We start from the raw sequence: 47645 nt of genomic DNA, 5'->3' as shown, positions 1-47645 counted from the left end.
GCGTCCCTGATGCGTTCGAAAAGCACTTTTTCAACGGCCTGTTAAGGCACCAATGCTTCGGCGGCAATGCGCGCCATCAGGGCCGTCATGCGTTCGTCCTCGCCGATGGGAGGGCTGAGGTGCAGGCGCATCTGTGGAAACGCCTGGGACAGTTCCTCGACCATGCGGGGGAGATCTTCGCGCGCATGCCGGCCGGTGCCGAGGAACATGGGAACGATGCCCACCTGGGTGATGCCCTGCGCCGCCATCGCGGCAATCGTTGAAGGCAGGTCGGGCGTGCACAGCTCCAGGTAGGCGCAGCGCACATCCAGCGCGGGCTGCTCGGCGCGCATGCGCGCGAGCACCGCCTCCATGGGCAGGCGCCACAGGGGGTCGCGGGAGCCGTGCGCGAACAGCACGATGCCGTTGGTACTAGGGTTCGTCATGGGTCTACTGCTAAGGGGTCTAGCGTCTCAATACCAGCCATCCAAACGCTGCCAGCGAAAGCACGGAATAGATCAGGCCCGGCGCGGCCGCGGTCAGCCAGGGCGACCAGTTCTGCAGATTGCCCGCGAAGCCGAACACATTGTTCAGCAGGAAGAAGCTGATGCCCGCCATCACCCCGCCGAACACATAGCCCGCAATGCCCCCCGAGCGGAAATGCAGGTAGGCGAAGGGCAGGGAGAGCACCACCATCACCAGGCAGCTCAAGGGGTAGAAGACCTTGCGCCAGAACTCGATCTCGTAGCGCTGTGCCGACTGGCCGTTGGCCTCCAGGTGGCGCACGAAGCGGAACAGTTCGATCGTCGCCATCTTGTCCGGCTTGAGCAGCGACGCGGCCACCATGTCGGGGCTGATGCGCGTGGGCCAACGCAATGTGGGCTCTTGCAGGCGCGACACGCGCATGCCGCCATCGGCCTCGGCCTCAAAAAGGGTGCGCTGGACCTGCTGCAGATTCCACGCATCGCGGGCGTCGTCGAAGGTGGCCTGTTCCGCCTGGATGGTGGCGGCGACGCGTCCGCGCGCATCGAACTCGAACACCCGCACGCCGCGCATGGCGCCATTGGGGTCCACGGCGCGCACATTCACAGCGATCGAATGGTCGCCCTGGCGCTCCTTCAGCCATGCGCCCGTGGCGCCAGTGCTGATCTGGCCCAGCCGGCGGGCTTTCACGAGAGAGGCCGCTTTTTCGCTCGCCGGGGCAATGTAGTCCCCGACGATGACTGTGACCATGACGAACGCGCAGCCGAGCATCAGCAGCGTGCTCAGCGCCCGCCAGGGACCCAGCCCACTGGTGCGCATGATGGTGAACTCCGAACTCTGCGCCAACCGTGCCATCACGAAGATGGTGCCGATCAGCACGGTGATGGGCAGTAGTTCGTAGAGGTGCTGCGGCAGGCTCAGCGCCACGAACAGCAGCGCGTGCGAGAGCTGGTAGCCATTGGCGCCCGCGCGGCCCACCCAGCGTAGCTCGTCCACCATGTCGAAGAAGAAGAACAGCGCGAGGAAGGCGAGGGTGACGAAGGCCACGCCCACGACGACTTCGCGGTAGATGAAGCGGCGGATGGTTTTCATGCCGTCCTCCTGCCCAGGAGGCTGCGCAGCGACCAGTGGTTGTGGCGCGCGGCCAGCAGCAGCAGGCCCAGGGCCAGGGTACCGCCGTGCAGCATCAGCATGAAAGGTAGCAAGCCCAGCCGGCCCACGCCGATCCATGTCTGTCCAACGGTCATGAGGTTGTAGTACACGACGAAGGCGAACAGTGCGAACACCAGGCTGGTGCTGCGCCCCGCCCGCGGGTTGACGACGGCCACCGCCAGGCCCAGGACGACGAAGTTCAACGCCGCCAGCGCCATGCCGATGCGCCAGCCCAGTTCCGCCTGGTGGCGCGGCTGCGGGTCGATGACCAGCTCCCAGGTGTCGCGGGTCTTGATGGAGGCCGCCTCGGGGTCGTTCTGCGATCCGCCACCCACAAGCGTGCCGTACTCGGCAAATTCACTGACGCGCAGGCCCGGCTTGTCCCGCAGCGTCTCCAGCCGCTGCCCGTTGCTCAACAGCGCCATGCGTTCGCCGTTGCGGATCTCCAGGCGAGCGCTTTGCGCGGAGGTGACCGTCTCGCGGTTGGGTTCGTTGGTGGCAATGAAAACGTTGCTGGCCGAGTTGGCATCCGGTGCGTCCTTGTCAATGAAGAACACGCGTGACCCATTGGAGGATTCCTGGAATTCCCCGGGCGCGATACGGTCCACGTCGCTGCGCTGCTCGTATTGCGTCTTGAGCTCCTGGATCTGCCGGTTGGCCCAGGGCCAGACCACGAGCGACAGCGCGGCGATGGCCAGCATGACGGGCCAAGAAAACCGGAACAGCGGTGCCAGCAGGCTCATCAGTCCGCGCCCTGCCGAAAACCAGATGACCATCTCGCTGTCGCGGTACATGCGCGACAGCGCCCCCACCACCGTGACGAACAGGCTCAGGCTGAGGATGGTGGGCAGTTGTCCCAGCACCGTGAAACCCATGACCAGCATCACGTCGGAAGGGTTCACGCTGCCCCGGGATGCCTGGCCCAGCGTACGGATCAGCATCATGGTCATCACGACGGTGACCAGAACCACCAGGGTCGCGCCGAAGGTGCGGGCCAGCTCCTTGCGAATGGATGAATCGAATAACATTGGCTCGAAGGAAAACGCTGATTATGAACTTCGAACTGAAGACGCTTTCGCTGGCTGCCGCTGCTGCGCACAAATGCGACCTGCTGGTGGTGGTGGTGCCTGAAGGCTTCCTGCCGGGCAGCGACGTGCTGTCGACCATGGTTGCGCATGCGCTCAAGCAAGGCGATCTGGAGGTGAAGCCGGGCAAGCTCCTGCAGTGCTACGCCCCCGCCGGTGTTGCGGCGCGCCGGGTTGTGCTGCTGGGGTGCGGTGCGGCCGATGCACATGCGGTGCGCCAGGCCATGCAAGCCTTATCCCCCTCGTTCAAGTTGCCGTCGGTCAAGCGCATGGCGCTGGTGTTTGGAACCTCGGCCCAGCGGGGCGCCATCGGCGCTGCGGTGCGTGCGGTGGCCGATGGGAGCTATGTCTATACGGCCACCAAAACCAAGGCTGAGCCGCGTGCCTTGCTGCGTGTCACCCTGGGCGTGCCCGATGCGGGTGCGGTGCAGCCGGAGTTCGCCACGGCCACGGCCGTGGCGGCCGGTGTAGAGTTTGCGCGCGAGTGGGCTAATCGCCCTGCCAACCATGCGACCCCCACGCTGGTGGCCAATGCCGCCAAGACGCTTGCGAAATACCCCGGCGTCCAGTGCCAGGTGCTGGGCCCTACCGAGGTGGCCAAGCTGGGCATGGGGGCGTTTCTGGCGGTGGCTCAAGGGTCCGACCAGCCGCTTCGCCTGGTGGAATTGCGCTACAACGGCGCGGCCCGCACGCAGGCTCCCGTGGTGCTGGTGGGCAAGGGCATCACGTTCGACACCGGGGGGATCTCGCTGAAGCCCGCGGCGGAGATGGACGAGATGAAGTTCGACATGGGCGGGGCGGCGAGCGTCCTGGGCGTGTTCCGGGCGCTGGCGGAACTCCGGCCGGCGATCAACGTGGTGGGCCTCATTCCTGCGTGCGAAAACATGCCCGATGGCAAAGCGGTCAAGCCCGGCGATGTCGTGACGAGCATGAGCGGCCAGACCATCGAAATCCTCAACACAGACGCAGAAGGGCGTTTGGTCCTGTGCGACGCGCTGACCTACGCGGCACGCTTCAAGCCAGCCGCCGTGGTGGACATTGCCACATTGACAGGCGCTTGTGTGGTGGCGCTTGGTGGCCTGCGCAGCGGACTGTTTGCCTCCGATGACCTGTTGGCGGAACAGCTCCTATCGGCAGGCGATGCCGCGCTTGACCCCTGCTGGCGTATGCCCTTGGATGACGAGTACGCAGAAGGGCTCAAGAGCAATTTTGCCGACATGGCCAATGTGGCAGGCCGGGCCGGTGGTTCGATCACCGCCGCGAAGTTCCTGCAGCGCTTCGTTGGGGACACGCCGTGGGCGCACCTGGACATCGCTGGAACGGCTTGGAAGGGCGGCGCCGCCAAGGGCGCCACCGGCCGCCCTGTGGGACTGCTGGTGCACTATCTGCTGGAGCGGGCGACAGTGAGTACCGTGAAACCCAAGCAAAAGACGCGCAGCCGCAAGTCGGTGGCTTGAGGGCCATGTCGTTGAAGGTGCCCGCATGACACAGGTGGCATTCCACTTCAATGCACCCGACAAACTGGCGTATGTCTGTCGCCTGGTGCGAAAAGCCACCCGGCAGGATGCGCGGGTGACGGTCACGGGTGATGCAGACACCTTGCTGCGGCTGGATCGCCAGCTCTGGGCGTTGGCGCCTTCGGATTTCGTCGGCCATTGCCTGGGAGACGCCGACGAGGAAATTCTGCGTGCCTCTCCCACCGTGTTGGTGCAAGACCCTCGTACCAGTCCGAATCGGGACGTGTTGGTCAACCTGGGAAATGTCTTGCCCGAGGGATTTGCGCAGTACGCTCGGGTCGTGGAGGTGGTCAGCCAGGTGGATGAGGATGATCGGAAGCGCGCGCGGGAGCGCTGGCGCGGCTATGCCGCGCTGGGGTATGACATCGTTCGCCACGATCTGGTACTCAAGGAAAGCGCGGGATGACAACACCCACCAAGAAACCTCCCAGATTCGTGCCCACGCTCACCGACGTGGTGCAGATGCCCGAAGCCGAAGGGAGCTCGGCGCGTCCGTCGCCTCCGGTGACACGGCCTGCGACCACCGCTGCGTCGCTCTCTGTGCCTTTGCCAGCGGCTCCGCATTCACCACCGCCCCTCGCAGTTCCCGCGCCGGTTGCGCCGCTGCCTGCAGGGCTGCCCTACGGGTTTGAGGAGTACGTGGTGCATCGCGTGATGCAGCGCGTGGACGTCGTGCTGGACCAACGTTTGCGCGAGGCGATCGCAGTGGTGGTACAGGAGCAGACACGGTCCATGGTGCCTCGTCTGCGAGAGGAAGTGGAATCGGTAGTGCGGCAGGCCGTCTACGAAGCCGTGGCCGAGGAACTGGCAGGCGAGCGCAGCGGCCATTGATGCTGCGTCAGGGTATTTCCCTGTGTCGTTTCGCAGAACCTCCTTGTGTTCCCTAGTGATGTGGAACATAAATTGCGATATGTTTCTCCGCGTTGGTTCACAACAATATTTCCAGCGCTTTTCTTAATTGGAGATCCATATGCAACTGAAGTTGAAAATGACCGTGGCTGCTGCGATCGCAGCGGTTGCCGGTGTGGCCGCTGCTCAAGAGGTGGTGAAGTCAAGAGGTGGTGAAGATTGGTCACGTGGCACCGGTCTCCGGCGCCCAGGCGCACTACGGCAAGGACAACGAAAATGGCGCTCGCATGGCCATTGAAGAGCTGAACGCCCAGGGCGTCACGATCGGTGGCAAGAAGGTGAAGCTGGAATTGGTGGCGGAGGACGATGCCGCTGATCCCAAGCAAGGCACGGCGGCCGCACAGAAGTTGTGCGATGCGAAGGTCGCGGGGGTGGTCGGGCACCTGAACTCGGGCACCACGATTCCTGCTTCCAAGGTCTACAACGACTGCGGGATCCCCCACGTCACTGGCGCCGCAACCAACCCCAACCTGACGCGCCCCGGCTACAAAACCACCTTCCGCATCATTGCGAACGACAACGCTCTGGGTGCTGGACTGGCAGCTTACGCGGCGGAAACCCTGAAGCTGAAGACCGTGGCCATCGTGGATGACCGCACCGCTTATGGCCAGGGCGTTGCCAACGTGTTTAAGCGCGTGGCAGCCGAGAAAGGCATGAAGGTTGTGGACGAACAGTTCACCACGGACAAGGCGACGGACTTCATGGCTATTTTGACGGCCATCAAGGCCAAGAACCCCGATGCGATCTTCTTCGGCGGCATGGATCCTCAGGCGGGTCCCATGTTGCGCCAGATGGAGCAACTGGGTTTGGCCAACACCAAGTATTTCGGTGGGGATGGCGTATGCACCACGGAAATTGCCAAGCTGGCGGCAGGCGCCAAGACGCTGGCTAACGTGATTTGCGCAGAGGGTGGCGCATCCCTGGCCAAGATGCCTGGCGGCACGGCCTGGAAGGCCAAATACGACGCCAAGTACCCCAACCAGTTCCAGGTCTACAGCCCGTACACCTATGACGCGACCATGCTGCTGGTGGACGCTATGAAGCGCGCCGGCTCCTGGGACCCGAAGGTGTATATCCCCGAGTTGCTCAAGTCCAACTACAAGGGCGTGACCGCGAACATTGCGTTTGAACCCAATGGCGAAATGAAGAACCCGGCCATTACGCTGTACACCTACAAGGAAGGCAAGAAGACGCCGTTGAACTGATCGACCTGTTCCGCCTCGCCTTGAGTGCGGATCTCGTAAAAAAGGGCTCCTTGGGGAGCCCTTTCTCTTGATATCAGCAACCGTTCAGCGTCGGACCTGCAGCGCGCCGGGGTTGACGATATTCGAGGGCGTGCCTTTGATGTAGTTCACCACATTGTCAAAGGCGGCTCCGAAATAGAGCTCGTAACTGTCTTGTTCGACGTAGCCGATGTGCGGTGTACAAATACAGTTCTCAAGCCGCAACAGTGCGTGGCCTTGCAAAATGGGCTCGCTTTCAAATACATCCACAGCAGCCATGCCCGGGCGGCCTCTGTTCAATGCGGCGATCAGGGCGTCGGGCTCGATGAGCTCGGCACGTGACGTATTGACGAGAAGGGACGTCGGCCGCATGCACGACAGGTCCTCTAGTGTGATCATGCCCTGCGTTTCCTCGGTCAAACGCACATGCAGTGAAACCACATCGCATTGGGAGAAAAACTCTGCCCGTGTGGCCGCTACCTGCAGGCCGTCGCTCAGTGCCTGGACCCGTGAGGCTTCCCGCCCCCACACGCGCACGTTCATCCCAAAAGCGCGCCCATAACCTGCCACGATCTGCCCGATCCTGCCGTAGCCCCAGATGCCCAGCGTCTTGCCACGCAGGACATTGCCCACCCCGAAGTTAGGCGGCATGGATGCGGCACGCAGGCCCGACTGTTGCCATGCGCCATGCTTGAGGTTGGCGATGTACTGGGGAAGACGGCGCATGGCGGCCATGATGAGAGCCCATGTGAGTTCCGCTGGCGCAACGGGGGAGCTCACGCCTTCAGCGACGGCGATTCCCCGCTCGGTGCAGGCAGCAAGGTCAATGTGCGCGCCCACGCGGCCGGTCTGGGCAATCAGCTTCAGGCGCGGCAGCTTGTCCACCAGTTGGCGCGTGATCTGCGTGCGATCGCGGATCAGCACGATGACATCTGCGTCCCGCAAGCGCACCGATAGCTGCCCCAACCCCTTGACGGTGTTCGTGTAGACCTTTGCGGAGTAGGGGTCCAACCGTGCCGCGCAATGCAGCTTGCGCACGGCGTCCTGGTAATCGTCGAGTATTACGATGTTCATCTTGTCCACTTACTGCGCACACAGTGGCGCAGCTTTGTTTCTCCGCAATGGTTCCAAAGGAGCGCATTGCCGGTCTCAATGGATCATTGTCGCTGATAAGAAAACCTGTGCAGCGTAGTTCCACCGATGGGCACCAGGCGCATTACCGTGGCGAATACGCCATTGCTTACATCTTTCGGAGAGTATCTGCGCCTTTTTCCCATTTGTGCAGTTACAAATGGCCGTGCATTCCACCAGTTTGTTTTCGGCATCAGCAATCACCATGAAAAACCGCGAGCCTCACGCCCTCTCCTCAACCCTCCAACTGGCCCGCGGTTTGGCTATGGCCTTGGCCGTGGCAGCCTCCGCCGGTGGCGTGGCAGCCCAGACCTACATCAACGCCACGGTGGGCGGGCAAATCGCTCCCGGCGTCTACGGCCGCGTGGATATCGGCAACAGCGCGCCTGCGCTGCTGTACCCGCAGCCGGTGGTGATCGCTCCTCCCGCGGTGTATGTTCCCCGTTCGCCCATCTATATGTATGTGCCGCCGGGCCATGCCAAGAACTGGTCCAAGCACTGCGCGCGCTACTCTGCTTGCGGTCAACCCGTGTATTTCGTGAAGGAGCCCCCGCGCCGGCCCGGCAAATTCCGCGATGACCGCGACCGGTTCGATGGCCGTTCGTTTGACGATGGCCGCGGCCACTGGAACGGCCGCGACCGGGACGATGACCATCGCGGCCGTGGGAATGGAAAAGGCAACGGCAACGGCCGAGGCCACGGGCGCGGTGATCGCTGAGGCAGGCCTGAAGCCTGGCATCTGATGGCCGCATCACGATGAGGGTTCAGGCTTTTCAAGGGAGGCATTTCCCTCCCGAAGTTTTCGCGCCAACACTGCGTGTGCTCGGCGGTGTTGCCTTAAGCTTGTGTGCCTATGGCACATGTGACGTTCTCCCCTCCCTATACACCGCCCTCACAGGTCGTCGCGCAGTTGCGTGACCGGGGTTATGCGGTGCTGCAACCCCGGGACACAGCGACATGGGTGGGATGTGCCTTGAACGATTTGCAGGCCCTGGCGGCCGACTGGTCGGATCTGGCCCCGGATGACTACCTCAAGGACGGAGGACGGTACCGCAGGCGGCGCCACTCCTGCTTCATTGTCGAGGGCCCCGCCGTGAAACAAGCACCGCACCGCGCGCACTGGCAGCCGGTGGAGTACAACGCGCTGCACGGAGGGCTGCAGCGCTGGTTTGCGCCCATGCGTGACGAAACGGTGGCTCGACCGGTGTGGCGGCAACTCATGCAGGCGGCTGCGGGCCTCTCGCAAGCGATGTGCGGGCAGCCGTCTCAACCCTGCTACATCGAAGCACATCAGTTCCGCATTGACACCGAGGGCGGCATCGGCCGTCCGACACCCGAAGGCGCGCACCGCGACGGCGTGGACCTGGTGGCGGTGTTCCTGGTAAGCCGGCAGGGCATCAAGGGTGGAGAGACCCGCATCTTCGAAGCCACGGGCCCGAATGGACAGCGGTTTACCTTGAGCGAGCCCTGGTCCGTCATGCTGCTGGACGATGCGCGCATGATCCATGAAACCACACCCATCCAGCCCACCGAAGATGGCGGCTGGCGCGATACCCTGGTGGTTACCTGCCGGGGCGGTGGCTTTCAAGGGGATGCGTCCCAATAATTGATTCGAATCAAGCCTTGGACGCCGCGTACGCATCACACTCGTGGTTGTTGCGGGCCTTCCAGGCCTGCCACCCTAACCAAAAGGAGGTTCCATGTTCAAGCACATTCTGATTCCCGTCGATGGCTCGGAGACGTCCATGAAGGCCGTGGCCAAGGCGGCAGCGCTGGCCAAGACCTTCGGCAGCGCCGTGACGGCGCTGTACGTGATCGACCCTTATCCCTTCACGGGGGTGGGCGCGGATTTCGCCTACGGCCAGGCGCAATACCTCAGTGCCGCGACGGCCGAGGCAAACACGGCCCTGGACGCCGCCAAGGCCGCTGTCACCCAGGCAGGCGTCGCCAACGTCAACACCATGGTAGGCGAGGGGCATGCGATTCACGACGGCATCCAGCGCGCCGTCGAGAGTACGGGCGCGGACCTCATCGTGATGGGATCGCACGGTCGCCGCGGGCTGGAAAAATTGGTGTTGGGCAGCGTCACACAGCGCGTGCTGGGCGTGGCCCACGTGCCGGTGCTGGTCGTGCGGGATTGACCCGGGGCGTACGTCGCCACANGCTCGCAACGCGAGCCGTTGTCTTTTCGCGCCCCGGTCACGGAACGGGGCGCCGCGAGCACGGGTTACTCAATCCGTGCACCCGAGGCTTCCACGATACCCTTCCACTGCACGTATTCGTTCTTGAGCAGGGTCGAGAACTGTTCCGGCGACATGGCCTGCGGCTCTGCGCCTTGCGCCTGGATGGCAGCCTTCATGTCCGCGGTGGCGANGCTGGCGGCGTGCCTGCCGGCGCCAGCACGCCGTACCAGGTGCTCACGTCAAAGCCCTTGAAGCCGGACTCGGCCACCGTGGGCACGTCGGGCAGCGACGAACTGCGCTTGGCCGAGGTGACCGCCAACGGGCGCAGCTTGCCCGCCTTGATCTGACCCATCGCCGAGGGCAGCGACGAAACCAGCAGTTCCACATTGCCCGCCAACGCATCCATGAGTGCCGGGTTGGAGCCTTTGTAGGGCACGTGGCTCAGCTTGATGCCGGCAGCTTTCTCGAACAGGTCGCCCGCCAGGTGAATGGAGGTGCCGTTGCCGGGCGAGCCATAAGTGACGGTGCCCGGCGCGGCCTTGGCGGCCGCCACCACGTCGGCCAAAGATTTGTACTTGGAGTTGACACTCGTGGCGATGACCACGGGCGTGTACGCCACGTGGGCCACGGCCGTCAGGTCCTTGGTGGGGTCCCACGGCAGGTTCTTGTACAGCCAGGGGCCGATGACCAGATTGTCCTTCTGGCCCATGACGATGTCATAGCCTGTGGGAGCGGCCTTCACCGCCTCGGTAATACCGATGGTGCCGCCAGCTCCCGGCTTGTTGTCGGCCACCACGGTCCATTTGTTGGCTTCCGTCAGCTTGGCGGCGACCAGGCGGGCCAGGATGTCGGTGCCGCCGCCGGGCGGGAAGGGCACGATCAAACGGATGGGCTTGGCGGGATAGGCACCGGCAGCGGGTGCACTGGTCTGGGCATGGGCGGGCATAGCGCCCAAGGCACAGGCGAGGGTGGCAAGAGAAAGGATATGTCGACGAAGCATGGGGAAAAAGTCTCCTGGAGAACCTGGTATGGAACATGGCGCATCTGGCGCGCGCCCGCCTGGATGATGGCCCAGCCATCGTGGGCCGCACCGTGCCGAAGCGCGCGCATGCCATCGCCATCGGCGATGGCGGGGCGGGGCGAGGCGTCTCAGAGGCGCTCGAAAATGGCCGCGATGCCTTGCCCACCGCCGATGCACATGGTCACCAGCGCGTACCGGCCCTGGATGCGCTGCAGTTCGTGCAGTGCCTTCACGGTGATCAGCGCACCGGTGGCGCCGATGGGATGGCCCAGCGAAATGCCCGACCCGTTGGGGTTGACCTTGGCCGGGTCCAGGCCCAGGTCGCGCGTGACGGCGCAGGCCTGCGCGGCAAAGGCCTCGTTGGCCTCGATCACGTCCAGGTCGTTGACCGTGAGGCCTGCCTTCTTGAGCGCCAACTGCGTCGCGGGCACGGGGCCGATGCCCATGTACTTCGGGTCCACGCCCGCATGGGCGTAGGCCACCAAGCGCGCCAAAGGCTTTGCGCCGCGGGCCTGCGCTGCCTTGGCATCCATCAGCACCACAGCGGCAGCCGCATCGTTGATGCCCGAGGCATTGCCCGCCGTCACCGTGCCGTTGTCTTTCGCAAACACGGGCTTGAGCTTGGCCATGTCGTCCAGTGTCGCGCCGGCGCGGAAGTGCTCGTCGGTGGCGTATTGCACCTCGCCCTTCTTGCTCTTGAGGGTGACCGGGACGATCTGGTCCTTGAAGTAGCCCGCTGCCGTGGCACGCTCGGCACGGTTGTGACTCTCCACGGCCAGGCGGTCCTGGTCTTCGCGCGTGATGCCCCACTTGGCGGCGATGTTCTCGGCCGTCACGCCCATGTGGATGTTGTGGAAGGGGTCGTGCAGGGCGCCGATCATCATGTCGATCATCTTGAAGTCGCCCATGCGCGCGCCCCAGCGGCTGGCGAGGCTCGCGTAGGGTGCGCGGCTCATCACCTCCGCGCCGCCGCCGATGGCCACGTCGGCATCGCCCAGCTGGATGGTCTGTGCGGCCGACACGATGGCCTGCAAGCCCGAGCCGCACAGGCGGTTCACGTTGAACGCGGGCGTGCCCTCGGCGCAGCCGCCCTGGATGGCCGCCACGCGCGAGAGGTACATGTCCTTGGGCTCGGTGTTCACCACGTGGCCAAACACCACATGGCCGACGTCCTTGCCGTCCACTTGCGCGCGAGCCAGCGACGCGCGCACCACAAGCGCGCCCAGCTCGGTGGGCGGAACGTCCTTCAGGCTACCGCCAAAGGTGCCAATGGCGGTGCGCACGGCACTGACTACGACGACGTCACGGGACATGGTTTTCTCCTGTAATGGTTTTAAATGAAATCAGGCTCTAGCGCTTATTGGATAAGCGCTAGCAGCTACAAAATGCATAGTAATGGTTGCACTGCGCCGGGGCACGGCATCAGGCCTCGCGCACGTCGGCCACGGGGTTGGCGCCGAAGTCTGTACGCTGCAGCCAGGCGAGCACGCGGGCAGCCGCGGCGTCTGGCGAGGTGAGCATGCCGCCCGTCTTGAGGGCGGCGAAGTTCTGCACATCCGGAAAGTCGGCCGGGTTGGCGCCGCGCAGTTGGGTCTGCATGTCGGTGTCGATCACACCGGGAGCCAGCGAGCATACCTTGGCGCCGTGGGGCTTGGCGGCTTCGTCCAGCGCCAGGCACCGCGTGAAATGGTCCATGCCGGCCTTGGCCGCGCAGTAGCCCGACTGCGACGCCATGGCGCGACGCCCCAGCCCCGAAGAGATGTTCAGCACCCTGCGCGCCACGGAGTGGGGCGGTGCAGCCCAGCCTTCGGTCGCGCCCAGGAAGGCGGCCGTCAGCAGCATCGGCGCCTCCAGTCCCACGCGCAGCGCGTTGGACAGCTCGGCCATGTCCTGCGGGCTGGCGCATGCCGACAGCGGTGCGATGCGCGGGATCACGCCGGCGTTGTTGATCAGCGTGGCGCTGGCGTACCGGCTGGCAGGCTGGGTGGCCAGCCATTCGCGCAGGCGCTGAGCGGCCTGCGCAGGCTGGGCCAGGTCCACGCTCCATTGCTCCAGCGTCGCGCCCTGCGGCACGGCCGTGGACAACGGCGCAGAGGTGCTGCGCGCCAGGCTGATCAGCGTGTTGCCGGGTTTCAGCAACTGGTGTGCCATGGCCAGGCCCATGCCGCGCGAGCCGCCGGTGAGGATGTAGAGGTGTTGCGTCATGCGGGCATGGTAACGGCCACGCACGCGGCGATCAAAACGGCGGTGCCGAGGCAAACGCGCACCAGCCACCCTGCAGCGGGTGCGCGAACTCCAGCACGCAGGCGTGCAGCAACAGGCGCGGTGCGCGGGCTTGTACCGACGCATCGGCATAGAGCTGGTCGCCCAGGATGGGGTGGCCCAGTGCCGCCAGGTGTACGCGCAGCTGGTGCGTGCGACCGGTGACGGGTTCCAGCTCCACGGAGGTGGTGTCGCGGGCGGCGTCGTGCGCCAGCACGCGCCAACGCGTGAGGCTGGGCTGGCCGTGCGTGGCATCCACCACGCGCAGCGGACGGCGTTCCCAGTCCGCCGCGATGGGCAGCGCGATCTCGCCCCAGCCGTCCGCGTGTGCAGGGTCGGGCGGCGGCATGCGGCCCGCCACCACGGCGCGGTAGCGCTTGTGCACCAGCCGCTGGGCGAAGCTGTGGCTGAGGGCCCGCTGCATCGCGGCGCCCCGCGCCATGAGCACAAGTCCCGACGTGGGCTGGTCCAGCCGGTGCACGATGAGCGCGTCGGGCCACAGCGCCTGGGCACGCGTACTCAAGGCATCCTGCTTGTCGGGGCCCCGTCCGGGCACGCACAGCAATCCCGAGGGCTTGTCCAGCACCAGCAGCGTGTCGTCCACGTGCACGCTGCGGACGCCCTCTGATGGGCTGGCCGGCATACCCTGCAAAGGTGCATGCGCCCCCGCCGTCTGTACGGCCTGCGGCGCTGTCAACTCAACCGCCATGGGCCAGCCGGTCCACGGTCGCGCACAGCTCTTCCACGTCATCGGGCTTGTGGATCAGCGCGCGTGCGCCTTCGGCCAGCGCGGCCTGTTCGATTTCCGCCGTCACATAGCCGGAGGCCAGGGCCACTGGCAGGTCGCTGCGGATGGTGCGGGCCGCGCGCACGAGATCCAGGCCCGAGTAGCCCGGCATGTTGTAGTCCGTCACCAGCAGGTCGTAGCGCTCGGGGTGGGCCTGCAGGGCGTCTGTGGCTTGGTGCGGGTCGGTGAAACCGCTGACCTCGTAGCCGCTGCGGCGCAGCAGGCGCTGCACCAGAAAGACCAGCGCCTGGTCGTCGTCCACGTACATCACGTGCAGCAGACGGTCTGTTGCCGGCGCCACCGCGGGCGGGCTGGCGGGCGCGACCGGCGCGGGAACCTCCGGCAGGGCGGCCACCATGGTGTACGACGCCACGGGAAAGTACAGCGTGAAGCGGCTGCCCTCGCCGGGTGCGCTGTGCACGTCCACGCCACCACCGTGGGTGCGCATCACGCCGTGCACCACCGCCAGTCCCAGGCCGGTGCCCTGGCCCACGGGCTTGGTGGTGAAGAAGGGTTCGAAGATGCGCGACTGGGTGGCGGCGTCCATGCCCGGGCCGTTGTCATGCACGCGCACGGCCACGTAGTCGCCCGCGCTCAGGCCCAGGCTCTCGCGCATGCGCTGGTCGGGCTGGATCAGCGCAGCATCCACGCGAATGCGGCCACGGCGGCTGCCGATGGCGTGCACGGCGTTGGTGCACAGGTTCAGCACCGCTTGCTCCACCTGCGTGGCATCCGCCAATACGGGGGGCAGGTCGGGGGGGACATGCACGGTCAGCTCGATCTCGGGGGGCAGCGTGACCCTCAGCAGCCGTTCGGTGTCGTGCACCACCTCTGCCAGGGTGACGGCGGCACGCTTGGGCGGCTCGTTGCGGCTGAAGGTGAGGATCTGGCGCACCAGGTCGCGGGCGCGCCGGCCGGCCTTGTCGATTTCCAGCAGGCTTTCGTACATCGGCGTGCCGGGCGGGCAATCGGCTTTGGCCAGCTCCACGTTGCCCAGGATCGCATGCAGGATGTTGTTGAAGTCGTGCGCGATGCCGCCGGCCATGGTGCCGACGGCCTGCATCTTGTGCGACTCGCGCAGCTGTCCCTCCAGCGCGTTGCGGCGGGCTTCTTCGCGCTTGCGGGCCGTGAGGTCGCGGGCAAACACGGTGGTGGTCTCGCCTTCCGCATGGCGCTCGAACGACACGCTGATCTCCACCGCCAGTTCGCGGCCTGATGCCGTGAGCGCCGTCATCTCCCCCAGCGCCGCCTGCGTAGTCAGTTGCGCGAACGCCAGCACCTGCTGGGCCTCGGGCAGAAAGCGGCTCAACGGGCTGCCCAGCGCGTCGCTGGTGGCGCACTGGAACAGCATCGCTGCAGTAGGGTTGAACACGGTGATGCGCTCGTGCTGGTCCACGCAGATGATCGCGTCGAGCGCGGAGTTGATCACCGCTTCCAGCCGGCGCTCGCTGGTGTGCAGTTGCACGTTGCGCTCCTGCAGCTCCTGTGCGCTGCGCTGCAGGGCCTGGCGTTCGGCCAGCAGCGGCCCTTGGTCGATCACGGCGCACAGAAACTGCGTGAGCGGCGCGTCCTGCTCGGAGCGCGACTCGATGCGCGCGATGTGCAGGTCGCCGGTGATGTGCCGGCCCTCGCTGATGTGGAACACAACCTCCGTGGCCTCTGCCGTGCCCACGGCCCGCGCTTGGTCGAAAGCCTCGCGAACACGCGGCGCGTGGCTGTCGCTCACGAAGGGCATCAGTGCCGTCAGGGGGCGGTCCGTCTCGCGCGGTTGGAACGAGCGCTGTGCCATGGAGTTGGCCTGGACCACCATGTCATGCTCGTCCACCACCATGAGCGACAGCGGCACGCTGGAAAACAGGGCCTCGAATCGCTCGGAAGCGCTTTCGGCCGCGGCCTGGCTGTAGCGCAGCACCTGGTTCTGCGCCTCCAGCTCGGCCTGTGAGGCGCGCAGCTGCGCAATCAGCTCGGCCACGTCGCCGCTGGCCCGTTGAGGGCCGCGGCGCTCCGGCTGCTCAGGGGGGGACGAGGCAGGCTCCGCGGCGGGAAACAGCAGGGACAGGTCGGGGCGGCTCATGGGAATCGGGCAATCCGCAGGCCTGCCAGTGTACGCGTCTGCCTAGTGCCCCACAGGCCGGTGCCGCTGCCTCGTTCAGCGGCGCACCGACAGCAGCTCGATCTCGAAATTCAGCGTGGCGTTGGGCGGAATCACGCCGCCCGCGCCGCGCGCGCCATACGCAATCGCCGGCGGGCAGGTGAGCTTGGCCTTACCGCCCGGCTTCATGCGCTGCACGCCTTCGGTCCAGCAGGGGATGACGCGGTTCAGCGGGAACTCGGTCGGCTCGCCGCGCTTGTAGGAGCTGTCGAACTCCTTGCCGTCGGGGAAGGTGCCGCGGTAGTGCACCTTGACGGTGTCGGTGGCCTTGGGTGATTCACCGCTGCCGTCCTTGAGCGACTCATAGACCAGGCCGCTGCCGGTGGTGACGGCGGGGGCCTGCGCCTGGGCTGCGGAGGCGAGGGCAAGCGATGCGAGCAGTGCGAGAAGGGGGCGCATGGGTCAAATGTTCAGAAGCAACAAAGGCCCGATGGTAGGGCCTTTGTGAATGCCTGAGCGGAGAAGGCCGTCAGCCCAGTTCGCTCACCGGAACACAGCTGCAGAACAGGTTGCGGTCGCCGTAGACGTTGTCCACACGGCCCACGGGGCTCCAGTACTTGTTCTGGCGCAGGGCGGCAACGGGATAGGCTGCCGCATCGCGCGGGTAGGGGTGCTGCCAGTCGGCTACCAGCAGGCACTCGGCCGTGTGGGGCGCGTTCTTGAGGGGGTTGTCGTCCTGCGGCCAGGTGCCGGCCTCGATCTGGCGGATCTCGCGCCGGATGGCGATCATCGCGTCGATGAAGCGGTCCAGCTCGAACAGCGTCTCGCTCTCGGTGGGCTCCACCATCAGCGTGTTGGGCACAGGGAACGACAGCGTGGGTGCGTGAAAGCCGTAGTCGATCAGGCGTTTGGCCACGTCCTCGGCCATCACGCCGCTGGTGTCTTTCAACTGGCGCAGGTCCAGGATGCACTCGTGGGCCACATGGCCGTTGGCGGAAGCGTACAGCGTGGGATAGTGGTCCTTCAGGCGCGCGCTGATGTAGTTGGCGCTCAAGATCGCTGTCTCGGTCGCGGCCTGCAGACCGTCGGCGCCCATCATGCGGATGTACATCCAGCTGATGGGTAAAACGGCTGCATTGCCCAAGGGAGCTGCGCTGACAGCTCCTGTTTTGGAAGCAATGCCGCCCGTGGCGTGGCCGGGCAGGTAGGGCACGAGGTCCTCCACCACGCACACCGGGCCCACGCCGGGGCCGCCGCCGCCGTGGGGGATGCAGAAGGTCTTGTGCAGGTTCAGGTGGCTCACGTCGCCGCCGAACTCGCCCGGCGCGGCCACGCCGACCAGGGCGTTCATGTTGGCGCCGTCCACATACACGCGCCCGCCGTGGCTGTGCACCAGCTCGCACAAGGCCTTCACCTGGGTCTCGAACACGCCATGCGTGCTGGGGTAGGTGATCATCACGCAGGCGAGGTTGGCACTGTGCTTCTCGCATTGGGCCTGCAGGTCCGCCATGTCCACGTTGCCGTTCTCGTCGCACTTGGTCACCACGACCTGCATGCCCACCATTTGGGCGCTGGCGGGGTTGGTGCCGTGCGCGCTACTGGGGATCAGGCAGATGTTGCGGTGGGCGTGCCCCTGCGCCGCGTGGTAGGCCTTGATGGCCAGCAGGCCGGCGTATTCGCCCTGGCTGCCTGCGTTGGGCTGCAGGCTGATGCCGGCGTAGCCCGTGGCCTGGCACAGCCAGGCGCGCAGTTGCTCGTCGAGCAGGCGGTAGCCTTCGAGCTGGTCGGCCGGGGCGAACGGGTGCACTTGGGCGAACTCGGGCCAGGTGATGGGGATCATCTCGCTGGTGGCGTTGAGCTTCATGGTGCACGAGCCCAGCGGGATCATGGTGCGGTCCAGCGCCAGGTCCTTGTCGGACAGCTGGCGGATGTAGCGCAGCATGCCGGTTTCGGAATGGTGGGTGTTGAACACCGGGTGCGCCAAGAAGCGGCTGGTGCGCGCCAGAGCATCCGGGAACAGCGCCGGTGCGCCGGCCGCGTCCATCGCCTCGATGGTGGGCAGTTGCTGGCCGTCCCGCGCAAAGATCTTCCACAGCAGCTCGATATCGGCGCGGGTGGTGGTCTCGTCCAGCGAGATGCACAGGTATTCATTCCAGGCTTTTCGCAGGTTTGCGCCCATCTGGACTGCGCGAGCAGCTATTGAATCCGTAGCATCCTTGGTGTGCAGGCTGAGTGTGTCGAAGGCCGAGCCATGGTGGTGGCTGGTGAACCCCAGCTGCGCCAGGCCGCGGCTCAGGATGGCGGTGAAGCGCGCCACGCGGCGGGCGATGCGCGTGAGGCCCTCGGGGCCGTGGTACACGGCGTACATGCTGGCGATCACGGCCGGCAGCACCTGGGCCGTGCAGATGTTGCTCGTGGCCTTCTCGCGGCGGATGTGCTGCTCGCGCGTTTGCAGCGCCAGGCGGTAGGCGGGCTTGCCGTGCACGTCCACGCTCACGCCCACCAAGCGGCCGGGCAGGCTGCGCTTGAATTCGTCGCGGCAGGCCATGAAGGCGGCGTGCGGTCCGCCGGCGCCCATGGGCATGCCAAAGCGCTGGGTGGAGCCCACCACGATGTCGGCGTCCCACTCGCCGGGGGCCTTGAGCAGCGTGAGCGCCAGCAGGTCGGTAACGAAGATGGCGGCGGCCTGTTTGGCGTGGATGGCGTCCACGTCGGCCTGCCAGTCCTGCACCCAGCCGCTGCTGGCAGGGTACTGGATGAGGGCGGCGAAGAAGTCGCCGGCCAGGGCCGCCTGCCATTCCTCCTGGGAATTGGCCACCACCACGGTGATGCCGATGGGGGCGGCGCGGGTCTGGATGACTTCGATGGTCTGCGGGTGCGCATCGCCGGCCACGATGAAGACGTCGCTCTTGGACTTGACCGAGCGCTTGGCCAGCGTCATCGCCTCGGCGGCAGCGGTGGCCTCGTCGAGCATGGAGGCGTTGGCGATGGGCATGGCCGTGAGGTCGCACACCATGGTCTGGAAGTTGAGCAGCGCCTCCATGCGGCCCTGGGAGATCTCGGCCTGGTAGGGCGTGTAGGCCGTGTACCAGGCAGGGTTTTCCAGCACGTTGCGCAGGATGACGCCCGGCGTGTGCGTGCCGTAGTAGCCCTGGCCGATGAAGCTCTTGAGGATGCGGTTCTTCGACGCAATGGCCTGGAGTTCAGCCAGCGCTGCGGCCTCGGTGGCCGGCGCGGGCAGGTCCATGGGGCGCTGGCGCGCGATGGAGCGCGGCACGATGGAATCAATGAGCGCGCGGCGCGAAGCCTCGCCGATCACCGACAGCATGTGTGCTTCGTCGGCGGCGTCGATGCCAATGTGGCGGGGCAGGAATTCAGCGGCGTTTTCAAGCGCCGCCAGGGGCAGGGGGGAGGGCATCTGCATGGCGAGGGACCAGTCTCAAGAGCGATGGGGCGGTGCGGCGGCGCCGTGTGCACGGCGCCGCGGGTGCATCAGGCGTTCTGGGCGAAGGCGGTATAGGCCGTTTCGTCCATCAGGCCGGCGAGCTGGCCGGCGTCGCTGAGCTTGACCTTGAAGAACCAGCCGGCGCCCAGCGGGTCGGAGTTGGCCAGGGACGGGTCGGCGCGCAAGGCCTCGTTGACCTCGACGATTTCGCCGGACACGGGCATGTAGACATCGGCAGCGGCCTTGACGGACTCGACCACACCGGCCACGTCGCCCTGGGCAAAGGTGGTGCCCACCGCGGGCAGGTCCACGAACACCACATCGCCCAACGCATCCTGCGCGTGGACGGTGATGCCGACGACGGCCGCGGCCGGGTCGGCTGCGTTGATCCATTCATGGTCTTTGGAAAACTGAATGCTCATGGGGGGCTCCGGGAAGAAGAAGTGGAAGGAAAAGGTTTGAGAGTGGTCAGCCCGCACTGTAGCCGGGCGGACCTGGGCGCGGTGGCAGTTCGCCGTGGTGAATTCAGCCGCGGTAGTAGCGTGTGGGAACAAAGGGCGTGGCAGCCACTTCCATGGGCACGGCCTTGCCGCGCACCATGGCGTTCACACGGGTGCCGGGGGCGGCATGGGCGGGCATTACGTAGGCCAGGGCGATGGGCTTGTCGGCAGTGGGGGCCAGCAGGCCGCTGGTGACTTCGCCGATGCGCTCGCCCGACTCGTTTTGCAACTCGGTGTGCTCACGCACGGGCACGCGCTCCAGCGCCACCAGGCCCACGCGCTTGCGCGTGAGGGTGGCCGGGCTGTCGATCTGGGCCAGCACCTTGTCGGCGCCGGGAAAACCGCCAGCGCGCGCGCCGCCTGTACGGCGCACCTTCTGGATGGCCCAGTTCAGGCCGGCTTCGGGTGGGGTGGTGGTGGTGTCGATGTCGTTGCCATATAGGCACAAGCCGGCTTCCAGGCGCAGCGAGTTGCGTGCGCCCAGGCCGATGGGCTTGACCTCGGGCTGGGCCAGCAGCGTGCGCGCCAGGGCCTCGGCCTGCGTGGCGGGCACCGAGATCTCGAAGCCGTCCTCTCCGGTGTAGCCGCTGCGCGTCACGAAGCACTGCGCCCCGGCGATGTCGAAATGCCCGCCGGTCATGAACACCAGTTTGTCCACGCCTGGTGCCAGACGCGCGAGCACCGCAGCCGCCTGTGGGCCCTGCAGCGCGAGCAGGGCCTGGTCTGGCATGGGAATCACCTGGCAGCGTTGGCCGATGCGCTCCTGGATGTGGGCAATGTCGCCCACCTTGCAGGCGCCGTTGACGATCACGAAGAGTTCGTCCTGCGCCATGCGGAAGAACATGAGGTCGTCGATGATGCCGCCCTCGTCATTGAGGAGCAGGCCGTAGCGCTGCTTGCCTACGGGCAGGTCGACCACGTCCACGGGCATCAGCGTCTCGAACGCGGCTGCGGCGTCAGGGCCGACCAGCTTGAGCTGCCCCATGTGCGACACGTCAAACAGGCCGGCCGCCGTGCGCGTGTGGTGGTGCTCGGCCATCAGGCCCATGGGGTATTGCACGGGCATGGAGTAGCCGGCGAAGGGCACCATGCGGGCGCCCAGTTCGATGTGCAGGGCGTTGAGGGGAGTGGTGAGCAGGTCGGACATGGCGGACATGGCAATGGGCGAAGGCAAATGGTGGAGCGATCTCTCGATCGCCGATTTGCCCCGCTGTCCGCTTTACCTGAGAGATTCACCCCGCCTGCATGGCATGTCGCGGGGCTTGCTCCTTCGGTGGGCCGCATGCTGCTGCGGCCTCTCTCCAGCAAGGGAAACACCCGCATCCCTGCGGGCGTGTCGCCAGTCCTTTTGCCTGAGCGTTCGGCTGCTGCCTGCGCCTTCGGCGGCCCGGCCCTGAGGGGCGCGGACTCTCTCCTGACGGGACGGATTCTATCTATTTTGCGTACACGAGATCACGCAGGGCCAATGAAAGCGATGGCACGTAGGTGATGACCAGGAGGCACAGCAGGACCACGCCCACGAACGGCAGCAGGTGGGCGACGATGCGATCCAGAGAGATGCGCGCCACCGTGCACGCCGCGAACAGGTTCACGCCAAAGGGCGGCGTGATCATGCCCAGCGCCAGGTTCACCACCATGATCAGCCCGAAGTGCACCGGGTCCACGCCGAAGTGCTGGGCCACCGGCGCCAGGATCGGCGCCAGCACGATGATGGCGGCGCTGGTCTCGATGAACATGCCGATCACGAACAGCGCGGCATTCACGCCCAGCAGGAACAGCGCGGGCGACTGCAGCACCTCCTGCAGCCAGCGGCCGATGGCGTCCGGCACGCCAGCGCGCGTGATGAGGAAGGCAAACAGGCCCGCATTGGCAATGATGAACATGATCACCGCCGACGAGATGGCCGACTTGCGTAGGATGGCGAACAGGTCCGCGACGCGGATCTCGCGGTAGATCAGCATGCCCACCACCAGCGCGTAGAACACGGCCACGGCAGAGGCCTCGGTGGGCGTGAACACGCCGCCGTAGATGCCGCCCAGGATGATGACTGGCATCAGCAGTGCCCAGCCCGCCTGCAGCAGTGCGCGGCCGAAGGGCATGCGCCCATCGCCGTCATGCTTGCCCCAGCCCTTGTACTTGCAATACACCCAGACGAACAACATCAGCGCACCGCTGATCAGGATGCCGGGGCCGAAGCCGGCGATGAACAGCTCGCCGATCGATACCTCGGCCGCCACGCCGTACAGGATCATGGGGATCGACGGCGGGATGATCACACCCAGCTCGGCACTGGTGGCCTGCAGCGCGGCCGCGTAGCTGGTGGGGTAGCCATGCTTGATGAGCGCGGGAATCAGGATGGCGCCGATGGCGAACGTGGTCGCCACCGATGACCCTGAGACGGCCGCGAAGATCATGCAGGTGAGCACGCAGGTCATGGGCAGGCCGCCCTGCACGCCGCCCACGATGCTCTTGGCAAACTCCACGAGCCGGCGCGAAATACCGCCGGTCTCCATGAGGTTGCCCGCCAGGATGAAGAACGGAATGGCTGCGAGCGGAAACTTGTTGATGGAGGCGAACATCTCCTTCACGGAGATCAGCATGTTGGCGTTCGCCACCTGGATGCCCAGGATGGAGGCCAGCCCGATGGAGACGGCCACGGATATGGTGAGCGCGAAGCACAGCACCATGGTGGAGATCATGACCGTGGTCATAGGGCCCCCACGCGCGTCATTTCATGTACCCGCGGCCCCCCGAGGGGGCCGCTCACTTGCTTGAGGCGGCTCTGCGCGGCGCTCATTGGGCAGTCTCCAGTTCATGGCGCTGCGGGTCGATCAGATTGCCCACGATGCCGAGGATGCTGAACAGCCCACCCACGGGCATGGCCAGATAGGCCCAGAACATCGAAACCGACTCCAGCCCTGCCATCGACTGCACGCCGCCGCGGCGCGCGTAGTCCCACCCCCACCAGATGATCACGGCGATGAGCGCCAGCGCTGCCAGGCACACCACCCAGTCCAGCACGCGGCGCAGCGGGCGCGGGCTCCAGCGGTAGAGCACGTCGACGCTGACCATGGCGCCCTGCCGGAATGCCATGGGAATCGCCAGAAACACCATCCAGATCAGGCTGAAGCGGATCAGCACCTCGGTCCACTCGGCCGGCTCTTCGAAAACGAAACGCATCAGGATCTGGAACATGCCGAGCGCCGAGGCCAGCGCCAGCATGGCGCAGGCGCCCCACATGGCGACGGCGGTGCTCCAGCGCTCGCAGGAGAGGAAGAAGGTTTTCATGCGCACTCACGAAAATATGAATAAAAACGCCCGTGGCGCATGATCCACGGGCGGTAGCAGCTACTGAAAAGTGAGCGTCACTTGTAGTTGCGGATCTTGTCGAGGTTGGCCTTGCCGAACTCTTTCTCGAACTGCGCGTTCACGGGCGCGAGCGCGGCGACAAACTTGGACTTGTCCAGATCGTCGATCACCGTCATGCCCTTGGCGCGCAGGTCGGCCACGCCCTTGGCGTCGTCCTCGTCCACGCGAGCGCGGTTGGCCTTGGTGCCCTCCTTGGCGGCGTCGATGAAGGCCTGCTTGTCCGCAGGGGAGAGCTTGTCGAACACCGCCTTGTTCATCACGAAGAGGCAGGGCGAGTACACGTGACCCGTCAGCGAGAGGTGCTTTTGTACCTGGTCGAACTTGGCCGAGATGATGACGGGCAGGGGGTTTTCCTGGCCGTCCACCGTGCCTTGTTGCAGGGCGGTGAACACTTCGGGGAAGGCCATGGGCGTGGTGATGATGCCGAAACCCTTGTACGCGGCGATGTGCACCGGGTTCTCCATGGTGCGCATCTTCAGGCCCTTCAAGTCCTCGGGCGTCTTCACGTCGCGCTTGCTGTTGGTCATGTGGCGAAAGCCATTCTCCGCCCAGGCCAGGGCCTTGAAGCCCTTGGCGTCGAACTTGGCCAGCAGGTCCTGGCCGATGGGGCCGTCGAGCACGGCGCGGGCGTGCGCCTTGTCACGGAACAGGAAGGGCACGTCCAGGATCTTCGTCTCGGGCACGAAGTTGGGCACCGGACCGGTGGAGCTGAAGGCCAACTCCTGCGTGCCCAACTGCACCGCCTCGATGGATTCGCGCTCGCCGCCCAGCGCGCCGTTGTAGAAGGTCTGCACCTTGTAGCGCCCGCCGGTGCGCTTTTCGACCTCCTTGGCAAACGTGTCGATGGCGACGCCCTGGTGGGAGTTCTGCGCCGTCGAGATGCTGATGCGCATTGTGGTTTGTGCCAAGGCCGTTGCGGCCATGCCCAGTGCCAAGCCCAGGCCCAGCGCAAGTTTGGTCAGCTGCATGTTGTCTCCTGTGAATCTGCGGGTGCTGCCGAAAAATTATGGCAATGCAACATGACGCAGGTCATAGGGGTTTGCGCGGGGACTTGAGAAGGCCGCCTTGGCCCGTCTTGCCAAGTCCCCGCCCAGCGGTAACCGGGCGGGGTCTCGTCAATGTCGTGCGCCCCGGTAAGAGCGCCTTGATGGAGAGGAAGTATGCGCCGCGGGTTGTGGATGAATTTGCTGAATTTCTCTATAAAAACCTACATTGAAGAAAAATTTTCTGTGGTATCTAGGTTTCACGAATAATGCAGCACATGGATCGCCTAGACAGAAAAATTCTCTCCGTCCTGCAAGGCAATGCACGCGCCAGCCTGCAAGAGATTGGCGCCGCCGTCGGCCTGAGCCCCTCGCCGTGCTGGGGCCGCATCAAGAAGATGGAGGAGGCCGGCGTGATCGAAGGCTATACCGTGCGCCTGAACCCGCTGGCGCTGGGGCTGGGCGACACGGTGCTGGTGCAGGTGACGCTGGACAGCCATTCGGACAACACGCTGGAAAAGTTCGGCGAGATGCTTGCCAGTATCCCGGAAGTGGTGGAGGCGCACCTGGTCTCTGGCGACTACGACTACTTGCTGCGCGTGGTGGTCAAGGACACGCGCGACTACGAGCGCCTGCTGCGCGAGAAGCTGTACAGGATCAAGGGCATACGCCACAGCCGCTCGAGCTTCGTGTTGCGCACGCTCAAGAAGGCGGACCTGCCCCTGTTCCCGGGTTAACGCTTCCCGCGACGATTGGCCGTTAGAACTTCCACGTCACGTCCAGGCGTACGTTGCGGCCCGGCTCGGCGAAGCCCCGGCCACTGATGACGCCAGCGGCACTCACGTAGTAGGCGTAGCTGCCCTGATCGTAGTAGAACTTGTTGAACAGATTGCGCGCACCGAAGGTCACGCGCAAGCGGTCGTTGCCGTAGGGCAGCCAGTTGACGTAGACGTCGTGCACGCCAAAGCCGGGCTTGCGCTTGGTGGCGGTGCGGCCTTCGGAGATCAGGTATTCGGTCGAGTTCTTGGACTCCACGAAGCGCCCGAACCATTCCAGGTCCAGGTTCCACGCGGGGATGCGGTAGCCCAGGTCCAGGTTCCAGCTGCGGCCCGTGGACACGCCCAGCCCGTAGGCTTCATCGCCCAGGTCGTAGCCATTGAGTTGGGGGCTGGCGCTGGCCACCGCAAGGCCGCTGCGCCATACGCCGCGGTTCCACGCCACGCCGACCTCGTAGCCTGAGGATTTCATCGTGCCCACGTTGGCCACGGCCCAGGTCGTGCCAGTGGTGGTGGTGATGAAGTTGCGGATCTGCTGGCGGAACACGGTGGCCTTGGCGCTCCAGGGGCCCTCGCGGTAGTTCACGCCCAGCTCGACGTTGCGGGCCTTTTCTGGCCGCAGGTCGGGGTCGTTGCGCCAGCGGGTGTTGTCCACATAAAACGCCTCCTTGAGCCCCGCGCCGCGCAGGGTGGTGCCCGCGGACGCGCGCACGCTCAGCGCGTCGCTGGCCATCCAGGTCAGCGACAGGTTGGGGCTCAGGCCGCGGCTGGAGATGCGCTGTGCGTGGTTGTCGGTGTAGTCGTACCAGTCGTAGCGCGCGCCCGCCCCCAGGAGGAACTGGTCGCCCAGGGGGATGCTGCCTTCGGCGAACAGTCCCTTCACGCTGCTTTCTTCGCGCCCGTTGCTGGTGGATGCGGCGGGCGGGCGGGCATGGACGGCGTTCATCTCGAAGCGATGGATGTTCAGTCCGTAGCGCACGGTGGCGTCCGCCACGCGGGTGGCGGCCTTGAGGTTCAGCCCGCTGGAGGCGATCTCTTCGCCGAACCGATAGCCCTGCGGCTTGTTGAACTGCGGTTGCGCGGCCGTCGTGGTGCGCGTGACCTTCATCGTGTCGGAGAACAGTCCCAATTCCATGGCCGGAGGGGTGCGCGTGCCGTCATAGCGGTAGGTGACGGTGAATGTGTCGCGCGTGGTCTTCTGGGGCATGAGCGAATTTCCCTGGCCCTGCCAGAAGTTGGGGCGCAGGTAGCGCGAACCCTCGTCCTGCACGGCCTGATAGCCCAGCGTGAGGCGGTGGCCGGCGGCGATGCGCCAGTTGAGCTTGCCCAGCCCGCTGCTTTGCTTGGAGCCGCTGTGCGTCTGCCGGATGCCGTCGCCCGCCTGGTAATCATCGTTGTCGTCACGGTTGGCGGACACCAGAAAGTCCACGCTCTCGCCCGCCAGGCCGTACAGCGCCGCGCCCCAGCGGTGCCCGTCGTTGGATGCCACGCCGCCGCGCACGCTGGCGCCAAAGGTCTGGCCGTCGCGCAGAAGCTGCCGGCCATCCTTGGTGGTCATGCGGATGGAGCCTGCCAGGGCCCCCGGCCCGGCACTCGCGGGTGTGGCTCCGCGGTCAATCTCCACGCTGTGGATGAGTTCCGGGTCGATCAGCAGGCGGGACTGGTGGTGGAACGCCCGGCCGCTCTGCGCCGCGCCGTCCAGCGTGGTGTTGAGCATGGAATCCTCCACGCCCCGGATGTAGAGTTTTTGTGCGATGGCCGCACCGCCACCCACCGACACGGCGGGCTCGTCGCGCAGCATCTCACCCAGGCTGCGCGCCGCGTGGGTCTGCACAGCTTCGCTGGTGACGGTGGTGGTCACGTCGGACACGAGTTTTTCCTGCACGCTGACAGTGGCGAGTGTGGGCTCCTGCGCCAGCGCGAGAGAGGCCGAGAACAGGCCGGGCAGGGCCAGAAGCAAGGGGTAGGGGCAAGGGTGTTTCACGAACATGGAAGAGGGAGCGCCTGGTAGGTGTGGCGAGACCGCTGAGATTGAGAATGATTATCAACTGGCGTGTAGTATCGGGACAGCTCCGTTCTTCTTCTTTTGCGCTGACAGGGAATATGTTTGCCGCGACAAAAACCTTTGCCTCGATCGTGAATCGCCGGCAGGCCGAGCCCCAGGCGGGGGAAATGACGGCCCTGCTGCTGGACCGGCTGGCGCACGGTGGGGCTCTGAGCGGGCCCGAGCAGGCCGTCGGCGGTTCCGTGTTCAACGGCACGCTGTCCCTGGTCGAACTGCGCGCCGGGTTCTTCCTGCACCGCACGGACATCGCGTACCTGCGTGGCTTGACCAGCCGCTTCCCGCTGACCAAGAGCGGGATCAAGATCGTGTTCAAGCTGCAGGGCGGCGGCAGGCTGCGCATCGGCCCCCTGGTCCTGCCGGTGGAGGTGCCCCCGGGCGGGGGGGCCCGGGCGGCCGTGGTGGCACTGCGCGGGCCGGCGCCGTACGAGCACCGCTGCCGCGCGCCGTCGCGCGAGCGCATGCTGGTTCTCACGCTGACGCCGCAATGGCTGGACAAGGCGGGGCTGGGCCACCTGAACGCGCTGCCCCACCTGTCCATGACGGCGTGGGCGCCTTCGCCCAGGGCGGTGTACGTTGCCGAGCAGTTGTTGGCAGAGGGCCAGGTGCTGTACGGGCGGCTCAGGGGGCTGCAGCAGGAGTGCCTGACGCTCGAACTGGTCATCGAGGCGCTGGCGCAGTGGGTCGCGCCCGCCAATTCCGCCGCCGCATGCGAGGCAGCCGGATTGCGGCCAACCGCGTACCAGAGGGCATGCCATCTGCGCGACTGGCTCGACAGCGGCGCCGCTGACTCCCTCACCATGGGCGCAATCGCGCGGCACATGGGCTGCAACGCCAGCACCCTGCAAACGCAGTTCCGCCAGGCATTCGGCAAGCCCATCTTCGAACACTTGCGCGAAGGCCGCTTGCGCAGGGCGGCCGATGCCATCACGGCACAGGGCATCACCGTGGCGCAGGCGGCGGACTTGGCGGGCTACCGCAGCCCTGCGAATTTCTCCACCGCCTTTCGCCGGCTCTACGGCTTTTCGCCCAAAAATCTCCGCGCGAAGCGGTGATTACCGCGCGGCGCACGCTTCCCGTATTTGAAGCGAAATTGCCCTCTAGCGCTTTCCTGAAACGCGCTAGTAGCTATTAATAGAGAAGCATCAGCCGAGCAGCAGCGCGTCGTCGGCCAGCTTCTCGCCGCGCACCTTCTCGAACATCTGCAGCAGGTCGGGCACGTCCATGCGCGCGCGCTCGTCGCCCGAGACGTCCAGCACCACCTGGCCCTGGTGCAGCATGACGGTGCGCTGGCCTACGTCCAGCGCCTGGCGCATGCTGTGCGTGACCATCATGGTGGTGAGCTGGTTCTCGGCCACGATGCGGGCCGTGAGCTGCAGCACGAAATCGGCCGTGCGTGGGTCCAGCGCGGCGGTGTGCTCGTCCAGCAGCAGGATGCGCGAGGGCTGCAATGCCGCCATGAGCAGGCTCACGGCCTGGCGCTGGCCGCCCGACAGCAAACCTATGCGGTCGGTGAGGCGGTTCTCCAGACCCAGGCCCAGCGTGGCCAGGCGTTCGCGGAACATGGCGCGTTCGGACTGCTTGACGGCGCCGCGCAGGCCGCGACGCGTGCCGCGCTGCTGGGCCAGGGCCATGTTCTCCTCGATGGTGAGGTCTTCGCAGGTGCCGGCCATGGGGTCCTGGAACACGCGCGCCACGCGGCGGGCGCGCTCCCACACGGGCTGGCGCGTCACGTCCTGGTTGTCGATGGCGATACGGCCGGTGTCCACCGACAGGTCGCCCGAGATGGCATTCAGGAAGGTGGATTTGCCTGCCCCGTTGGAGCCGATGACGGTGACGAACTGACCCGCCGGGATGTCCAGCGACATGCCGCGCAGCGCGCGCGTTTCGATGGGCGTGCCGGGGTTGAAGGTGATGAAGAGGTCTTGTGCGCTCAGCATGGGGAGAGCCTTCCTTTCAGCGGCCGCGTGCGGCCAGCTTGCGCTTGAGCTGCGGAATCACGAGGGCGATGGTGACCAGCACGGCAGTCACCAGGTTGAGGTCCTGCGCCTTCAGGCCGATGAAGTCGCTGTTGAGCGCCAGCGCGATGAAGAAGCGGTACACGATGGCGCCGATGATCACGGCCAGCGTGGCCAGCACCAGGCGGCGCGAGGGCAGGATGCTCTCGCCCACGATCACGGCGGCCAGGCCGATGACGATGGTGCCGATGCCCATGGAAATGTCCGAGCCGCCCTGCGTCTGCGCGAACAGCGCGCCCGCCAGTGCCACCAGCGCGTTGGATACGGCCATGCCCAGCAGCACCATGGCGCCGGTGTTGATGCCTTGTGCGCGGGCCATGCGCGCGTTGGAGCCGGTGGCTCGGATGGCCAGGCCGCGCTCGGTGGCGAAGAACCAGTCCATGAACAGCTTGGCCGCGATCACGATCACCAGCAGGATCATCGGGCGCGACCAATAGTCGTCCAGGCCCGGCGGCTGGAGCAAGGTGAACAGCGTCTCGTCGTTGATCAGCGGTACGTTGGGGCCGCCCATGATGCGCAGGTTGATGGAGTACAGCGCGATCATCATCAGAATGGACGCCAGCAGGTCCATGATCTTCAGGCGCACGTTCAGCCAGCCCGTGACCAGACCGGCAACAGCCCCTGCAGCGGTGGCGGCCACCGTGGCCACGTAGGGGTTATGGCCGGTGGAAATGAGGATGGCGCAGACCGCGCCGCCCAGCGGGAAGCTGCCGTCCACCGTCAGGTCGGGAAAGCGCAGCAGCCGGAACGAGATGAAGACGCCCAGCGCGACCAGGCTGAAGATCAGGCCGATCTCGACGGCACCCAGCAGGGAAAAGAGTGACATGGACAGTGGCGGATAGAAAACAAAGCAGGAGCCATGGCGCCATGGCTCCTGCGTGGGGTGCCAGTGACCCGGGCTGCCGCGGCGGCCCGGCCTTGGCGCGAAGGTTTATTGGACCACTTGCGTGGCGGATTTCACCAGCGCGTCGGAGAGCTTCACGCCCTGCTTCTCTGCGGCGCCTGGGTTCACGAACAGTTCCATCTTCGTGCTGACTTCGGGCTTGATGTCGCCGGGCTTTTCGCCCTTGAGGATGCGCGCCACCATGCGGCCAGTTTGCTCGCCCAGGTCGCGGTAGTTGATGCCCAGGGCGGCGATGGCGCCGCGCTTGACGCTGTCGGTGTCGGATGCCACCAGCGGCACCTTGGCCTCCTGGCCCACCTTCACCAGCGACTCGTAGGCCGAGACGACGTTGTTGTCCGTGTTGGTGTAGATCACGTCCACCTTGCCCACCAGGCTGCGCGCGGCGCTGCTCACGTCCACCGAGCGCGGGGCAGAAGCCTCCACCAGCGTCATGCCCATCTTGGGCAACAGTTGCTTGAGTTCCTTGACCACGACGACGGAGTTGGCCTCGCCCGGGTTGTAGACCATGCCCACGCGCTTGGCGCCGGGCACGACCTGCTTGACCAGGTCCATCTGCTTGTCCAGCGCCAGCATGTCGGATACGCCGGTCACGTTGGTCTTGGAGGGTTCCCAGTTCTTCACCAGCTTGGCGGCCACGGGATCCGTCACGGCAGAGAACACCACAGGCACGGTCTTGGTGGCAGCCACTACGGCCTGGGCGGAGGGCGTGGCGATGGCGACGATGGCGTCAGGCTTGTCACCCACGAACTTGCGCGCGATCTGCGCGGCGGTGCCCGTGTTGCCCTGCGCGCTCTGGTATTGCCACTTGAGGTTTTTGCCCTCTTCAAAGCCGGCGGCCTGCAAATGGGCCTTCACGCCGTCGCGGATCGAGTCCAGGGCGGGGTGCTCCACGATGGCGGTCACGGCAACGGACTTTTGCTGCGCATGCGCCACGGGCGCGAGGGCGGCTGCGGCCAGGGCGATAGCGCCCAGGGGCGCCCAAGACAAACTCTTCATAACGGTTCACTCTCCAATTGAACGTGCGGTGTTTTCCTGTGTTTGTAGTACCAGGCCGGCGCAGGAACCACGCGCGGCCTTGTGGGGAGTCTACCGTTTGCCTGCCGTCCGTGGACGGAACGGGCGCTGCGGCACTTTGGGATCAAAAGTGCCTCTACGGCTTTTCGGTCCAGCGCTAACAGCTATTAAAAATATAGCATTGCGCAGCAACCCCTTGGTTACATGCCCGAATAGTTCGGACCGCCGCCGCCTTCCGGCGTGACCCAGACGATGTTCTGCGTCGGGTCCTTGATGTCGCAGGTCTTGCAATGCACGCAGTTCTGGGCGTTGATCTGCAGGCGTTGTGCGCTGCCGCCCTTCGCTTCGTCCGGCACGAACTCATACACGCCGGCCGGGCAGTAGCGCGCCTCGGGGCCGGCGTACTTGGCCAGGTTCACATTCACCGGCACGCTGGCGTCCTTGAGCGTCAGATGCGCGGGCTGGTCCTCGGCGTGGTTGGTGTTGCTGATGAACACGCTGGACAGGCGGTCGAAGGTCAGCTTGCCGTCCGGCTTGGGATACACGATGGGCTTGCACTCGGCCGCGGGCTTCAGGTAAGCGTGGTCGGGCTTGTCGCGGTGCAGCGTCCATGGAATGTGGCCCTTGAGCACGAACTGCTCGATGCCGTTCATCACCGTGGCCGTGACCAGGCCCTTCTTGAACCAGGCCTTGAAGTTACGTGCCTTGTTCAGTTCGGTGTAGAGCCAGCTGCCCTCGAAGGCCTTGGGATAGGCAGAGAGCTCATCGTGCTGGCGGCCGCTTTGAATGGCGTCATATGCCGCCTCGGCGGCCAGCATGCCGGTCTTGATGGCGGCATGGCTGCCCTTGATGCGACTCACGTTCAGGAAGCCCGCCTCGCAGCCCACCAGCGCGCCGCCCGGGAAGACGAACTTAGGCAGGCTCATCAGGCCGCCGGCCGTGATGGCGCGTGCGCCGTAGCCCAGGCGCTTGGCGGGCTTGATGCCCTTGGCCTCGTCGCCCTCCAGGTACCAGCGGATGTTGGGGTGGGTCTTCCAGCGCTGGAATTCCTCGAACGGGCTCAGGTAGGGGTTGCTGTAGTCCAGGCCGGTGATGAAGCCCAGCGTGACCTTGTTGTCCTCCAGGTGGTAGAGGAAGGCGCCACCGTAGGTGCTGTTGTCCATGGGCCAGCCGGCGGTGTGCAGCACGAAGCCGGGCTGGTGGCGCTGGGGGTCGATCTCCCACAACTCCTTGATGCCGATGCCGTAGGTCTGGGGGTCGCTCTCCGCATCCAGCTTGTAGCGGGCGATGATCTGCTTGCCCAGGTGACCACGCGCACCCTCGGCAAAGATGGTGTACTTGGCATGCAATTCCATGCCCAGCTGGAATTCGCTCGTGGGCTTGCCGTCCTTGCCCACCCCCATGTTGCCGGTGGCCACGCCCTTGACGGAGCCGTCTTCGTTGTAGAGCACTTCAGCGGCGGCAAAGCCGGGGAAAATCTCCACGCCCAGTCCTTCCGCCTGTTCGGCCAGCCAGCGCACCACGTTGCCCAGGCTGACGATGTAATTGCCGTGGTTCTGAAAGCACTGAGGCAGCAGGAAATTGGGCGTGCGCAGGGAGGACTTCTCGCCCAGGAACACCATGGCGTCGTCGGTCACGGGCTGGTTCAGCGGCGCGCCCTTGGCCTTCCAGTCGGGGATCAGTTCGGTCAATGCCTTCGGGTCCATGATGGCGCCGGACAGGATGTGCGCGCCCGGCTCGGAGCCTTTTTCGAGCACGACGACAGAAACGTCCTGGCCCTTCTCGGCCGCCAGTTGCTTCAGGCGGATGGCGGTGGCAAGCCCGCCGGGGCCGCAGCCGACGATCACCACGTCATATTCCATGGCTTCCCGGGGACCGTAGGTGCTCAGAATTTCGTCGTTCGTCATGGGTGTCTCTTCTGCTTCGATAGTGGAAAAAGGCAGGGTGCCGGCCTGGGGAGCGATGGCCCTGTGTGGTGACCGATTGTATTCAGGCCGTCGCACAGGAATCGCACGGTCGTTCACTTTTCGCAATGCCGTCCAGACACTTCATTTTGTGCAGTGCACAAGCGCAAACGGGGCGTTCGCGTANGCCACGGCAAAACCCGAGTTTGGCACCGCGACGGCCCCCGCGGTGGTATGGCAACTAGCAGAAGTTGGACGGGATATGAGGGTAAACACTTAGCTCGAGCAGGGCCATTCTGAGGGAGATGCTTGTTCCGAGCCACGTCCGAGTAAAGTCACACTTATTTACATTTGGCGATTTTTCCTTCTCGTGCTTGCTTCACAGACGGTAAGTCAGCCGTTCACGTTCCGAGGGACACATGTAAAACTTTCGTATCGGCACCCGCCTGACGGCTGGGTTTGGCCTGCTCATCCTGTTTGCGGTGCTCATGCTCACAGTGGGGGTGTGGCAGTTGCAGGGGGTGGCCGGGAGCACGCGGCAAATCCTTTCTGTGCCGCTCCAGAAGGAACGGCTGGTGACCGACTGGTACGGAGTGATTCGCGCCAGCATCCAACGTGCCACTGCTGTCGCGCGCAGCAGCGACGACTCGCTGACGGAGTTGTTCGCTGCAGAGAACGCCGCGTCGAGCAAGGAAATCAACGAACGGCAGGCCCAGTTCGTCAAGCTCATTTCCGGCAGCGAAGAGCAAGCCCTCTTTGACACTCTCAGCGGACACCGTCAGGCATACATCCAGGCCCGTGACGCCATCATCGCCGCCAAGAAGGGCGGGCAGGCAGAGCAGGTGACCACCTTGTTCGAGCGCCAGTTCGTTCCTGCCTCCCGTGGCTATCTGGAAAGCCTGGCGGCGCTGCGCGACTTCCAGCGGGCCAGTATCGATCGCGCCGGGCAAGACATCGACAGCAGCGCTACCGCAAGCTCCTGGCTGATGGGCGGCATGGGGCTGGTGGTCCTGGTGGCGGGCATCGGTGTGGCCTGGATTCTTACCCACAGCATCACCGCGCCGTTGGCCCGCGCTGTCCAAGCAACGCAGGTGGTCGCCGCAGGAGACCTCACGCATGCCGTGCACTCCAGCGGCCGGGACGAAGGTGCCCAGCTGTTGCAAGCGCTGCAAGCCATGACCGACCGTTTGCGTACCATCGTGGGCGAAGTGCGCCAGGGCGCCGACAGTATCGCGGGCGCGTCGGCAGAGATTGCCGCAGGCAACCTGGACCTGTCCCGGCGCACGGAACAGCAAGCCAGTTCGCTGGAGGAAACGGCAGCTTCCCTGGAAGAGCTGACGTCGACGGTGCGTCAGAACGCCGACAACGCCCATCAAGCCAACCAACTGGCGCGCACGGCGGCAGAGCAGGCCCAGCAGGGCGGCCAGGTGATGGACGATGTGATGCAGACCATGCGCGCCATCGACGCGTCGTCGCGCAAGATCGTTGACATCATTGGCGTGATCGACTCCATTGCCTTCCAGACCAACATCCTTGCACTCAACGCGGCGGTCGAAGCGGCACGGGCCGGCGAGCAGGGGCGGGGGTTTGCTGTGGTGGCCTCCGAGGTGCGCTCACTGGCCGGCCGTTCGTCCGAAGCGGCGAAGGAGATCAAGGACTTGATCGGACGTTCGGTCGATACCGTTGAGGCGGGCAATCAGCTCGTGGCGAAGGCCGGCACATCCATCCAGGACATCATTCGCAGCGTTGACCAGGTGAGCGCGCTGGTGGGCGAAATCAGTGCGGCAAGCCGTGAGCAGAGCTCGGGTATCGAGCAGGTGAATATCGCGGTGGCGCACATGGACCAGGCGACGCAGCAGAACGCCGCGCTCGTCGAAGAGGCCACCGCTGCGACGCAATCGCTGCAGGGCCAGGCGGCGCAAGTGGCCCAGGCCGTAGGGGTCTTTCGCGTTGATTCCTCGGCAGTCGCGTTGCCGGCACCGCAAGCCTGATCCTGGATGCGACCGCACTCGCCACCCCGCCGGGCGCCCGGGGGCTGGCGCTGGCGTATGGGCAACGGCTGGCTTACCTGGGCGTCAGCAACAGCCGCGCCTCGAACCCGCCAGCCTCGCCAGCCAGGGGTGACGTGAGTTGTAGCTGGGCATCGTGCTTGGCCGCAATGGTCGCGACGATGGACAGACCCAGTCCATACCCCGTGCGGTCCGCGCTCTGGCGCACATGGCGCTGCTGCAGGGTCTGCAGGCGGTCGCTGCTCACACCCGGGCCGTGGTCGCGCACGGCGATAGCGCAGCCAGGGCCCACGATGAGTTCCACCGCGCTGTCACCGGCATAGCTCAGTGCGTTCTCCAGCAGGTTGCGCAGGGCAATGGCCAGGGCGTCGAAGTCGCCCCGCGCCACGGGCGCAGGCCCTTCGTAGGCGGTCACCAGGTCCAGCCGGTCGGCGGCGCGATCATCCTGCCAAAACTCCTGCGCCACCGTGGTGGCCAGTTGGGCCAGGTCCACGGGCTCCCGGGTATAGGGAGCACTGGACTCGGCGCGCGACAGCTGCAGCAGCTTTTCGGTGCGGCGGCTCAGCGTTTGCAGCGCGGCGATGGCGGCCTGCACATCGTCACGGTGCAGGCCATGTTCCAGCGCGGTCTGTAACCGCAGGCGGGCCGCGGTGAGCGGCGTGCGCAGTTCGTGCGCGGCGTTGGCGGCCAGGGCGCGCTCCACGTCCAACGCGCGGGACAGGCGGTCCAGCAACCGGTTCACATGGTCTTCCACGCTGCGCAGTTCGCGCGGCAGGCCGGGCAGGGCGATCGGGGTGAGCTGCTGCCCGTCGCGCAGGCTGATCTCGTGCGTGAGAGCGTCCAGCACCTGCAATTCACGCCGCGCGATGCGCCGCAGCAGCAGCGCCAGCAGGGGCAGCATGGCCACCATGACGATGCCCAGGCCGACCAGGGTGCGGTTCACCGCCTCGCGCCGCTCGTGCAGCGGGTCGGCCACCTGCATGAAGAGGGGGCGAGTGGGGTGCGACAGGGTGTAGACACGCCATCCGTGCGTGTTCGCGAAGCCCGGCGCCAGCGGTACGTCGAACTGCTCGGGCTGGGCCTCGGCCGACCGCGCCAGCACGCGCGTGTCGGGCGCGACGATCTGGTAGAGGAGGTCAGCATCGGCAAACGATCCCGGAGAGGGCAGGACCAGCGGCCCCTCGGTCGCGTCGCGCGGGCCGGCCGCGTCCAGGTGGTCCAGGGCAATATCGAAGAAACGGTGTGAGACCTCGACCAATTCGCTGTCGAAGTTGTAACTGATTTCGCGGTCCGTGTACCACACCACGCCCAGCACGCACAGCAGCCACACGCCGCCCACCCAGAGGATCAGGCTGCGCGTCAGTCGCCCCGCAAGGGTCTGCGTGCGCAATGGCCCGCGGTGTGTCCTCATGCCGTTGCGCCTTCGTCAGGACGGTGCACGAGGCGGTAGCCCAACCCGCGCAGGGTCTCGATGTGTTCGCGCCCCAGCTTGCGCCGCAGCCGGCTGATGAACACCTCCAGCGTGTTGCTGTCGGCCTCGTCGTCAAAGCCATACAGCGCGTCCTGCAGGCTTTCGCGCGTGTGGATGCGCTCGGGGCGGGTTGCCATCACGCGCAGCAGCGCCCATTCCTTCTGCGTGAGCGCGATCGGCACCCCGGCGCGGCGTACCTGCTCGCGCGACAGGTCGATCTGCAGGTCGCCCAGCGCCAATACCGGTACATAGGCGGCGTTGCGGCGGCGTTCCACCGCGCGCAGGCGGGCCAGCAGTTCACCGGGGTCGTAGGGCTTGACGAGGTAGTCGTCCGCTCCCGCGTCCAGACCGGCGATGCGGTCGCTGACCTGGTCGCGCGCCGTCAGCACGATGACGATGGGCCGGTCCTTGAGGGCACGGATCTGCGGCAGCAGGCTCAGGCCATCCCCGTCGGCCAGGTGCAGGTCCAGCAGTACCGCGGCGTACTGGGCCGCGCGCAGGGCGGCGCCGGCCTGCGCCAGGCTGGGAACGGCATCGACCACGAAGGCCTTGGCGCGCAGATAGCCGCACACGGCCTCGGACAGGGCTTCGTCGTCTTCTACCAGCAGCACGCGCATGCAGATTTCTCTAAGGTGGGTGAGGCCGAAAGTGTAGGGCGCTGCGGGCGGTCTGGTATTCATGGTGCATTCAGGCCGCGGGCGTAGCCTGGCGGGGTGCCGTTTTCTGCCCATGGCGGTGTTGTGCCGCCATCCCTTGCCATGCCCTTCTGGAATTTGCGCCGCCTGTATGCGGTGACGTTGTTGCTTTTCCTGTTGCTCGTCTTGTGGGACGCTTCGGGCCTGGACTTGCCATTGGCCCGCCTGTTTGGGGGGGCGCAGGGCTTTGCCTGGCGTGACCACCGCACCTTTGCCCTGCTGACGCACGAGGGTCCGCGCTATGCGAGCGGCGCGCTGCTGGCCGCACTGGCGGTGGGGGTGTGGCGGCCCTGGGGATTCCTGCGCGTCATGGCGCCGGCGCAGCGCGCGCAACTGGTGCTGTCCGTCATCGGGGCGATGCTGGCGGTTTCGGTGTTCAAGCGCCTGAACACCACCAGCTGTCCCTGGGATCTGGCCGAGTTCGGCGGGGTGGCGCAGTACATCTCGCACTGGGTGTGGGGCGTGCGCGACCTAGGGCCGGGACACTGCTTCCCTGCAGGGCATGCCTCGGCCGCGTTTGGTTTTGTAGCGGGCTGGTTCGTACTGCGCCGCGCGGCGCCGAACGTGGCGCGCCTCTGGCTGCCAGGCGCTCTGATGGCCGGGCTGGCACTGGGCTGGGCGCAGCAGATGCGCGGTGCACATTTCATGAGCCACACTCTGTGGTCCGCCTGGTCCTGCTGGGCCGTGGGCCTTGCGTGGGAAAGTCTGGCGCAGCTGCACGTGCGCCTGGGAGTAGCGGCAGATACAAAGCTGAACGAAGCCTGAGCGGCGTCTTCAGCTTGGCTTCAGTGGCAGGTTCCACGATGGCGGCATGTCTTCGCGCGCCTCCATTGCCTCTGCCTCCTCGGCCTCCGTGCCGCTTGTGTCATCTTCCAGCCCTGCCGACGAAGGCCTCTTGCGTGGTGCGTTGCGCCGGCTGGATGGCTGGATGACCACCCCGCTGTCGGCGCAGCAGGTGGTGGTGCGCCTGTCGCTGTACCTGGTACTGGCGGCCAACTGGCCGCTGTGGCTGCAGATCACGCGCATTGGCGGCGCGCCCAGCCTGTATCTGCGTTCAGCGGCTGCCTTGGCCGTGCTGACGGCGTGCGGCACGGTGGCCATTCTGGCATTCACCGCCTGGACGCGCGGCATGAAGCTGCTGTGGTGGCTGGTGGTCATGGTGGCCGCGCTGTCGCAGTACTACATGCTGACCTACAGCGTGGTCATGGACCCCAGCATGGCCGCCAACGTGCTGCAGACGGATGCGCGCGAGGTGGCCGATCTGCTGAGCCTGCGCATGCTGGCTGCGGTGCTGGCCGTCGCGGCGCTTCCCTCCTGGTGGTTGCTGCGTGTGCGTATTCCCGCCATGCGGCCGCTGCGCCAGGTGGGCCGCAACCTGGCGCTGCTGGTGCTGGCGCTGGGTCTGGCCGCCGGCACGGTGGCGGCCATGTCGCGGGACCTGGCGCCGCTGATGCGCAACCACCCGCACCTGCGCTACCTGATGAACCCCTTGGCCAGCCTGTACTCCACCTCCGTGTCGGCCCTGCGACCGTTGTTCGCGCGCAGCCGCACGCTGGTGCCGATGACCCAGGGCGCCGCGCTGGGCGCCAGCTATGCGGCCGGGGCGCGGCCCACGCTGTTCGTGCTGGTGGTGGGCGAGACGGCGCGCGCGGACCATTTCGGCATCAACGGCTATGGCCGCGACACCACGCCGGAGCTGACCAAACGCAACGTGATGAGCTGGCGCGAGGTGCGCTCGTGCGGCACCAGCACGCTGGCGTCGCTGCCTTGCATGTTCTCGCCACTGGGCAAGAGTGCATTCGAGTCGCGTGACAACGACTACGAGAACCTGCTGGACGTGGCGCAGGCCGCGGGTATGGGCGTGCTGTGGCTGGACAACCAGTCCGGCTGCAAGGGCGTGTGCGACCGCGTGCCGCACGCATCGGCCGCCGAAGGCCTGGATGCCGAGGCGCGCAAGCAGTTGTGCGATGGCGGAGAATGCCGCGACGAGGCCATGCTGCACAACCTGGATGCGCGCCTGGCCGCCTTGCCTGCGGCGCAGCGCGAGCGCGGCGTGCTGCTGGTGCTGCACCAGATGGGCAGCCATGGGCCGGCCTACTACAAGCGCTCGGCCGATGCAGGCAAGCGCTTCATGCCCGAATGCCGCACGGAAGTGCTGGCCGACTGCACCCACGGCGAACTGGTGAACGCCTACGACAACTCCATCGCCGCAACGGACGCCTTCCTGGGCAAGACCATCGACTGGCTGCGTGGCCAGAGCGCCAAGTACGACACGGCTCTGCTGTACCTGAGCGACCATGGCGAGTCGCTGGGCGAGTACGGGTTGTTCCTGCACGGCATGCCCTACGGCGTGGCGCCCGACATGCAAAAGCACGTGCCCATGGTGGCGTGGATGGACACCTCCTTCCTGCGCCGTGACGGGTTGGCGTCCGACTGCCTGCGCGCCAGCGGCGATGCGCCGTTGACGCACGACAACCTCTACCACACCGTGCTGGGCCTGCTGGACGTGCAGTCGCCTTCCTACCAGCGCCCGCTGGATGCCTTCAGCGGCTGCCGGAGCGCCGTATTGGCATCCAAATAAAAACAGCCGCCAGCGCTTATCTATAAAGCGCGAGCAGCTATTGTTTTAAGAGCGTCTTGGCGCTCAGGCCTTCTTCTCGCGCGGCAGGCGGCCCATCAGGTAGAACTCGGGATTGGGCTGCATGCCGGCAAAGCTGGCCATGCGGTTGGACAGGCCGAAGAACGCGGTGATGGCGGCGATGTCCCAGATGTCCTCATCGTCAAAGCCGTGGGGGTACAGCGCCTCGAAGTCGGCGTCCTCGATCTCGTGCGCGCGCTGGCAGACCTTCATGGCGAAGTCGAGCATGGCCTTCTGGCGCGGCGGAATGTCGGCCTTGCGGTGGTTCACCGCTACCTGGTCGGCCACCAGCGGCTTCTTCTCGTAGATGCGCAGGATGGCCCCGTGTGCCACCACGCAGTACAGGCACTGGTTGGCGGCGCTGGTGGTGGTGACGATCATCTCGCGCTCGCCCTTGGTGAGGCTGCCTTCTTCCTTCAGCATCAGCGCATCGTGGTAGGCGAAGAACGCGCGCCATTCGGCCGGGCGGCGGGCGAACGCCAGGAACACGTTGGGGATGAACCCGGCCTTTTCCTGCACATCCAGGATGCGGGCGCGGATGTCCTCGGGCAATGTGTTCAGGTCGGGGAAGGGATAGCGCTCGGCCATGGGTGTCTCCGATTTTTTATGAAAGGTCTGGTCCGAGCATAGCCGAGCGTGCTGCACCTTCGCGCGAGCACAGCAGCGCCATCAATGCATCCATGGCCTGGCTCAGCGCGGCGATGTGCGGGTTGGCGGGTTCCAGTTGCTGCAGTGCGCACTGCGCGGCCTCCAGCGTGCTGAGCTGGTGCGGCGCGTGCGCCTTGCGCACGGCGTAACGCGTGGGCGGTACCTGCTGCAGGGCCAGGCGCGGCAGGGCCTGCAACGCAGGGTTGGCCCACAGCATCCTGCGGCTCTTGCGCCAGGTACCGTCCAGCACCACCAGGCGCAGCCGTTCGGGCGCTGCCAGCCAGTCGGTCGACAGCGGCGGTGCGGGCAGCATGGGGTGCTGCGGGTCGGGCGGCGTGGGCGGGTACAACAGCACTGCGCGGCGCGGTGCCTGCCGGTCGCCATCAACCCAGGGGGCGTTGATTTCCTGCGCCAAGGCAGCGTCGCCGAACGTTTCGCCCACCACGATGCGGCTGCCCGTCAGGCACAGGTGCAGCAGCCGTGCCGTGCCCTTGGCTTGGTGCTGCTCCAGCGGGTGCATGAGGATCAGTACTTGCACTTGGTGCGCCACGGGCCGCACGGCGGCGCAGATGCAGGCTGCGGCGGGGCGCTGGCAGCGGGGGCATACGGGCCGGCGGGGCAGGTGGGTGCAGGAGGGCATCGGGCTTGTCAAAAACAGAAGCGCCCAGCGCTTGTCAGGTAAGGGCTGGGCGGTATTTTGATGCTTGGCCCGGGTGCGGGCCTGGGCAGGGCGGCGGCGGTGCTTATTACAGCGTGCCGGCGCGCACGGCTTCCAGGGCAGCCTTCACGCCGGCGCCGTAGGCCGGGTCGGCCTGGGTGCAGTGCGCGATGTGGCGGTCAATGATGTGCTGCGACACGCCGTTGATGTTGCGCGCGGTGTTTTCGCACAGCAGGCGCTGTTTCTCGGGCGTCATCAGGCGGAACAGGTTGCCGGGCTGGGTGAAGTAGTCATCGTCGTCCTCGCGGTAGTTCCAGCGGCTGGCGTCGCCGTAGAGCTTTTCCACCGGTTCGGCGTACGCGGGCTGCTCCTGCCACGCACCCTGGGTGTTGGGTTCGTACGCAATGGTGCGGCCGGCATTGCCGTCCACACGCATGGCGCCGTCGCGGTGGTAGATGTTGACCGGGCAGCGCGCGGCGTTCACCGGGATCTGGTGGTGGTTCACACCCAGGCGGTAGCGCGCGGCGTCGGCGTACGAGAACAGGCGCGACTGCAGCATGCGGTCGGGCGACGGGCCGATGCCGGGCACCAGGTTGCTGGGCGCGAACGAGGCCTGCTCCACGTCGGCGTAGTAGTTGTCGGGGTTGCGGTTGAGCTCCATCACGCCGACTTCGATCAGCGGGAAGTCCTTCTTGCTCCACACCTTGGTCAGGTCGAAGGGGTGGAAGCGGTAGGTCTGCGCCTCTTCCTCGGTCATGATCTGCACGCACAGCTTCCACTTCGGGAAGTCGCCACGGTCGATGGCTTCGAGCAGGTCGCGCTGGCTGCTTTCGCGGTCATGGGCGACCACGGCGGCGGCCTCCTGGTCGGACAGGTTCTCGATGCCCTGTTGGCAGACCCAGTGGAACTTCACGTAATGGCGCTCGCCCGCGTGGTTAATGAGGCTGTAGGTGTGCGAGCCGAAGCCGTGCATGTGGCGGTAGCCGCGCGGAATGCCGCGGTCGCTCATCACGATGGTGATCTGGTGCAGCGCCTCAGGCAGGCCGGTCCAGAAGTCCCAGTTGCTCTCGGCGCTGCGCATGTTGGTGTAGGGGTCGCGCTTGACGGCCTTGTTCAGGTCGGGGAACTTGAGCGGGTCGCGGAAGAAGAATACCGGCGTGTTGTTGCCCACCAAGTCCCAGTTGCCTTCCTCGGTGTACATCTTCACGGCGAAGCCGCGGATGTCACGCTCGGCGTCGGCCGCGCCGCGCTCACCGGCCACGGTGGAAAAGCGCGCGAACAACTCGGTCTGCTTGCCGATCGCCGAGAACACCTTGGCGCGGGTGTAGCGGGTGATGTCGCCGGTCACCGTGAAGGTGCCGAAGGCGCCCGAGCCCTTGGCGTGCATGCGCCGCTCGGGGATCACCTCGCGGTGGAAGTGGGCGAGCTTTTCCAGGTGCCACAGGTCTTGCAGGAGCATGGGGCCGCGCGGGCCGGCGGTCAGGGAATCCTGGTTATTGGCCACGGGTGCGCCGGCGGCGGTAGTGAGGCGATGGGTCATGGGAGAGCTCCTTTCTGGACTGCTACAGGGTTAAATAGATACGAACTATTTGTTTTGAAGAATTATTGTTCTAATCTATTTAAAGGGCAAGCCAAAACCCATTGAATTTCCGCAACGCGGCAATAGGCGCAGGCTTGCCTACACTGTAGAGCGGTAACCTGAAAGAAGGTTTGACATGCATTACGACATCGTGATCGTGGGGGGTGGGGCCGGCGGCCTGGAACTGGCTGCGCGCCTGGGCCGCGCGCTGGGGCCGCGCCAAGGGCGTGAGCGGGTGCTGCTGGTGGACCGCTTTGCGTTCCACATCTGGAAGCCCACGCTGCACGAAGTCGCGGCCGGGACGCTGGACGCCCATCAGGAGGGTCTGTCGTACCCCGTGCTCGCACGGCGCAACCATTTCAGCTTCACCATGGGCGAACTGGCCGGGCTGGACGCCGCGCGCAAGACCGTCGCCCTGGCCCCTCAGCGCAATGCACATGGCGAGGAGGTGGTGCCCGCGCGCACGCTGAGCTTCACGCGTTTGGTGCTGGCGCTGGGCAGCGGCTCCAACGCCTTTGGCACGCCGGGCATCGAACACGCCTATCTGCTGGAAAACGTGCGCGATGCGCAGCGCTTTCATGCCGACTGGCTGAGCGCCTGCGCGCGGGCATCGTTCACGGACAAGCGCGCCCTGTCCATCGCCATCGTGGGCGCGGGCGCCACGGGGGTGGAGCTGTCCGCCGAGCTGCTGGAAGCCCATGCCGAACTGCTGGAGAGCCTGGGCAGCAGCCAGCGTTTTCGGCTGGACGTGACGCTGGTGGAGGCGGGCGACCGCATTCTGGGCGGCCTGCCCGAGCGCATCTCTGCCCAGGCCGCCGTGGCCCTGCGCCGCAAGCAGGTGCGGGTGATGACGGGCACACGTGTGCTGGAGCTGCGTCCGGGCGTGCTGGTCACCTCGGCCGGAGAGATCGCGGCCGAGATGATGGTCTGGGCCGCGGGCATCAAGGCCGCGGACGCCAACGCCGCGCTGGGCCTGGAAGTGAACCGGCTCAACCAGTTCGTGGTGGACGAGCGGCTGCGCACCTCGGCCCCTGACGTGCTGGCCCTGGGCGACTGCGCGGCCTGCGTGTGGGAGGGCGGGCGCATGGTGCCGGCACGCGCGCAGGCCGCGCACCAGCAGGCCGACTACCTGGCGCGCGTGCTGCTGGCGCTGCTGCGCGAGCGCGAGGTGACGCAGCCCTTCGTCTACCGCGACTTCGGCTCACTCGTGTCGCTGGGCGAGAACAAGGGCGTGGGCAACCTGATGGGCGGCCTGGCGGGGCGCAACTTCTTCGTGGAAGGGCTGATCGCCAAGTGGATGTACATGTCGCTGCACTTGATGCACCACCGCGCCATCCTGGGCCTGGGCAAGACGGCGGTGCTGGCGCTGGCGCGGCTGCTGCAGCAACGCGTGTCGGGGCGGCTCAAACTGCACTGACCGGCGCGACGGCGGCTTCAGAAACCATAGCTGGCAGCGCTTGCTGCGATTGGATTTCAGGCAATAAACGCCTTGAACTGCTTGATTAGCAAGCGCCAACAGCTCACTTTTTTGATGACTTATCCCGCCAACAGCTTCTGCACCAGGTCCACGGCCGTGGACGCGCCGTACTTGCGCATGAGCCGCGCGCGGTAGATCTCCACCGTGCGGTGGCTGATGTCCAGCGCGCGGCCGATCTCCTTGGAGGTCATGCCGTCCAGCAGCCGCGCGGCCACCTCGCGTTCGCGCGCCGTCAGCTCGGCGCGCACGGGGCGCTGCGCGCTCAGGTCCTCGAAGCTCCAGATGCCCGAGGCGTGCGGATCGTTGCGATCCAGCGCGCGACCGGACACGTGGCACCAGAAGGTTTCGCCGTTGGCGCGCTTCATGATGCGGTTGTCGGCATAGTGGCCGCGTGCGTTCAGGATGGGCGCCATGCGTGCGCCCAGCCGCTCATATTCGTCCGGGCTGGGGTAGAGGATCTGGAACGACTGGCCGATGAGCAGTTCGCGCGAGGCGCCGAATATCTCGCACACATGTCGGTTGCAATCCACCATGGTGCGGTTGCGCGAAATCACCAGGCCCACGGGTGCCATCTCGAAGGCCAAGCGGTAGTCGGCAACATTCATAGTGGTGCAAGTCTTTAGGGAAAACTACTTAAAAAACTACGTAGTATCGTAGCGTATCCACCCAGCAAACCAGGAGACTGTAGTGAACAAGCTTTACCCCTCGGCGGCCGAAGCGCTCAAGGGCGTCGTGGCCGATGGCCAGCTGATGGCCGTTGGCGGTTTCGGCCTGTGCGGCATTCCAGAGGCCTTGATCGATGCGCTGCAGGCCAGCGGCGTGAAGGACCTCACGGTGATTTCCAACAACGCGGGCGTTGACGGCTTCGGCCTGGGCAAGCTGCTGGAGACGCGCCAGATCAAGAAGATGATCAGCTCCTACGTGGGCGAGAACAAGGAGTTCGAGCGCCAGTACCTCGCGGGCGAGCTGGAGCTGGAGTTCACCCCGCAGGGCACGCTGGCCGAAAAGCTGCGTGCCGGCGGCGCGGGCATCCCGGCCTTCTTCACCAAAACCGGCGTGGGCACCATCGTGGCCGAGGGCAAGGAGCTGCGCGAGTTCGACGGCGAGACCTACGTGATGGAACGCTCGCTGGTGCCGCAGGTTTCGCTGGTCAAGGCGCAGCGGGCCGACAAGTCGGGCAATCTGCAGTTCCGCCTGACGGCACGCAACTTCAACCCGGCCGCCGCCATGGCGGGCAAGCTGTGCATCGTCGAGGTGGAGGAGGTGGTGGAGACCGGCGCGCTGGACCCCGACCAGATCCACCTGCCCGGCATCTACGTGCACCGCATCGTGCACAACCCGAACCCCGAGAAGCGCATCGAGAAGCGCACCATCACCGAGAAAGCAGGAGCCTGAACCATGCCGTGGACCCAAGACCAGATGGCGGCCCGCGCCGCGCAAGAACTCGAAGACGGCTTCTACGTCAACTTAGGGATAGGCATTCCCACGCTGGTGGCCAATTTCACCGGCGACAAAGAGGTGTGGCTGCAGTCGGAGAACGGCATGCTGGGCATCGGTGCCTTTCCCACCGAGGACAAGGTGGATGCCGACCTCATCAACGCCGGCAAGCAGACCGTCACCACCATCCCCGGTTCGTCCATCTTCAGTTCGGACCAGTCGTTCGCGATGATCCGCGGCGGCAAGATCAACCTGTCCATCCTGGGCGCCATGCAGGTCAGCGAAAAGGGCGACCTGGCCAACTGGATGATCCCCGGCAAGATGGTCAAGGGCATGGGCGGCGCCATGGACCTGGTGGCCGGTGTCAAGCGCGTGATCGTGCTCATGGAGCATGTGGCGCGCAAGAAGGACGGCACCACCGACCTGAAGATCCTGCCGGCCTGCACGCTGCCGCTGACGGGCGTGGGCGTGGTGGACCGCATCATCACCGACCTGGGCGTGATGGATGTCACCCCCGAAGGCCTGAAGCTGGTGGAGTTGGCGCCGGGTGTGAGCTTCGAGGACATCCAGTCCAAGACCGGCGTGCCGCTGCTGCGCTGAGGGCAGGCACCCGCCAGGCCGCATGCGCATGCACGGCGGGGGCGCGGGGCCAAAACTACGGGCCGGGTGGGATCACCCGGCTTTTTTGTCTTTTTGCGCAAGGCAAAGCGCCGTATAGTGCGCGTGACATTTTTTAACATCTCGTCTGCGCATGAACGCACCCGACCTCAGCCCCGCGGCTTTTGCCGACGGAGACAGCCATTACCTGCGCGCCATCACCGACATGGCCGATCGCCGCACCGTGGTCACGCAGGAAGCGCTCTACACCGATCGGGGCATCAAGCTGGTGGACAAGGGCGCGCGCGTGGACAGCCGGCTCTACGACCGCTTGGTCAAGCACAAGCTGCGCGGCAGCATCGACGAGCATCTGGCCATGGACGACATGGTCAACGTGCAGTCCATCGTGCAATTGGCCGCGTCGCAGTGCGAGCACGACACGCTGGCCTATCTGCTGGTGCACACGCTGGAGGGCATGACCGCCGAGAAGCTGCTCGCGCCCGTGCGCGCCATGCTGCTGCCGCCGTCCCTGGCCTTCAAGCTCACCGTCATGCGCGAGCAGCATCCGGTGCTGTTCGAGCACAGCGTGCGCATGATGCTGGCGGCCGTGTACCTGGGCATCAAGAGCGGCTGGAGCGACCGCGAATGCGTGCCTCTGGCGACGGCGGCGCTGCTGCACGACATCGGCGTGCTGCACATGGACCCCGTCTGGCACGACCCGGCCAACAAGATGACGGCCGTCGGGCGCCAGCAGCTCATGGCGCACCCCATCACGGCCATGTTGATCATCCGGGGGCAGAACATGTTCCCGCGCGTGGTGGAGCAGGCCGTGCTGGAACACCATGAATGCATGGATGGCAGCGGTTATCCGCGCGGCCTGCAGGGGGACCAGATCTCGCTCATGGGGAAGATCCTGATGGTGGCCGAGGTGGTGGCCGCCTTCTTCGAGAAATACGCCAACGAGGCCGCGGCCCAGCGCCTGTCGCTCACGCTGCGCCTGAACCACCGCAAGTTCCCCGCAGCGCTCATCGCCTGTCTGCTGCCCGTGCTGCAGATACGCGCCGTGCAGACCGATGTACAGGTTACGCCGGCAGATGTGGAGCGGCTCATTGAACAGCTGTCCACGGCCTTTGGCGACTGGGACACCCGCCGTGCCGGGCTGCCGCCAGAGGCTGCGGAATCCGAGGCCTGCGCCTTCGTGGAGCAGCGGCTTTCCGCGCTGCAAAAAACCCTGTTCGAGGCCGGCTCCCATCCCCAGCAGCAGGCCGAGGCCCTGCAATACCTGCAGGGCGATGAACAAGGCCTGGCCGAACTGGCTCTGCTGGGGCGGGAAGCCCTGTGGCAACTGCAGGGCATCGTGGATGCCACCCACAGCCGCTGGCTCACGCTGGAGCACAGCCCGCAGGCGGGCGACCAGGCGGTCGTGCAGTGGCGCGATGCCTGCGCGGTGCGCTTGGCGCAGCGCTGAGATTCGCTCCCTGACGCACCGCCGGATCAGACGCTAGGCCCTGACGCCGGCCGGGTTGGAGCCGCCAACCGCCGATGATTACTGTATATTTGAAAGGGGTATCTATTTAGCTCCAGTGACGTGAGAATAGCTGGATGGAAACCCAGATGCTAACGCCAACTCCTGGAGG

41 protein-coding genes, 3 pseudogenes and 2 riboswitches are annotated in these 47645 nt (G+C 65.9%); of the genes and pseudogenes, 16 read left to right on the top strand and 28 right to left on the bottom strand.

Features of this window, described 5'->3' with window-relative positions; translation table 11 throughout:
- Positions 1-41: 41 nt before the first annotated feature.
- Genes OX89_RS11105 through lptF form a run of 3 tightly spaced genes read right to left on the bottom strand, consistent with a single transcriptional unit; the run spans position 42 to position 2642 of the window.
- Positions 42-425 (bottom strand): sirohydrochlorin chelatase, encoded by a 384-nt coding sequence (locus OX89_RS11105; RefSeq protein ID WP_015913264.1) that lies wholly within the window; start codon positions 423-425, stop codon positions 42-44.
- A 19-nt stretch (positions 426-444) separates the two neighbouring features.
- Positions 445-1554, bottom strand: coding sequence for an LPS export ABC transporter permease LptG (lptG, locus tag OX89_RS11100; RefSeq protein WP_047350657.1), 1110 nt, complete (start codon positions 1552-1554; stop codon positions 445-447).
- Positions 1551-2642 carry an LPS export ABC transporter permease LptF gene (lptF, locus tag OX89_RS11095; RefSeq protein WP_047350656.1) on the bottom strand — a complete coding sequence of 364 codons (1092 nt, stop codon included), beginning with the start codon at positions 2640-2642 and terminating at the stop codon, positions 1551-1553. The genes lptG and lptF overlap by 4 nt, the downstream gene beginning before the upstream one ends.
- A 23-nt stretch (positions 2643-2665) precedes the next feature.
- On the opposite strand from lptF, the gene OX89_RS11090 reads away from it, so the two are divergent.
- The 4 genes and pseudogenes from OX89_RS11090 to OX89_RS11075 all read left to right on the top strand — a co-directional run bounded on the left by OX89_RS11090 (position 2666) and on the right by OX89_RS11075 (position 6330).
- Positions 2666-4156, top strand: coding sequence for a leucyl aminopeptidase (locus tag OX89_RS11090; RefSeq protein WP_047350655.1), 1491 nt, complete (start codon positions 2666-2668; stop codon positions 4154-4156).
- Positions 4157-4181: 25 nt separating this feature from the next.
- Positions 4182-4622, top strand: coding sequence for a DNA polymerase III subunit chi (locus tag OX89_RS11085; RefSeq protein ID WP_011805172.1), 441 nt, complete (start codon positions 4182-4184; stop codon positions 4620-4622).
- Positions 4619-5047 carry a hypothetical protein gene (locus tag OX89_RS11080; RefSeq protein WP_047350654.1) on the top strand — a complete coding sequence of 143 codons (429 nt, stop codon included), beginning with the start codon at positions 4619-4621 and terminating at the stop codon, positions 5045-5047. Before OX89_RS11085 ends, OX89_RS11080 begins: the two co-directional genes overlap by 4 nt.
- A gap of 139 nt (positions 5048-5186) precedes the next feature.
- Positions 5187-6330, top strand: a pseudogene (locus OX89_RS11075) (branched-chain amino acid ABC transporter substrate-binding protein).
- A gap of 84 nt (positions 6331-6414) precedes the next feature.
- Here OX89_RS11075 and OX89_RS11070 read toward each other — a convergent pair.
- Positions 6415-7422, bottom strand: coding sequence for a D-2-hydroxyacid dehydrogenase family protein (locus OX89_RS11070; protein WP_015913270.1), 1008 nt, complete (start codon positions 7420-7422; stop codon positions 6415-6417).
- 262 nt (positions 7423-7684) lie between these two features.
- On the opposite strand from OX89_RS11070, the gene OX89_RS11065 reads away from it, so the two are divergent.
- From OX89_RS11065 to OX89_RS11055, 3 genes are all read left to right on the top strand, one after another.
- Positions 7685-8197: a hypothetical protein gene (locus tag OX89_RS11065; protein WP_047350659.1), complete on the top strand. Its 513-nt coding sequence runs from the start codon at positions 7685-7687 to the stop codon at positions 8195-8197.
- A gap of 135 nt (positions 8198-8332) precedes the next feature.
- The gene (locus OX89_RS11060) at positions 8333-9085 is read left to right on the top strand and encodes a 2OG-Fe dioxygenase family protein (RefSeq protein WP_047350653.1); all 753 of its coding nucleotides are present in this window, start codon (positions 8333-8335) and stop codon (positions 9083-9085) included.
- A 94-nt stretch (positions 9086-9179) separates the two neighbouring features.
- Positions 9180-9620 carry a universal stress protein gene (locus tag OX89_RS11055; protein ID WP_011805178.1) on the top strand — a complete coding sequence of 147 codons (441 nt, stop codon included), beginning with the start codon at positions 9180-9182 and terminating at the stop codon, positions 9618-9620.
- An 86-nt stretch (positions 9621-9706) separates the two neighbouring features.
- On the opposite strand, the pseudogene OX89_RS19120 reads toward OX89_RS11055, so the two are convergent.
- The 13 genes and pseudogenes from OX89_RS19120 to OX89_RS10995 all read right to left on the bottom strand — a co-directional run.
- Positions 9707-9852, bottom strand: a pseudogene (locus OX89_RS19120) (tripartite tricarboxylate transporter substrate binding protein); the annotation flags it as partial.
- A gap of 1 nt (position 9853) precedes the next feature.
- Positions 9854-10662 (bottom strand): annotated as a pseudogene (locus OX89_RS11050) (Bug family tripartite tricarboxylate transporter substrate binding protein); the annotation flags it as partial.
- Positions 10663-10811: 149 nt separating this feature from the next.
- Positions 10812-11996: a beta-ketothiolase BktB gene (gene bktB, locus OX89_RS11045; protein WP_011805180.1), complete on the bottom strand. Its 1185-nt coding sequence runs from the start codon at positions 11994-11996 to the stop codon at positions 10812-10814.
- A gap of 109 nt (positions 11997-12105) precedes the next feature.
- Positions 12106-12888: an SDR family NAD(P)-dependent oxidoreductase gene (locus OX89_RS11040; RefSeq protein WP_047350652.1), complete on the bottom strand. Its 783-nt coding sequence runs from the start codon at positions 12886-12888 to the stop codon at positions 12106-12108.
- Between the two features lie 31 nt (positions 12889-12919).
- The gene (locus tag OX89_RS11035; protein ID WP_011805182.1) at positions 12920-13588 is read right to left on the bottom strand and encodes an RluA family pseudouridine synthase; all 669 of its coding nucleotides are present in this window, start codon (positions 13586-13588) and stop codon (positions 12920-12922) included.
- 55 nt (positions 13589-13643) lie between these two features.
- Positions 13644-15806, bottom strand: coding sequence for an ATP-binding protein (locus OX89_RS11030; protein WP_047350651.1), 2163 nt, complete (start codon positions 15804-15806; stop codon positions 13644-13646).
- Positions 15807-15881: 75 nt separating this feature from the next.
- Entirely contained in the window at positions 15882-16283 is a 402-nt protein-coding gene (locus OX89_RS11025) for an FKBP-type peptidyl-prolyl cis-trans isomerase (RefSeq protein WP_015913278.1), read from the bottom strand.
- Between the two features lie 70 nt (positions 16284-16353).
- Positions 16354-19248: an aminomethyl-transferring glycine dehydrogenase gene (gene gcvP / locus OX89_RS11020; protein ID WP_047350650.1), complete on the bottom strand. Its 2895-nt coding sequence runs from the start codon at positions 19246-19248 to the stop codon at positions 16354-16356.
- Between the two features lie 68 nt (positions 19249-19316).
- Positions 19317-19691 (bottom strand): glycine cleavage system protein GcvH, encoded by a 375-nt coding sequence (gcvH, locus tag OX89_RS11015; protein ID WP_011805186.1) that lies wholly within the window; start codon positions 19689-19691, stop codon positions 19317-19319.
- 103 nt (positions 19692-19794) lie between these two features.
- A complete protein-coding gene (gene gcvT, locus OX89_RS11010; protein ID WP_015913280.1) occupies positions 19795-20925 on the bottom strand; it encodes a glycine cleavage system aminomethyltransferase GcvT in 1131 nt (376 codons plus the stop codon).
- 44 nt (positions 20926-20969) lie between these two features.
- Positions 20970-21084, bottom strand: a riboswitch (glycine riboswitch).
- 19 nt (positions 21085-21103) lie between these two features.
- A riboswitch (glycine riboswitch) is annotated at positions 21104-21196 on the bottom strand.
- Positions 21197-21202: 6 nt separating this feature from the next.
- Positions 21203-22480: a TRAP transporter large permease gene (locus tag OX89_RS11005; protein WP_011805188.1), complete on the bottom strand. Its 1278-nt coding sequence runs from the start codon at positions 22478-22480 to the stop codon at positions 21203-21205.
- Between the two features lie 82 nt (positions 22481-22562).
- Complete coding sequence (locus tag OX89_RS11000; RefSeq protein ID WP_015913282.1) at positions 22563-23057, bottom strand: TRAP transporter small permease; 495 nt, start codon at positions 23055-23057, stop codon at positions 22563-22565.
- Positions 23058-23134: 77 nt separating this feature from the next.
- On the bottom strand, positions 23135-24106 hold the full coding sequence (locus tag OX89_RS10995; RefSeq protein WP_047350649.1) for a TRAP transporter substrate-binding protein: 972 nt from the start codon (positions 24104-24106) through the stop codon (positions 23135-23137).
- Positions 24107-24399: 293 nt separating this feature from the next.
- On the opposite strand from OX89_RS10995, the gene OX89_RS10990 reads away from it, so the two are divergent.
- Entirely contained in the window at positions 24400-24858 is a 459-nt protein-coding gene (locus OX89_RS10990) for an Lrp/AsnC family transcriptional regulator (protein WP_047350658.1), read from the top strand.
- A 22-nt stretch (positions 24859-24880) separates the two neighbouring features.
- Here OX89_RS10990 and OX89_RS10985 read toward each other — a convergent pair whose 3' ends face one another.
- Positions 24881-26887, bottom strand: a complete 2007-nt coding sequence (locus OX89_RS10985) for a TonB-dependent receptor domain-containing protein (protein ID WP_084002050.1) — start codon at positions 26885-26887, stop codon at positions 24881-24883.
- A 113-nt stretch (positions 26888-27000) separates the two neighbouring features.
- Between OX89_RS10985 and OX89_RS10980 the strand changes: the two genes are divergently transcribed.
- On the top strand, positions 27001-28014 hold the full coding sequence (locus OX89_RS10980; RefSeq protein WP_047350647.1) for an AraC family transcriptional regulator: 1014 nt from the start codon (positions 27001-27003) through the stop codon (positions 28012-28014).
- A 90-nt stretch (positions 28015-28104) separates the two neighbouring features.
- On the opposite strand, the gene OX89_RS10975 is transcribed toward OX89_RS10980, so the two are convergent.
- The 4 genes from OX89_RS10975 to OX89_RS10960 all read right to left on the bottom strand — a co-directional run bounded on the left by OX89_RS10975 (position 28105) and on the right by OX89_RS10960 (position 32802).
- On the bottom strand, positions 28105-28899 hold the full coding sequence (locus OX89_RS10975) for an ABC transporter ATP-binding protein (RefSeq protein ID WP_011805195.1): 795 nt from the start codon (positions 28897-28899) through the stop codon (positions 28105-28107).
- Between the two features lie 16 nt (positions 28900-28915).
- A complete protein-coding gene (locus tag OX89_RS10970) occupies positions 28916-29803 on the bottom strand; it encodes an ABC transporter permease (RefSeq protein WP_015913285.1) in 888 nt (295 codons plus the stop codon).
- Between the two features lie 105 nt (positions 29804-29908).
- Positions 29909-30877, bottom strand: coding sequence for an ABC transporter substrate-binding protein (locus OX89_RS10965; protein WP_047350646.1), 969 nt, complete (start codon positions 30875-30877; stop codon positions 29909-29911).
- Between the two features lie 218 nt (positions 30878-31095).
- The gene (locus tag OX89_RS10960; RefSeq protein WP_047350645.1) at positions 31096-32802 is read right to left on the bottom strand and encodes an electron transfer flavoprotein-ubiquinone oxidoreductase; all 1707 of its coding nucleotides are present in this window, start codon (positions 32800-32802) and stop codon (positions 31096-31098) included.
- A 431-nt stretch (positions 32803-33233) separates the two neighbouring features.
- On the opposite strand from OX89_RS10960, the gene OX89_RS10955 reads away from it, so the two are divergent.
- Positions 33234-34790, top strand: a complete 1557-nt coding sequence (locus tag OX89_RS10955; RefSeq protein ID WP_084002049.1) for a methyl-accepting chemotaxis protein — start codon at positions 33234-33236, stop codon at positions 34788-34790.
- A 73-nt stretch (positions 34791-34863) separates the two neighbouring features.
- Here the strand turns inward: OX89_RS10955 and OX89_RS10950 are convergent, their stop codons facing one another.
- Both OX89_RS10950 and OX89_RS10945 read right to left on the bottom strand, forming a co-directional pair.
- The gene (locus OX89_RS10950) at positions 34864-36219 is read right to left on the bottom strand and encodes a HAMP domain-containing sensor histidine kinase (protein ID WP_011805200.1); all 1356 of its coding nucleotides are present in this window, start codon (positions 36217-36219) and stop codon (positions 34864-34866) included.
- The gene (locus OX89_RS10945; RefSeq protein ID WP_011805201.1) at positions 36216-36896 is read right to left on the bottom strand and encodes a response regulator transcription factor; all 681 of its coding nucleotides are present in this window, start codon (positions 36894-36896) and stop codon (positions 36216-36218) included. Before OX89_RS10945 ends, OX89_RS10950 begins: the two co-directional genes overlap by 4 nt.
- A 141-nt stretch (positions 36897-37037) precedes the next feature.
- On the opposite strand from OX89_RS10945, the gene OX89_RS10940 reads away from it, so the two are divergent.
- Both OX89_RS10940 and OX89_RS10935 read left to right on the top strand, forming a co-directional pair.
- On the top strand, positions 37038-37739 hold the full coding sequence (locus OX89_RS10940) for a phosphatase PAP2 family protein (RefSeq protein WP_011805202.1): 702 nt from the start codon (positions 37038-37040) through the stop codon (positions 37737-37739).
- 163 nt (positions 37740-37902) lie between these two features.
- The gene (locus OX89_RS10935) at positions 37903-39555 is read left to right on the top strand and encodes a phosphoethanolamine transferase (RefSeq protein WP_103739091.1); all 1653 of its coding nucleotides are present in this window, start codon (positions 37903-37905) and stop codon (positions 39553-39555) included.
- A gap of 63 nt (positions 39556-39618) precedes the next feature.
- Here the strand turns inward: OX89_RS10935 and OX89_RS10930 are convergent, their stop codons facing one another.
- From OX89_RS10930 to OX89_RS10920, 3 genes are all read right to left on the bottom strand, one after another.
- Complete coding sequence (locus OX89_RS10930; protein WP_011805204.1) at positions 39619-40200, bottom strand: peroxidase-related enzyme; 582 nt, start codon at positions 40198-40200, stop codon at positions 39619-39621.
- Between the two features lie 16 nt (positions 40201-40216).
- Entirely contained in the window at positions 40217-40900 is a 684-nt protein-coding gene (locus OX89_RS10925; protein ID WP_047350642.1) for a tRNA-uridine aminocarboxypropyltransferase, read from the bottom strand.
- A 106-nt stretch (positions 40901-41006) separates the two neighbouring features.
- A complete protein-coding gene (locus OX89_RS10920; protein WP_047350641.1) occupies positions 41007-42458 on the bottom strand; it encodes a catalase in 1452 nt (483 codons plus the stop codon).
- A 175-nt stretch (positions 42459-42633) separates the two neighbouring features.
- Between OX89_RS10920 and OX89_RS10915 the strand changes: the two genes are divergently transcribed.
- A complete protein-coding gene (locus tag OX89_RS10915) occupies positions 42634-43914 on the top strand; it encodes an NAD(P)/FAD-dependent oxidoreductase (RefSeq protein WP_047350640.1) in 1281 nt (426 codons plus the stop codon).
- A gap of 119 nt (positions 43915-44033) precedes the next feature.
- Here the strand turns inward: OX89_RS10915 and OX89_RS10910 are convergent, their stop codons facing one another.
- Complete coding sequence (locus OX89_RS10910) at positions 44034-44579, bottom strand: PAS and helix-turn-helix domain-containing protein (protein WP_047350639.1); 546 nt, start codon at positions 44577-44579, stop codon at positions 44034-44036.
- Between the two features lie 82 nt (positions 44580-44661).
- On the opposite strand from OX89_RS10910, the gene OX89_RS10905 reads away from it, so the two are divergent.
- From OX89_RS10905 to OX89_RS10895, 3 genes are all read left to right on the top strand, one after another.
- Complete coding sequence (locus OX89_RS10905; protein WP_011805209.1) at positions 44662-45369, top strand: CoA transferase subunit A; 708 nt, start codon at positions 44662-44664, stop codon at positions 45367-45369.
- 3 nt (positions 45370-45372) lie between these two features.
- Positions 45373-46011, top strand: a complete 639-nt coding sequence (locus tag OX89_RS10900; protein ID WP_011805210.1) for a 3-oxoacid CoA-transferase subunit B — start codon at positions 45373-45375, stop codon at positions 46009-46011.
- Positions 46012-46162: 151 nt separating this feature from the next.
- Complete coding sequence (locus OX89_RS10895) at positions 46163-47476, top strand: HD-GYP domain-containing protein (protein WP_047350638.1); 1314 nt, start codon at positions 46163-46165, stop codon at positions 47474-47476.
- Positions 47477-47645: the final 169 nt, after the last annotated feature.

Origin of the sequence: Diaphorobacter sp. J5-51, assembly GCF_001023515.1 — a bacterium.
Taxonomy (GTDB): domain Bacteria; phylum Pseudomonadota; class Gammaproteobacteria; order Burkholderiales; family Burkholderiaceae_C; genus Diaphorobacter; species Diaphorobacter nitroreducens.
The sequence above is the reverse complement of the archived record's forward strand: the minus strand, read 5'-3'. Positions and strand labels throughout refer to the sequence as shown.

Coding starts and splice junctions, on each gene's coding strand:
- OX89_RS10910 (WP_047350639.1), bottom strand. CDS start 44,579: ATGAATGTTGCCGACTACCGCTTGGCCTTCGAGATGGCACCCGTGGGC.
- gcvH (WP_011805186.1), bottom strand. CDS start 19,691: ATGAGCATTCAGTTTTCCAAAGACCATGAATGGATCAACGCAGCCGAC.
- lptG (WP_047350657.1), bottom strand. CDS start 1,554: ATGAAAACCATCCGCCGCTTCATCTACCGCGAAGTCGTCGTGGGCGTG.
- OX89_RS11025 (WP_015913278.1), bottom strand. CDS start 16,283: ATGCGCCCCCTTCTCGCACTGCTCGCATCGCTTGCCCTCGCCTCCGCA.
- OX89_RS10900 (WP_011805210.1), top strand. CDS start 45,373: ATGCCGTGGACCCAAGACCAGATGGCGGCCCGCGCCGCGCAAGAACTC.
- OX89_RS11040 (WP_047350652.1), bottom strand. CDS start 12,888: ATGACGCAACACCTCTACATCCTCACCGGCGGCTCGCGCGGCATGGGC.
- OX89_RS11065 (WP_047350659.1), top strand. CDS start 7,685: ATGAAAAACCGCGAGCCTCACGCCCTCTCCTCAACCCTCCAACTGGCC.
- OX89_RS10960 (WP_047350645.1), bottom strand. CDS start 32,802: ATGACGAACGACGAAATTCTGAGCACCTACGGTCCCCGGGAAGCCATG.
- OX89_RS10970 (WP_015913285.1), bottom strand. CDS start 29,803: ATGTCACTCTTTTCCCTGCTGGGTGCCGTCGAGATCGGCCTGATCTTC.
- OX89_RS11060 (WP_047350653.1), top strand. CDS start 8,333: ATGGCACATGTGACGTTCTCCCCTCCCTATACACCGCCCTCACAGGTC.
- OX89_RS10975 (WP_011805195.1), bottom strand. CDS start 28,899: ATGCTGAGCGCACAAGACCTCTTCATCACCTTCAACCCCGGCACGCCC.
- OX89_RS11000 (WP_015913282.1), bottom strand. CDS start 23,057: ATGAAAACCTTCTTCCTCTCCTGCGAGCGCTGGAGCACCGCCGTCGCC.
- gcvP (WP_047350650.1), bottom strand. CDS start 19,248: ATGCAGATGCCCTCCCCCCTGCCCCTGGCGGCGCTTGAAAACGCCGCT.
- OX89_RS10930 (WP_011805204.1), bottom strand. CDS start 40,200: ATGGCCGAGCGCTATCCCTTCCCCGACCTGAACACATTGCCCGAGGAC.
- OX89_RS10925 (WP_047350642.1), bottom strand. CDS start 40,900: ATGCCCTCCTGCACCCACCTGCCCCGCCGGCCCGTATGCCCCCGCTGC.
- OX89_RS10980 (WP_047350647.1), top strand. CDS start 27,001: ATGTTTGCCGCGACAAAAACCTTTGCCTCGATCGTGAATCGCCGGCAG.
- OX89_RS10950 (WP_011805200.1), bottom strand. CDS start 36,219: ATGAGGACACACCGCGGGCCATTGCGCACGCAGACCCTTGCGGGGCGA.
- OX89_RS10895 (WP_047350638.1), top strand. CDS start 46,163: ATGAACGCACCCGACCTCAGCCCCGCGGCTTTTGCCGACGGAGACAGC.
- OX89_RS10935 (WP_103739091.1), top strand. CDS start 37,903: ATGACCACCCCGCTGTCGGCGCAGCAGGTGGTGGTGCGCCTGTCGCTG.
- OX89_RS10915 (WP_047350640.1), top strand. CDS start 42,634: ATGCATTACGACATCGTGATCGTGGGGGGTGGGGCCGGCGGCCTGGAA.
- gcvT (WP_015913280.1), bottom strand. CDS start 20,925: ATGTCCGCCATGTCCGACCTGCTCACCACTCCCCTCAACGCCCTGCAC.
- OX89_RS10965 (WP_047350646.1), bottom strand. CDS start 30,877: ATGAAGAGTTTGTCTTGGGCGCCCCTGGGCGCTATCGCCCTGGCCGCA.
- bktB (WP_011805180.1), bottom strand. CDS start 11,996: ATGTCCCGTGACGTCGTCGTAGTCAGTGCCGTGCGCACCGCCATTGGC.
- OX89_RS11105 (WP_015913264.1), bottom strand. CDS start 425: ATGACGAACCCTAGTACCAACGGCATCGTGCTGTTCGCGCACGGCTCC.
- OX89_RS11035 (WP_011805182.1), bottom strand. CDS start 13,588: ATGCCGGCCAGCCCATCAGAGGGCGTCCGCAGCGTGCACGTGGACGAC.
- OX89_RS11055 (WP_011805178.1), top strand. CDS start 9,180: ATGTTCAAGCACATTCTGATTCCCGTCGATGGCTCGGAGACGTCCATG.
- OX89_RS10995 (WP_047350649.1), bottom strand. CDS start 24,106: ATGCAGCTGACCAAACTTGCGCTGGGCCTGGGCTTGGCACTGGGCATG.
- OX89_RS11085 (WP_011805172.1), top strand. CDS start 4,182: ATGACACAGGTGGCATTCCACTTCAATGCACCCGACAAACTGGCGTAT.
- OX89_RS10990 (WP_047350658.1), top strand. CDS start 24,400: ATGGATCGCCTAGACAGAAAAATTCTCTCCGTCCTGCAAGGCAATGCA.
- OX89_RS11080 (WP_047350654.1), top strand. CDS start 4,619: ATGACAACACCCACCAAGAAACCTCCCAGATTCGTGCCCACGCTCACC.
- OX89_RS10945 (WP_011805201.1), bottom strand. CDS start 36,896: ATGCGCGTGCTGCTGGTAGAAGACGACGAAGCCCTGTCCGAGGCCGTG.
- OX89_RS10920 (WP_047350641.1), bottom strand. CDS start 42,458: ATGACCCATCGCCTCACTACCGCCGCCGGCGCACCCGTGGCCAATAAC.
- OX89_RS11090 (WP_047350655.1), top strand. CDS start 2,666: ATGAACTTCGAACTGAAGACGCTTTCGCTGGCTGCCGCTGCTGCGCAC.
- lptF (WP_047350656.1), bottom strand. CDS start 2,642: ATGTTATTCGATTCATCCATTCGCAAGGAGCTGGCCCGCACCTTCGGC.
- OX89_RS11070 (WP_015913270.1), bottom strand. CDS start 7,422: ATGAACATCGTAATACTCGACGATTACCAGGACGCCGTGCGCAAGCTG.
- OX89_RS11005 (WP_011805188.1), bottom strand. CDS start 22,480: ATGACCACGGTCATGATCTCCACCATGGTGCTGTGCTTCGCGCTCACC.
- OX89_RS10985 (WP_084002050.1), bottom strand. CDS start 26,887: ATGTTCGTGAAACACCCTTGCCCCTACCCCTTGCTTCTGGCCCTGCCC.
- OX89_RS11030 (WP_047350651.1), bottom strand. CDS start 15,806: ATGAGCCGCCCCGACCTGTCCCTGCTGTTTCCCGCCGCGGAGCCTGCC.
- OX89_RS10940 (WP_011805202.1), top strand. CDS start 37,038: ATGCCCTTCTGGAATTTGCGCCGCCTGTATGCGGTGACGTTGTTGCTT.